We start from the raw sequence: 56,230 nt of genomic DNA on the forward strand, positions 1-56,230 counted from the left end.
TGACAGAGACCTTCGACAAGCCTCATCTTCCCAGCACAGAAGGCACTTTCGCGTTCCCGCTCATGATCTGGACACCACCGCAAGTGAAACGCGCAGGTTAGGGGGCGGCCTCGCAGAGGTTGCGCCAAATGTGCCACCGGTCGTTGACCTGCACCGCTTCGGGCAGAGCGCGGCGGACAGCCTCGCCGTAGGCCCCGGAGCCGTCCCGGCACACGATTTCGACGCTCAGGTTCTCGTGCAGCCACGTCTCCAGTGCGTCGGTGTCTCGTCCAGGCAGGACGTCGATCCGCTCGCCGGTCTCGGCGTCAATCAGCACGGTCGCGTACCGCCGGCGGCGGCGCAGGGCGAAGTCGTCCACGCCCAGGATCCGCGGCACTCGCCGCGCGGGCAGTGGCATGCGCAACAGCATCCGCAAGGACGTGGACCGGGAGGCCGGCGCGGCGAGCACCTCCAAGAGCCTAGCCGGGCCCGGCCCGCTAACTCCTTCACCACAGCGCCGAGTTGCGTAGTAAGGCGGTTCGTCCGGCGCTGGTAACGTTTCAGCAGACTGGGCACCTGCTCGCGGAACGTCTGCCGGCGGCAGCCGAGTACCGGGCAGGCCAGCCGGCGCACGCGCACCGTCACGCGCATCCGCCGGCACGTCCGTCACCGTCCGGTGGTGGAAGCCGTGCACCCGGTCCGTCGGTTCTCCGCAGGCAGGGCAGGGCACCGGCCCATCCTGGGTCCGGGCCACTACCCGAATCTCCTCGCCCTCGTCCGCGACATCCTCGACCACCAGCGGCGACAGCCCGAAAAACGCCGTGCCCACAAGCTCGTTGGCATCTTGCATGACCTGTCAACGAGAAGCGTCACGCTTCGTTACCACCGATTACGGGACAGAGCCGTTCACTGGACACACCCGGGAAGCGGACGACGGTCTCCACCTTGTCCAGCTCGCTCGGCGTCGGTCAGTCTGCCGCGGTGCGCGTGTCTCACGGTCCAGCTGTACTTATCGGCCCTTATACATCCGGCGCCGCCCCTCTGGCCTAGCAAAGAGCTCGTAGTCGAGCTGGCTAGTCTCCTCGCGCCCTTCCAAGGGCACGAGAGGCCGGAGTCCATCGACCCAATCCCATGCTGCTCGCGCAGTGACCCTTCCAGCTCCAGTCACTGCAACGGCAAGGTTCTCATCGTCAGATGGGGGCAGTAGCAAGGCCGACGGGTTCACCCCAATGGCTACAGCCAGGGCAGCAAGGTCGTCAACGTCTACGCGCCGCTCGCCGCGCTCAATCTTCGCGAGAGCGGAGGGAGAGATGGGGCGCTGTCGTTCTGTCAATCGAACAGACAGTTCATATGTCGACAACCCCCGCAGCTCCCTGATGCGGCGAAGGTTCCCAGCCACGGTCTCCGCCGTGGGGCCGAATGGCACTGAGGCCCTGCCGGGACGTCGCTGCTCTGTCATGGCGACCAGGCTAAGCGCCAAGCGGGGCCAGGTAGGCCAGAGGGTGCCTACAATTCTCCTCACGGAGCTAAATTAAACTCGAATAGATCTTAAGTAGATTCAAGCGAGTCTATTTAAGATTCGATCTTGAAGGGCATGGGGGCCCTCGCACAGGTCCTCCTGAGATCGCTCTTCCAAACCCGGTCCCCGCGCTACGATGCACGGAAGCTACGGACGCGCAGCGGAAGGACACTGCTGCAGGCCTGCCTGCAGGTGGGCGTCCACCGAGGGCAAAGTCGGGGGGGCGGCTTGGAGGAACTCGGGTTGTCGATGACTTCACCACTCGACGCCATTGCTGCCCACCGTACGACCTATGCACGCGAAAGCGCCGCAGTAGCGCTCGCCCATGAGCTTGTGAGGGGAAACTCCGCTGAGCCTCTGTCTGTTCTCCTCGTGGCCAATGACGGCGCGTCAGTCGATGTGCGGCCATTCTGTGCCACGCTGAGGGCTAAGAAAGTACTTACGCTAAACGATCTCTGGAGTAGCTCTGCTCTATTTCAGTGCTCAAATAATGATCTTTTGAGCCTCAGGAACTGTGGCAGGCGCACAGCCGAGGATATTATCTGCGCACTGCTGCTTGCGGTTACGTCTGGCGCAGACCAGCAGCGTTTACCGGGCGAGGATATGAATCCCTCAACGATGAATCCAGCAAGTCCTGCCAGCGTGGCTGAGGTTACGCCATTGACGGCAATGGAATTCCTAACAGCTATCCGGGGGCGACGCGCGTCATGAACCTCAGGCTCAGAGACCTACCAATATCAGATAGCTACCGTACCGGTGCCGACGATATAGTACGCGATTTCTACGTTCCATGCCTGAGTCGAGCGAGCCGATATGATCGAGCCGTCGGCTATTTTACGAGCGGGTCTCTGGCACTTGCCTCCGCCGGTTTCTCTGAGTTGGAGCGAACACGAGGGACCGTACGGATAGTTGCTAGTCCGCACCTGCTCGAAGATGACATTAAGAAGATCGATCAGGGGTATGAATATCGTAGGATCATTGAGCAATCTCTTGTCCGAGAGCTCCAGGATCTCGAAGCTCTCGCTCCTGCCCAGCTAGACGCGTTAGGCGCGATTGGCAGGATGATTGCGCGGCGGCAGATGGACGTGAAGATTGCGATTACGCGCTCAAGTCGAGGTGTGGGGATCTATCACGAGAAGATCGGAGTCATCACGGACCATCAGGGCGACTCCGTAGCGTTCAACGGATCCCTCAATGAGACCACCTCTGCAATGTTGGATAACTTTGAGTCGATCGAGGTTTTCAGATCATGGGAGCCGGCAGACGGACCACGCGTCACTCGTATTTCCGAGCGGTTTGAGCTTCTCTGGAGCAATCAAACGCCCCAGCTCGAGGTTATTGAATTTCCTGAGATGGCCCGGGAAAGGCTCATTAGCCTCGGCAGCTCAACCCGTCGGGCAGTTGGTGTCACTGGGACGCAGGCACCTGTCTTGACATCACGCGGCTGGCCCGAGGTTCCTGCCGAGCTTAAGCTTCGTGAGTACCAAAGGGAAGCAATCTCCAAGTGGCTTGCTGCTGGCGGCCGCGGGATCTTTCAGATGGCAACGGGAACCGGTAAGACCATCACCGCGCTGAGCGCCCTTGCGAGAGCCGGCCAAAAACTCAGGGTCGCCAATAGCCCGCTTGTATCAGTTATCGTGGTCCCTCTGCTAGGACTAATGGACCAATGGGTTAAGGATCTCCGGCGCTTCGGAGTAGCTCCCATTCAATGCCGGGACTCCTGGCAGGATTGGGAGCCTGAAGTCAGTGATTCGGTAGCAGCCTTGACGGCTGGCTCCGATCAACACATCTCGATCATCGTCACAAATAAAACATTCGCCACAGAGCGATTCCAAGGTGTGCTGGCCAGAATCTCTGCTCCCCTGATGCTGATCGGCGACGAGATTCACAATCTTGGTTCATCGCAGCTTAGATCCTGCCTGCCGGACAATGCACATCTTCGATTGGGGCTCTCCGCAACTCCGGAGCGCTACCTAGATCCAGACGGCACCGATTCACTGGTGCGTTACTTTGGCGATATTCTGATCGAACTTGGCATTCGAGAAGCAATCGAGATTGGCGCACTTACCCGGTACCGTTACTTTCCTGTGCTGGTGCCTCTTGAAAGTGACGAGTCCGAGGACTACGTGAGGATTACCAAGAGGATCGGCCAGCTGTACGGTCAGCTGCAAGCAGGGGGAGATGTCCAATCATCCTTGGACGCATTGTTGCTCAAGCGCTCAAAGATCCTCGGCCAAGCAAAGGGAAAGCTGCCAGCACTTCGGACAGAGATTTCCCAGAGGCGGGATCAGTTCTTTCAGCTTGTCTACTGCGGCGAAGGCTCTCGTCCGGGCTTCTCTGCTTCGGCATCCCGTCAAATCGATGAAGCCCTCTCGCTCATCGGTGCAGAGCTGAAGATTCCTGCTCATACGTACACTTCTCGCGAATCTACAGCCGAGCGAAGAGAGATTTTGCGCGACTTTGCAAGTGGAGAGGGGATTCAGGTCCTGGTCTCCATGCGCTGTTTGGATGAGGGAGTGGATATTCCTGATGCACGTGTTGCCTACATGCTTGCTAGCAGTAAGAACCCTCGCCAGTTCATTCAGCGGCGAGGTCGGGTGCTCAGAAAATCCCCGGGAAAGACCAGCGCAGACATGATCGACTTTGTAGTCACCCCTCCAAGGGATCCTGACCTATTCGAGGTCGAGAAGAATTTGTTTCGCGGCGAACTTGCGCGCTGCCTGGAGTTTGCTCGATATGCCGATAATGGCGGATGGGCCCTATCGGAACTACGCGAACTGCGTGAATATTATGACTTGATGGGAATTTAGGGAAGTCGGAGAGAATGTCTGAGATTGACGAAACTCGACAGGTTGATGAACTTTGGGCTGGGCTCAGGCCGGAAGCAAGGAAGCTTCTGACAATCGTCCTGAATATCGAACGAGAAAATCTCCAGTACACAAAGCCCGAAGGTGTTGTAGATGAGATCGTAAAGAGTGTGGAGGCTCTCGTAAAATGAAGATTACGTCGGTAGAGATGGAGAATTTCCGTGCTTACGGAGGGCGCCAGCAGATCGATTTCTCCGGAGGTGATAATCGGAATGTCACATTGGTATATGGCACCAATGGGGGCGGCAAGACCACTCTGCTAAACGCCTTCACCTGGACGCTCTATGGGAAAGTTACTCCGGACCTTGAGAACCCAGGAGACTTCGTTAACTGGGACGCATGGTACGCCGCCGAGGAAGGCGAGGAGATTCCCGTATCCGTGGCTGTAACATTTGACCACGGTGGTAAGACCTATCGCGCTGTACGAAAGCTCAAGCCGCGGCGAAGGGGTTACGCGCAACAAGATCTCGGGCGGCCCGAATTCGAGCTTTCAATCTCCGACTCGTCGGGCGCCTGGAAGAAATCTCCGAATCCTTCTCTGGTAATTGATAAAATCTTGCCGAGTAGGCTTTTTCAGTTCTTTTTTATCAATGGCGAGAGGATTGAATATCTCGCTAAGCAGGAGGCGTACAAGGAGATTCAAGAGGCCGTCAAGACTCTCCTCGAGATCGAGCCTCTAGAGCGTGCACTCAAGCACCTTCCGAGTGCGAGAACTAGGGTTCGATCCAAGTCGAGCTCGTCGAGCACCTCGATGAACAAGGTGCGCGAGGAAATTGATCTCCTTGAGGAAGAGCAGGCCGAGAAGCGTCAGCAGCGTGATGAGCTCAAGCAGGAGATCCACCACATTAGGGCAGAGATCAGTAGCATTGATGGTCGGCTGCGGACGTTGGAGGGAGCGAAAGCGCTTCAGCTGCAGCGCGACCATCTTTCCGCTGAGCAAAAGCGTGTGTCCAGGAGTCTTGATGAGGCGGTCGCCTCTAGGAAGCGCTTGGTAGCTACCCGGGGATTCCTGGCCTTCCTTCCCGGTCTTGCGGGACAGGTGCGTGACGTATGTGATGAGCTTAGGGTGCGGGGAGAGTTGCCGGCACCGCTCAAGCGCACCTTTGTGGAGGACCTGCTGGAACAGGCAAAATGCATCTGCGGCACGCATCTAGTGGAGGGTTCGCCCGAACGAGCACTGATTGAGCAGTGGCTCTCGCGCTCAGGGCGGGCTGAAGTGGAAGCAGCCTGGAACATTCTACGTGGCCATGCTGCTGGGCTTGAAGAGCAGCGAAAGTCCACCATCGAGGATCTAGAATCGCTGGACACCCGCATCAGCCAGGGCCATGGTGAGCTGCGTGACCTACAAGGAAGACTTGATGAGGTAACCGCCCAGATTGGGAGGCTCCCGGGTGAAGATATCGCTAGGCTCGAGTCCGCTCGCGGGGACCATGAGGCCAATCTCGGTGAGAAGCAGCGAAGGTTCGGTGCGGTAGATGGCCGCCTCGACGCACTAGAGTCGGAACTCGGAAAGAAGAACACTGAGTTCAACACCCTCGCCGAGAGGGACGAGGCGAACAAGCTAATTCAGCGAAGGCACGAAGTTCTCCAGGAAGCGGAGGACGTGCTGACGAAGACGCTAGATATTCTGAAGGAAAGGACGCGGCGACAGCTCGATCGAAAGATCCGCAGCGTCTTTGAAAGCTCCTCTTTCAAGGATTACGTTCCCGAGCTGACTAGCGAATTCGAACTCGAGCTCTGGACGGGAACGGATGAGAGGCGGAGGCGAGCGGCAAAGTCAACCGGCGAGAACATGTTGTTGTCGCTGTCATTTGTAGCAGCTTTGGCGCTGCAGTGCCGAGAGATCTCGATTCATGATGATCTCTCAAGCGGTGATGTGCGTGAGTTTCCGGTGGTTCTGGATGCTAGCTTTGGCAGCTTGGATATCGACTATCAGCGCAGGGTTGCCCGCTTTCTCCCGAAAATGGCATCGCAGATGATTGTCCTGAGCAGTCAGGCGCAATCTGGCGGCGTCGAGGAGCATCTCAGGGATCACGTGGGAAAGCAGTATGTCATCACGACCCACACCCGCAAGACGGGCATGGAAGATGTGACTGAATCTATTACCATCGATGGTTACCCGTATCCCTATCAGGAGCAGGGCTCATCATTCGATGGAGCTAAGCTGAAGGAGATTCCCGCTTGAGCGGCCAGGTTATCGTCAGCGATCTTAGGGTCAATCGTCCTCGCGATAAGGAACACTTGCTTCAGCAGCTGCTGGCGTCAGGGGATGGCGTATTTAGTTCCATGGCCGAGGCCCTGCTATTCGCTGGGTCGCTGGGGTGGTCGCGAGGAAAGTCGGAGGCGATCAAGCAGTCAGGTGAGCCGATTCGGTATGATGTCTTTCGTAATATGGCTCGAGCAGAGGCGATCATTGATGCGATTGCTGTACTAAGCTGCCCTGGAGATGCTTTGATCCTCAGTGAGGACCGCACGCCAGAGAGGGTCGAGATCTTCGAGAATTATGCGAATGGGGGCCTGATTATTCTGCAGGGGGAGATTCGCAGTAGTCACCTCACGGTATCCGATACGCTGATCGGACTCGTGCGAGATGCTGGGCTCTCGGATCGCGGGACCTCGAGTGGCGTACCGGATGATATTCGCAAGCTGCTGGCCAGCCCTGAATGACCGTTAGGTCGGGGGCGGTGGTTTTCTGTCAGATGCTGGCTGGCAGTGAGCTTATGTGCTGCCAGTAGGGGAGGAGGGCGGTGCGCGAGGGCTAAGTGTGGCTGACCTTCAGCCAGCGGCGACACGCAGGGCGGGCCGGGTGTCATCGCCAGCAGCGCATGGGGTGGGTTCAGCCGTTGAGAGTTCGGGTGGAAGTCGCCGGCGAGATTGGCGGCCAGTACCCAGGCTCGGCTGCCCTCCCAGTTCTGGCTGGGGAGGTTGTGCAGGCCCATGGCCCGCGGTCTTCCATCGTGGCGTGGGCGCTGTGCAGGACGTCGAGGGTCTGGGGCTGGGGAGTCGGCGATGCTTCATACGTGGCGGATGTCGCTGACAGTGGGGGCATGCCGAATAGGCTGAGAGCTGCAATCGTTCCTGTCCCGGGCCAGGCGTACGCCACTGCTGAGGCCCTGCCTGCGGCTTCGGATCTACCGAGGGTTGTCCCAAACGCGGTGGCGGGGTGATGAGTCGGAGCGTGCCAGATCCGTGCCAGAACGGGCGGTGGAGGACGGTCAGCAGCGGTCGGAACCAGACTCACCCTGAACTCACCTGATCAGGCATCACTACAGGTCAGAGGCTGTTTTTGCTCGAAGGCCCAAAGATTCCCAAGCTTAGAGCGCGAGTTCGATTCTCGTCGCCCGCTCCAACGCTCGAGGCCCAGGTCAGGGACATGATCCCCGATCTGGGCCTTTGCTGTTGGTGTGCTGCTTTCGGCTGTCGTGCCCCTCGGGCGCCCTATTGATCGGGCGTGCCTGTTCCGAGCTTCCGGGTGAGGGCCACGGCCATGCCATGGCTCACCTACCCCTGAGGGCAGGTGACTTGTCGGCGGTCGAAGTCGATGCGGACGTTGTCCCGGTCGAAGCCTTCGTTCCTGCGGGCGAAAGCCCGGGACGGCCGTCGCGCGGGTGCCAGCCGACGACGTCCTCGCCGTGCCACAGTCCGTCGAGCCGGTCCCGCACCGGCGTCGCTGTCGGCTCCTCGGGCTGCTCGCCCGGGCGATCTGCGCGGTCAGAGGGGGGCCTTGCTCGCAGGGACGGGGGCGAACAGGCAACGCACACCTCGTCGGCCGGGTCGGCCTGAGCCGCAGCCGCGAGCCTGCCTGCTGATCATGCTGCTCTGCCGGGGATTTTGAGGGTCCCCGACAGGGTCGAGCTGAACCGGTGAGTGGTCGGGAGCGTCGGCTCAGTGGGTGGGCGGGGTCCAGTCGGCGGGCAGGCCGGACTGGGTGAGGACGGAGTTGAGGCTGTAGTAGTCCTGGTCGGAGGCGATCCGGTGGTGCTCACCGAGGTCGAGGAGGGTGGCCATCGGCACGGCGAACGGCTTGGGCGCACCCTTGAGGTGGCCGGAGTAGACGGCTTCGACGGTGATGTGGGAACCGTCCTGGTGGGTGGCCTTCACCGTGACGTGGACGTCGTCGATGAGGCTGTCGGTGCGGGCCTTCCACCCCGCGATCTCCTGGCGGCCGTGGAAGGTGACGCCCACGCCCTGGTCGGTGTAGGTGCTGTCCGCGGTGAACAGGGTGCCGAGCGCCTGGGGGTCGGCGCCGTTCCAGGCGGCGGCCCATGCGGCGACGGCCTTCGGCAGGCGCTGTGCGGCGGGCTGCGCGGCGGCGGCGGTGGTGCCGAGTACGGCGCAGACGGCCGTGGCGCTGATCAGTGCGGTCAGGGTTCGGCGCGGGCTGGACTTCATGGTGGGGCCCCTTCAGGTGGTGGTGGGTCCGTGGGATGGGTGCGCGTCAGGGGATCAGGACGACCTTGCCGGAGACGGTGCCGGACTCGGCCAGGCGCAGGGCCTCGGCAGCCTCGGCGAGCGGCAGTTGGGCGGCGATGCGGGCGGTGACCTCGCCACGGTGGACGGCGGCGAAGACCTCGGTGAGGTCGGCGCGCAGCCGGGCTCGGAAGCGGTCCTTGTTCAGCGGGCGGCCGGCCCAGATGTTGTAGAAGTGGGCGCGGCGTCCGTTGGGCAGGGCGTTCCAGAGCCAGGTCCGGGCGAGGATCTTCAGGACGGGCCACTGCTTGGAGCCGGTGTCGTCGCGGGTGGAGGCGCTGCCGTAGGAGATGAGGGTGCCGCGGGGGGCGAGCAGGTGCCAGGAGTCGACGACGCTCCGGCCGCCGACGTGGTCGAAGACGGCGTCCACCCCGCCGGGTGCCAGTTCGCGGACCTGGGCGGGCACGTCGCCTGCTCGGTAGTCGACAGGGAGGACGCCCAGGTCCCGCAGGGCGTCGTGGTGCCGGGCGGAGGCCGTGCCGATCACCTTCACGCCCGCCGCGCGGGCGAGTTGGACCAGGACCGAGCCGACGCCGCCGGCGGCGCCGTGCACCAGGACGGTCTGTCCGGCGCGCACCCGGGCCTTGCGGTGCAGCATCTGCCAGGCCGTGATGCCGTTGACCACGACGGTCTCGGCCTCCGCCGCCGTGAGGCCCTCCGGGACTCGGACCGCGTCGTCGGCGTCGACGACGACGTGGCTGGCCCACCCGCCGACCTTCACCAGCGCGGCCACCCGTCGACCGACCAGGCTCGGGTCGACGCCCTGGCCGGTCGCCAGCACCCGGCCCACCAGGTCGTAGCCGGGCACGAACGGGAAGGCCGGCTGGTCGTAGTACCGCCCGCGGCGCATCTGCTGCTCGGCGAACGAGACGCCGGTCGCCTCCATGGCGACCACGATCTGCCCCCGGCCCGCCTCCGGAACGGCGCTCTCGCGGATTTCCAGGCCCTCCGGCGCCACGATGCCCGGCAGGACGACCTCGATGCGACGTTCGGCGCTCATGATCGCCTCTTTCTCGTAGATGTTTTCGCGTTCGTTAGAAGTTATAACTCCATTGATTCGTGAGAGTCAAGAGCGACAGTGATAGCCTCTAACTAGCGCTTCGGCTGGAGAGAGGAAGACGGGTCATGGGCGAACCGGGTGCGAGGACACCGAGGGAGCGCTACCGGGCGCAGGTGCGGGAGGAGATCAAGCAGCGCGCCTGGGGGCAGATCGCCATCGCCGGAGCCTCCGCGCTGTCCCTCAACGCCATCGCCAAGCAGATGGGCATGAGCGGGCCGGCCCTCTACCGGTACTTCGCCAACCGCGACGAGCTGATCACCGCGCTCGTCAAGGACGCCTACCGCAGCTTGGCCGACACCTTCGCCGCCCGCACCGAGGCCGGCACCGACCTCGGTGGCCTGGCGGACGCGCTGCGCCGGTGGGCCTTGGACGACCCCCAGCGGTACTTCCTCGTCTACGGCACTCCCGTGCCCGGGTACGAAGCACCCGAGGACACCACGCGCATCGCCGCCGAGATCATGGCGCACCTCCTTGACGCCTGCGCCGCCGAGCAGCCGCCCGCCCCGCCCCGCCCGCTCGACAGCCACCTCGCGGAGTACCGCGCCTGGGCCGGAGAACACCCGGCCCCGTCATCGGCGCTCCGCCGGGCCCTCACCTTCTGGACTCGCCTGCACGGCGTCCTCTCGCTCGAACTCGCCGGACACTTCACCGGCATGGGATTCGACCCCGCCGAGCTCTACGCCGACGAGGTGCGAGCACTCGGGGTCAGTGGGGCTGACGCCGCGATGCTGGCTGAGGAGAAGTAGCACCACGCCAGCATGAATCCACGAGCGAGCGCGGATCCGGGGGGACCTGACCAGGCCGTGCCAGATCCGTGCCAGAAGGCCGCTGGTACGGCGCCGGAGCAACGGATTTCGGCTCGCCGACCCGGCTCCCGGAGCGCGTGAGCGGCGGTCCTTCCAAAAGGCGAAGTCCAATTCCTGCGGCCATCGTCATGTGGTCTGCCCGGGTCGGCTGCTGATCACCGCGGCGTGTGGCTGCTCGTCGAGCGCGGTGAGCAGCGGGCCCTCTTGTCAGTGCCCGACAACTCGTGCGCACGGCCGGGCTGTCAGAGGCCGTCGTCAGCCGGCGGTGCCGAGGGCTTCGGCGAGGCGGGCGTCCTGGTCGGGCGAGAGGCCGAAGCGGACGGTGCGGGGGCTGTAGGCGCCACCGCAGAGCAGAACGCGGCCGGCGTGGGTGGCGGTGCTGGCACCGCTGAGAGGCGAGCCGGCTCCCTCGAAGTACCAGGTCTCGCCGTCCCAGAAGGGGTGGTCGAGCAGGGCCTCGGCGAGGGCGGCCGTGGCCTCGGACGGAGTGCCGATGGCGGCGAGGGCGCCTGTGACGGCCGCGGTGGCGTCGGCCGGCAGGTCGGCGTCGCCGAGGACGGGCAGTAGGAGCAGCAGGCGGGCGTGCGGGTCAGTGATCCCCGGTCCGTCCCCAGGGTGCTGGGCGACGTGGAGCAGCTCGCGCCAGGCGAGCCCGGGGCCGGCGAAGTGGCCCTCGATGCTGGCGAGTGAGCGTGGCCGGTCCCAGTCGGGGTGGGCGACGTAGTAGTCGGTCCCTGCGTCCTCGGTGAAGTTGCGGTGGACGATCAGGATGCTGTGGCCGTGTTGCATGGGCAGCCGGATGACGGGCCAGGCGGCCGGATCGGAGAGCCGCCCGTAGGCGGCGTCCGCGTCCGCGCCATCGGCCCCGAACAGGGCGGGCTCGGGCTCGAAGTCCTCGCCCTCGGCGAGCCACAGCAGGTACGCGGCCCAGAACCCGGGCAGGGCAAGCAACTCCTCGCCCGGGATCAGAGGGTCGTTCTCGTGTCCCGCGATCAGCACGGGTGCATTTTGCCAGTCCGTGATGACAGCCGCGGCCCGGTGAGTGGCGGAAAGGTCTGCAGACCGTCCCGTCCGGCGAACCGCCCCCAGTGGGGGGGGAAACGCACCGCGGATCTCGTGCCCGGGGCGAGGCTCCTGTTGATCCCCGATATGGGTCACGACCGTCCTCGCGAACTCTGGCCCGAGATCATCGACGCCGTCGAGGCGCACGCCGGCTGAGCGTTGCTCGCCCCGCGTTCGCGCGGACCTGGTAGACGCGGTCGGAGTCCTCGGACACTCGGGCCGTTCGGTTCCTCTTCTCCCGATGGGTAGTTGGGGTGCCGCTACCTCGGGCTGTGGAACTGGACGACGGCGTGTCGGCCGCTGGTGCGCCAGTCCCCCGCGGATCGGTCGAGTTCGGCGACCAGCGGAGCATTGAGGCCGACGATGACGTCGGATTTCAGGGTGCGCAGGGCTGCGACGGGTGAGGGGAAGCGGGCGGCGGCTGTCGCGAAGGCTGTGGTCGGGGGCCAGAGTTGGTCGCCGACCAGGCGGCGGTAATTGAGGTCGCCCTTGACGATGGTGACCGTCGCGCTGCTGAACTCGGCGCGGAGGTCGGCAGGCATGTCGCGGTACGGCAGGGGTGCGCAGAAGAACGGGTGCGTTCGGACCGCGAGGGTGTCGCTTTTCATCGCCTGCCACAGGCGTCGGCCGATGAGCTCCGCCTGCGCCCCGGGCGCGGCGCGCAGACGCGCGACGGTGGCGAGGACGTCGGCCATGGTCGCGTCCGACACGAAGTAGGGCTGGGGCTTCACGTGGAGGACCACCCGTGTCGCGAGGCCGCTGACCAGCAGGTGGTCGATGAGGACGAGGTCGGGCAGGAGTTCTCGGCCGGCGTTGTCCGCGACCAGGCAGACCTGACCGCCTCGGGATCGTTCCAGCTCGGTCCAGAGGAGGTCGCTGTCATCGGCGAGCAGGGCCGTTGCGGCCTGGGTGTCCGATGGCGCGGTGAGCTGGAAGCTGAGGTCGGCGCGGTTGCCCCAGAGGGCGGACGAGAGCAGCGCCTTGGCCCGGTCTTGTGGTGGCAGGGTGCCGAGGCGGTCGAGGGCCGTCAGCTCGTCGTCGACGGCCGTGCTCGCCAACTCGGCGTTCTTGAACGGGGCGAAGGGGTCGATCCCCTGCCAGGCACCCGGCCGGAAGTAGCCGGTGGCGTCGAGGAGCCGGCGGTAGAAGTAGCTCTCGGCCCACAGGAAGGGAGCCTCGCCCCACGGTCGGCCCCAGAGGCCCCGGCCCCACTCCAACCACTGGGCGTGATCGTGGACTTCGGGGCCCAACGGTTCCAGAGCGCCGGTGGTGCTATCAGCGAGCAGTCGCTCGATCTTCTCCCGTTCGGTAGGACCGTAGGGGAGCGCGGCGAGCACCTGCTCGATGAGCTTGGGGTGGCGTTCGTGGAAGACGCCCCAGGCGAAGGAGCCGCGAGCGTTGCTGAGAATCACGGGTGCGATTGCCACGTACGGGCTCGCCTTCCTCGTCGTTGGCAGGGGGCGGGGCCAGCGATGGTCTCGCCACGGGGTCCGGTGGAGCAGTGGTCGATCTGCTTCCAGCCGGGGTGATTGCCCGGCTGCCGACGCCGCGCAGTACGTGACCGGTGGCGGCATCAGCGGCACACCAGTCTCGCACCCAACGATGGCGGTGGGCGTGCGGGCGGTGTCACGCGCTGTTGGGGAGGATGTGGGTTCCGCCATGGCCCGGCCGTCGTGGGTTCCTGCATGATCGCCTCCGAGGGACTCCATGGCCGCTGTCCGTCACATCGGCCGGGTTTCGCGGGTCAGTGCTTCGACACGAGGCGACGGAGGAATGGACCGATGGACCGACACGACTTTCTGGCGGAGCAGTTCGAGGCTCACCGCTCCCACCTGCGGGCGGTGGCGTACCGGATGCTCGGCTCGCTCAGCGAGGCTGACGATGCCGTCCAGGAGACCTGGCTCCGGCTCGACCGCGCCGACAGCAGCGGTGTGGAGAACATGGGCGGCTGGCTGACCACGGTGGTCGGCCGGGTCTGCCTGAACATGCTGCGCTCGCGCACCTCGCGGCGCGAGGACCCGCTGGACGTCCACGTGCCCGACCCGATCGTGAGCAGCGTGGACGGCGGGGACCCCGAGCAGGAGGCGCTGCTGGCCGACTCGGTGGGTCTGGCGCTGCTGGTGGTCCTCGAAACCCTGGCGCCGGCCGAGCGGTTGTCCTTCGTCCTGCACGACATGTTCGCGGTGCCCTTCGAGGAGATCGCCCCGATCGTCGGGCGGACCCCGGCCGCCGCTCGCCAGCTCGCCAGCCGCGCCCGCCGCCGGGTCCAGGGCACCCCGGCCCCCGATGCCGACCTGGCCCGCCAGCGCGAGGTCGTCGACGCCTTCCTCACCGCGGCGCGCGGCGGGGACTTCGAGGCGCTGGTCGCGGTCCTCGATCCGGACATCGTGCTGCGGACCGACAGTGGTGCACTGCGTCCGGGCGCTGTGCTGCGCGGTGCACGGGCCGTGGCCGGCGGGGCGATCACCTTCGCACAGATCGTCCAGCTCACCCATCCGGTCCTGGTCAACGGAGCCCCGGGAGCAGTCGCGATCGTGGACGGCGGGCCGGTCTCGGTCGCGGCCTTCACGGTCGCGCACGGGAAGGTGGTCGCGATGGACATCCTCGCCGATCCGGAGCGGGTGGCCCGGCTCGATCTGACGTTCCTCGGTGACTGAGGGGATCGGAGGTCGACGGTGAGTGACGGCTGGCGCTACGCCGCCTCGTGGGGCGGCGTAGCGCCGGGCGCCGTGCCCAGCAGTGGCGCGGAGCAGTCCAGTTACCCGGAATTGGATCGGGACGGCGCGGGGGCGGCGAGGGTAGCGTCGGGCCGCAATGGAGCGTGACCGACCGAAGGGGGTAGCCGTGCACCCACAACTCGCCGAGGACCTGGCCCAGTTGCCCGACCTGCTGGAGGACACCCGGCGGCGCGCCGTGGCCTTCCTCGACGGGCTGGGCGAGCGTCCGGTCGTCCCCGTGCCGTGGGAACCGGAGGTGGAGCCGCTGCCAGGGCGGGGAGTCGGACTGCGGGCCGCGCTGGAGGAGTTCGCGGTGCGTTGGGAGCCGAACCTGTCGGCGAGTGCCGGGCCGCGCTACCTCGGGTTCGTCACGGGTGGCGCGACCCCGGCAGCGCTGGCCGGCGACTGGCTGACCGCGGCCGCGGACCAGAACTCCAACTCCTCGCTGGACCCGGCCGGACAGCGGATCGAGCGGGAGACGGTCGGCTGGCTGCGCGAGCTGTTCGGCCTCTCCGACGCGCACAGCGGCACCTTCGTCAGCGGCGCGACCATGTCCAACACCGTCGGGCTGGCGATCGCCCGCGAGTGGCTCGGGGAGCGGCGCGGAGTCAGTCCGGCCGAGGACGGGCTGGCCGCGCTGGGTCCGGTGCGGGTGCTCTCGGGCAGCGCGCACTCCAGCGTCGCCAAGGGGCTGTCCGTGCTCGGCCTCGGCCGCCGTGCCCTGGTCGGGGTGGAGACCCTGGCCGGACGGGAAGCGGTCGACCCGGTCGCCCTGGAGCGCGCGCTGCGGGAGACGGACGGGCCCTGCGTGGTTGTCGCCAATGCCGGCACCGTCAACACGGTCGACTTCGACGACCTGCACGCCATCGCCGCCCTGCGCGAGCGCCACGACTTCTGGCTGCACGTGGACGCGGCCTTCGGCGCCTTCGCCGCCCTCTCCCCGGACCACGCCCACCTGGTCGAGGCCCTCGACCTGGCCGACTCGGTCTGCGTGGACCTGCACAAGTGGCTGAACGTGCCGTACGACAGCGCGGTGCAGTTCACCCGCCGCCCGGACCTGCAGGCCCGGGTCTTCCAGAACTCCGCCGCGTACCTCGGCTCGGTGGGCGACCACCCCGACCTGGTGCACCTCACGCCGGAGAACTCGCACCGGCTGCGCGCCCTGGCCGCCTGGTTCACCCTGCGTGCCTACGGGCGGGACGGCTACCGCGAGATCGTCGAGCGCGATGTCTCCTGCGCCCGTGCGATGGGCGAGGCGGTGGCCGCCGTACCGGGTCTGCGGCTGCTGGCACCGGTCCGCCTGAACGTGGTCTGCTTCACCCTCGCCGAGGAGCCCACGGCCGAACGGCTCGCCGCCCTGGCCGCCGAGCTGAACGAGGAGGTCTTCCTCACCCCGACCCGCTACGCGGGCGTGCCCGCGCTGCGAGCCGCGTTCAGCAACTGGCGGACGACCGACGCCGACGTCCGGCGGGCCGCTGACGCGCTGGCGCGAGCCGTCCGCAAGCTGCTCTGACGGGGTGGGGAGCGCGGAGGGGAACCGGGGGAGCGCGGGGCGGGGAGTGGTGGAGAGCCGGCTGCAGCGGAAGTTGCGGGAGCGCCGGGAGGCGGCGGTGCTGGCGGAGCTCGGCCGGCAGCTGTCCGGGCTGCTCACCGGCCGGGGGATGGCGCAGGAGGAGGCACCGCCTTGGATCGGTGAGACCGTTTCGGGGTTCTGGGACGTCTTCGTCGAGCCGTACGGCACGCTGCCGGACGATGTCGAGCCGGCGGCCGTGGACGCCTGGATCGAGCGGCTGCTGACGCGGCACGGCGTGACGGGCAGGGTCTACGTCCGCAGTCCGCTGACCGGCCTGCACTGGCTGGAGTGCCGGGTGCCGGACGGCGGGTGGGTGTCGCGGGTCCGGCAGGCGGTCGAGGATCCCTGGGTGTTCGTGTCGGGGGACTTGGACGTGGTCGTCGCGGTGCTCGAGGGCGAGTACTACTACCAGGCCCATGTCGGCCGGAAGCTACCCGGCGCCGGGTAGCGCCTCCGGCGCCCGTCCCCGCGCGAGGGGAGACCGCCGCCGCGCGGGGGACCGGCGGGTCCGGCCTCAGCCGCGTTCGGCCAGCCGGGCGGCGTGCTCCCGCTGCTGCTCGGTGGTGAAGCGCAGGAACTCGGTGATCCGGTGGATGTCCTCGACGCCGAGGTTGCGCAGGTAGGCCTCGCCCTCGGTGACGATCGGCCCGTAGATCTCCCAGACCAGCGTCCTGGCCTTCTCGGTGGGCTGGACGATCACCCGGCGGCGGTCGGCCGTGTCCCGGGTGCGGGCCGCGTAGCCGGAGCGCTCCAGCCGGTCGATGGCCGTGGTGACGCCGCCGGTGGTCAGACCGGCGGCCGAGGCCAGCTCGCCGGGGCTCATCGGGGTCGAGCCGAAGAGCAGGTCCAGGCAGTGCATGTCGGTCCGGTTCAGCCCGAGGCGGTCGGCGGCCTGCTGGTCGAGCGTGTCGTTCGAGCGCTGGAAGTCCTGCATGGCCTGGCCGAGTTCCTCGATCAGGCACTCCAGGACCTCGTCCGGCTGCTCCCGTTCCTCCGCCATGGCGGCCTCCCCTCGCTGATTCCCTTGACTTTCTAGCGATCTGATTTCTAAAGTTACCTCATCGCTAGTCGCTAGAAAATCTAGTGACTAGATAAATGGCTCTGCAGCTTCGCTAGAGATACCTGGGGGAACCATGACCGCCGCTCCGCTCCACGTCCTGGTCATCGGCGCAGGCTTCGGCGGACTGACGCTGGCCCACGGCCTGCGCCGGGCCGGCGTCTCGGTGGCGGTGTACGAGAAGCACCGCACCCGCACCGACGGTCTCTACGGATACCGGGTGGGCATCGACCCGACCGGGAACCGGGCGCTCAAGGAGTGCCTGCCGCCGCAGCTCTTCGACACCTTCGTGGCGACCTGCGCCCGCACGCCCCGGTACTTCAACGTGCTGACGGAGAAGAAGAAGCGCACCGCCGCCATCCCGCTGCGCGGCGACTCGGACGAGATCAACTCCGAGCGCTCGGTGTCCCGCCAGACCCTGCGGCAGCTGCTGCTGACCGGACTTGAGGACGTGGTGCACTTCGACAAGCGGTTCACCCACTACGAGCAGCAACCGGACGGCACCGTGACGGCGTACTTCGCCGACGGCACCAGCGCCACCGGCGACGTCCTGGTCGCCGCGGACGGCGCGCACTCGGCGGTGCGCAAGCAGTACCTGCCGCAGGCCGTACTGCGACCCGCCGGGATCATCAGCATCGGCGCCAAGATCCCGATGAGCCCCGAGGCGCTGTCCCTGCTCAGCAGGGAGGCGCAGCAGGGACTCTCGCTGGTCTTCGCGCCGAAGGGCTTCATGTGCATCTGGCACGTCATGGAGTTCGGCTGGGACGCCCGCGGCGGGGTGAAGGAGGGCGTGGCGGGCAACGACGCCGAGCTCATCAGGGCCTGGCCGGGCCTGCTGTTCGACAACACCAGGGACTACATCTCCTTCGGCCTGTGGGCCTCGGAGGACAAGTTCCCCGCCGACGTGCTGTCACTGCGCGGACCGGACCTGATCGACCTGGTGCTGCGGCTGACCCCGAACTGGCACCCGGACTTCCGCCGGCTGTTCGCGATGGCGGACCCGTCCACGGCCTTCCCGCTGCAGATCGCCACCTCCGAAGCCGTGCCGGCCTGGCCCACCAGCACGGTCACCCTGCTCGGCGACGCCATCCACACCATGACTCCCGGCCAGGGGGTCGGCGCCAACACCTCGCTGCGGGACGCGATGCTGCTCTGCCGCGCCCTCTCCTCGGTCCAGGCCAAGGGGCGGGACCTGCTGGCGGCCATCTGCGAGTACGAGGCCGAGATGATCCCGTACGGCTTCGCCCGGGTCGCCGACTCCCTTGTGCAGAACGGAACTTCCGGCAGTGATCCGCTGCACAGGCCGGTCGTCGGCCGGGCCGTGCTTGCGGCCAACCGGGCCTACTTCCGGGCGGTGGACGCCATCCCGCCGCTGCGCCGCAAGTTCCTCGACGACCTCTACACCTATCGAGGCGCCGAACTCGCCGCCGCCGAGTGAGGCCTGACGGGGCGGCTCCCCGGCACCCCGGCCCCTGCCCGTGCGTTGTCGGGAGGGCGACTTCAGGGGGCGGGCGTGAACATCTTCATCTGGGCGGTCGCAGCGGTGGCGGGACTCCTCCTGCTGGACCAGGTGCTGCTGTGGCTGGAACGGCGGGGCTGGATCTACTGGCGGAAGCGGCGGGCCGGCATCGGCGCTGCCTCCACCGCCGGCCTGATGGACGAGCTGCACGCCTTCCTCTCGCCGGGCCGGCAGCACGTGGCGGAGGAGAAGGAGCGCCGGCTCGTCCTGCGCGACGACGACGCCGAGTCGGGCGAGCCCCTGGATCGCCGGATCGACCTGGACTCGGGCCGCGCGGTGGTCCGGGTGCGGAGGCGCCGCGAGGGCGGTGGTGCGTGACGGGCCGTGAGCGGCAGCGGGGAGGATGGCGGGTTCGAGTCGCCCGGTTGACGGTCCGCCAGGTCCGCCGGGGCCGTCAGGTCCTTCAGGTCCGTCAGGTCCGCCAGGTGTACCGGGTCTGCCAGGTGCAGGCGCGGAGCCGATTGACGGTTCATGCGGTTTCGGGGTCGGCGTGCGGTGAAACCCATGGCCCGTAAGGGAGTTGGGGCCAGATCCGCGGCCCGGATCGGCATGTCTTCGACAAGAAGATAACTCGTCAGTAACATCGCTTAAGCGGCTGTCCCACGCCGCCTGTGTCTACTGATCTCGCGCGGTCGTGTCCTCGTCCGCCGCGCCAAAGGGGACTTGTTGAACAGCTCCGCTCGCAAAGCCGTCCTGCCTGCCATCGCGGCGGCGATCGTCCTCGGCGGTTCCGCCTGTGCGGCACCCGGGGGCGGGCCGCAGGCCGCCGGGACGCCGGGGACACCGAGTGTCGCCGATGCCTCGACCATCGCGGCCGCCCGCGCCGGCTCGGAGGCCCTCGTGGTGGCCGCCGCCCAGCCGGGAGCGGAGCAGACCGCGGTCAGCACCCCAGCCGCGGGGGGCGGACGTCCCGCCGCTGCCTCCGCCGCGCGGGGCGTCCAGCTCGCCGCCTACGACCCGGCCACCGGAACCGCCGTGCTCAAGGCCGGTACGACCGGGGTGAACGGCGCGGCGTCGAGCGCCTCGCCCGCGGCCAAGTCGTCGGGTACGCCCGCCGCGAAGCCCTCGGCCGGGAGCTCGTCCGCCGGGAACCCGCCCGCTGGGAAGCCGTCGGCGTCCGCCGCGGCCTCCCAGCCGGCCTCGGCCGCTCCGGCCGACACCGTGCGGCCCGGCCAGCTGATAGCCAGCCCGCCGACCGCGGCCGCGCCGAAGGGGGCGCTGCTGGCCGTCACCGCGGTGCAGCCGGGCAAGGACGGTTCGGTCACCGCCGCCACCCGCCCCGCGACCCTGTCCGAGTTGCTCGGTTCCGCCGAGGCGGACGGGAAGATCGCCGTCGACCCGCACGCGATCACGGTGAAGCCGCTGGTGAAGGACCTGAAGCTGACGTTCGGCAAGGACGGCGGCACGTCGAAGGCCGACGCGTCCGGCACGCTCCAGCTGGACCTGAACGCGCCGGTCGCCCTGCCGGGCGGCAGCGCCTCGGCCTCCGGCTCCCTGCAGCTGCGGCCCGCCGTGCACTTCGCGTACCACGGTGCCGCCCAGGGCAGCCCGCGTACCGCGTCGGTCGGGTTCGACCTCGGCGCGCACGCGCAGTGGAAGGTCAGCGGCGAACTGGCGAAGACCACCGGCAACCCGGTCCGCGTCCCCTTCGCCGAGCTGCACGCCAACCCCGTGCTCACGGTCGGCGGCCTGCCGGTCGTGGTCAACCTCGGCCTGACCTGCTTCCTGGAGGTCAACGCCGACGGCAAGGTGACCATGGACGCCGAGCAGCAGTTCGACGGCGCCTGGGCGGTGCAGGCCCAGTACACCGGCGGCCGGGGCTGGAGCCCGGTGACCGACACCGGTGACACCAAGATCTCGCCGGTCAAGGCGCAGCTCTCCGGCAAGGCCGCCGTCCGCGCGGGCCTCGGCGCCGAGGTGAACGTCGGTCTGTTCAACGCGGTCGGCGTGGACGCCACGCTGGAGCCGTACGTCCGGGCCCAGGGCGAGGGCTCGCTCACCCTGGACACCTCGAAGGGCATCACCCCGCAGGTGCGCGGCAACCTCGCGCTGTACGGCGGCGTCGATCTGACGGGCGCGCTGTCGGCGCACCTGAAGATCTTCGGCACGCCGGTGGTGGACAAGGAGCTCCCGCTGCCCGGCTACCACAAGGAGTGGCTGCTGAAGTCGGTCGGCTCGGCCCCGGCGCCGTCGGCCGGCTGACCACGGAGGACGCCCGCGGCCCGCTTCCGTGCGGCTGACCGCGGAGGGCGCCCGCTGCCGTTCGACTGGCGGTGGAGGGCGCCCGCTGCCGCCCGCTCCCGTCCGGTACGGAATGATCACCGTGCGGACGGGAGAAGGGGCGCGGGGGCGATGCGTATCGGGATACTGGGACCGCTTCAGGTCCTGGGCGGCGCGGACGGGCCGCCGATCGGGATCGGCGGAGCCCGGCTGCGCGCACTGCTGATCCGGCTGGCGCTCGACCCCGGCCGACTGGTCGTCAGCGAGCGGCTGGTCCAGGACCTCTGGGAGGACCGGCCGCCGTCCGATCCGGCCGGCGCGCTGCAGTCCCTGGTCTCCCGGCTGCGGCGGGCCCTGGACGCCGACCCCGGGACCGGCCGGGCCGCGATCGGCTCGCACCCCTCGGGCTACCGGCTCGACCTGCCGCCGGACGCCGTCGACGCCTGGGCCTTCGAACGGGCGGCGGCCGAAGGGCGGGCCGCGCTCGGCGCCGGCGAGTTCGAGCGGGCCGTGCGGGTGCTCCGCGAGGCGCTGTCGCTCTGGCGCGGGGACCCGCTGGCGGACGCCGGTGCCGCCGCCTTCGCCGCGGCGCCGGCGGCCCGGCTGCGCGAGGTACGGCTGGCGGCCGTCGAGGACCGGGTGGACGCCGAACTCGCGCTGGCCGGCACCGGCGTCCCGGAGATGCTGCCCGGGCTGATCGCCGAGCTGACCGAGCTGTGCACGGCCGACCCGCTGCGGGAGCGGTTCGCGGCCCGGCTGATGCGGGCGCTGCAGGCGGACGGGCAGCAGGCCGCCGCGTTGGAAGCCTACGACCGCACCCGCCGGGCACTGGCGGAAGAGCTCGGCACGGACCCGGGCCCCGAGCTGCGGGACGTCCACCTGCGGGTACTGCGCGGCGATGCCCCGGCCGGCAAGGACACGCACTCCGCCGTGCACTCCGCGGCCCGGAGCAGCGGCCCCGGCGCCCGGGCCGGCAGCGGACCCGGTGGGCTGCCGGCCCGGTCGACCAGCTTCGTCGGCCGGACAGAGGAACTGGCCGAGGTCCGTCGGCTGCTCGGCGAGCACCGGCTGGTGACCCTGACCGGGCCCGGCGGTGTGGGCAAGACCAGGCTGGCGGTGGAAACCGGAGCGGCCTTCGAGGTGCGGCGGCCCGGCGAGGAGCGGCGGCTCGGCGAGGTGCGGATGGTCGAGCTGGCGTCCGCCGCCGGCCCGGGCGCCGTCGTCGCCGCCGTCCTGACGGCCGTCTGCCGACCGGCGGTCGGGGTACTGGCCGGCGGACTGCCGGCCGGACCGGCGGCCGCGGGCTCCGCCGGTGACCCGGTCGACCGGATCGTTCAGGAGCTGACCGCTCGCCCGGTGGTGCTCCTCCTGGACAACTGCGAACACGTCGTCGACGAGGCCGCACTCGTCGTCGGCCGCCTGCTGGCCGCCGCGCCGCAGGTCCGGGTACTGGCCACCAGCCGGGAGCCGCTGGGCGTACCGGGGGAGGCCCTGCACCCGGTGCGGCCGCTCGCAGTTCCCGGGCCAGGCGCCGACCCCGAGGAAGCCCGCACGCATTCCGCCGTGGCGCTGTTCGCCGACCGCGCGGCAGCGGTCAGCCCCGGCTTCACGGTCGACGCCGCGAGCGCTCCGCACGTGGTCCGGCTCTGCCGCGAGCTGGACGGCATCCCGCTCGCCATCGAGCTGGCGGCGGCCCGGCTGCGCTCGCTGACGCCGGCCCAGCTGGCGGGCCGGCTCGACGACCGCCTGCGGCTGCTGGCCCAGGGCAGCCGCACCGCGCTGCCCAGGCACCGTACGCTCCGTGCCGTCATCGACTGGAGCTGGGCGCTGCTGGTGGAGGACGAGCGGGTGCTGCTGCGGCGGCTGTCCGTGTTCTCCGGCGGGGCAGGGCTCGCCGACGCGCACCGGGTGTGCGCCGGCCACTGGCCGGGCGGCGAGCGGCCCGACGAGACCGCCGTGCAGGACCTGCTGGCCGCACTGGTGGACAAGTCGCTGGTGGTGCTCCTCCCGGCGGCGGATTCGGTCGGCGCCGAGCGGTACCGGCTGCTGGAGACCGTCCGGGAGTACGCCGCCGGGAGACTCGCCGAGGCCGGGGAGACGGAGACCGTCGGCGCGGCGCACACCGAGTGCTTCCTCGAACTCGCCGAAACCGCCGAGCCCCTGCTGCGCACCGCCGACCAACTGGCCTGGCTCGCCCGGATCGACGCCGAGCAGGGCAACCTGGACGCCGCGCTGCGTCGGGAGATCCGGGCGGCGGGCAACGGGCCCGGGTCGGCCGAGCGGGGGCTGAGGCTGGCCGCCGCAAGGGTGTGGCCGTGGCTGATGCGCGGCCAGGGGCACCAGGCCGGGGAGCGGACGGCCGAGGTCCTGCGGGTCTTCGGAGCCACGCCGCCGCCCGGTGCCGAACAGGCCCACGGCATCTGCGTGATCGTCGCGCAGCTCACCCTGTCGCTGCGCGGTGACGGCGACGCCGCCGTGGCCGAGGCCTTCACCGGTGCGCTGGTGACGGCGCAGCAGGCCGACCATCCCATCGCCCTGGCCGCCGCCCTGATCCCCGCCATGGGCGGCTCGTCGCGCGGCGCGGCCCAGGTGGCGGAACGGTTCTCGACCCACGCCAACCCGTGGATCGCGGCCCTCGCGCCGCTGGTCCTCGGCCGGATGGAGCTCAGTGGCGGTCGGGTGCGGCGCGCCGAGGAGTGCCTGCGCACCTCGCTGCTCCGGTTCCGGCGCCTTCGCGACCGGTGGGGCCTGGCCCTGGCACTGATCACGCTGGCCGGCCTGCTGTCCGTCACCGGGGAGGTGGCCGAGGCGATGGCCGCGCTGGACGAGGCCCGCCGCTACGACGCCGAGGTCGGCGGTGCGGGCGAGTCCCCGATGCTGCTGGTGCTGTCCGGCCAACTGCTGGCGCGCGGCGGCGACCTGAGCGCCGCCAGGGCCGAGCTCGAGCAGGCGCACGACATCGCCCTGCGCAACCGCGACCCGCAGTTGCAGTTGGCGTCGCGGTACGCGATCGGCGAACTGGCCCGCCGGACAGGGGAGTTCGAGGAGGCGCTGAACTGCCAGCAGCAGGTGGCGAGTTCCCTCCAGGACCGGATCGCGGCCGGGCCCGGCAGCCCGGACCAGGTCCAGCTGCTGGCGCTGCTGCACACCAGCCTGGGGCGGATCCGCCTGCGCCTGGGCAGCCCGGAACAGGCCGCCGAGGCACACCGGCGGGCCCTGGAACTGGCCGCCGACTGCGGCGACCACCCGGTCCGGGCCGCGGCCCTGGAGGGCTTCGCCGAGTACTGCCTCGCGCACGGCGACGCCGGACGGAGTGCGGCGGCCCTGGGCGCCGCACACGCGCTGCGCGGAACGCACGACGCGGGTGACCCGGAACTGCGCGAGCTCCGGGACGGCTGCCGCGCCGCGCTCGGTGCGGACGGCTTCGCCGCCGCCTGGCGGCACGGCCGGAGGCTGCCCAGGCCCGAGACGCTTTCCCTGCCGCCCGGGTGAGGCCGCATCGGCCCGCCGAAGCCCCTGTGCGGGGCCGCGGCGGGCCGACAGTGTCTCGTCGCCTCTGCCGGATCCCGTCAGCCGACGGTGTCGAAGGGCTGGTGGTCGGGCCGGCAGACCGTGTCGGACGGCGGCAGGACGCCGTCCACGAGGTAGCGGGCCTCGTGCGCGGCGGCGCAGCCGCTGGGGTTGGCGAGAACGGTGTGGCCGTAGCCGTCCACGGTCAACAGGCGGGCGCGGGAGAGGGTCTGGGCCATGGCCCGGGAGCCCTGGTAGGGCCAGGCCGGGTCGCCGGTGTTGGCCACGACGAGGACCGGATTGGCGGTCGGGCGGTTCCACGGTCCGTCGTAGCGGTCGCGGTCCGTGGCCGGCCAGGTGGCGCAGGGCTCCGCGGCCCAGGCGAAGTACGCGCCGAGCGGGCCGGACCTGGCCCGGGCGAGGGCGGCCTGCGCCGGATAGGCGGACGGGGAGCGCGGGTTGGCGCTGTCCGCGCACACCACACCGAGGGCCTGCTCCTTCCCCTGGTAGACGGCGGGGGCTGGGGCGTCTGCGGCGGTGGTGGCGGCGGTGGTGGTGGCGGTGGAGCCGGTCCAGAGCTGCTGGAGCTGCGACCCGAGGCCCGTCCAGCCGGCCGCCAGGTACGGTATCGGCCTGGTGGCGTCGAGTTGCAACGCGATGCTCTCCAGCGCGGACGCGTAGCTGAAGGGCATCGCCCCCATCGGGGTGTCGATGGTGACCGGCCGCTGCTGCAGGCGCTGGAGCAGGGTGGCGAACTTGGCCCGGGTCGCGGCGGCGTCACCGGCGGCGAAGGCGCAGGTCTTGGGCCCGGCCTGGCCGCACTGGTCGAGGAAGGCGTTCAGGACGTGATCGGCGGCCAGGTCGGTACCGGTCCGCAGGAAGGCACCGAGCCGCCCGGCCTGAGCACTGTCTTTGGTGGACCAGGCCACCGGGTCCACGGCGCTGTCCAGGATCATCGACCGCACCCTGCCGGGGAACAGGTTGGCGTAGGTTGCGCCGAGGTAGGTGCCGTAGGAGACGCCGTAGTAGGTGAGCTGGCGGTCCCCGACGGCCTGGCGGAGCAGGTCCATGTCCCTGGCGACGTTCGCCGTGGACAGGTGCGGCAGCAGCGCCGGGTTGTTCCGGAGGCACTCCTGGCCGAAGCGCGCATAGGCGTCGGTCCAGGTCCGCTCCTGCTGCCGTCCCACCGGGAAACCGGCGGGGACACCGGCGAAGAACCTCTGCTCGGCCGCGATGTCCGGGAAGCAGTGCGTCGCGGTGCTCGTGCCGACGCCCCTCGGGTCGAAGCTGATGATGTCGAAGCGCTTCTGCACCTGCTCGGGGAAGAGCGAGGTCATCGCCCGAAGTGCCAGGGTGCCCGGTGCGCCGGGACCGCCCGGGTTGTAGAACAGCGACCCGATCCGGTGTGCCGGTTCGGCCGCCGGGTGCTTGATCACCTTGATGTCGATGGTGGCGCCGTGCGGTGCGCGGTAGTCGAGCGGCACGTGGGCGGTGGCGCACTCGAAGCCGTCGGCGCACGACTGCCAGACGAGCCTGGGGACCGGGGCGGCGGCGGTCGAGGCGGTCGCGGCGCTCGCCGTTGCGGTGACGGCCGGGAGGGCCGTCGCGATCAGTCCGGCGATGGCTGTCGCGGCGCGTGCCCGGCGTGCGGCCGCGGTCGGGCGCTTGGCGCGGGGGAGGGGACGGCGGAGGCTTGCGGTCAGACCTCCGGGCCGGAGTGCGGGAGTCATCGGGTGCCCTTTCGGTGTCCTTGCCGGGACGGCCGCGGCGTCGTCGGCCACGACCCGCCCTTCCGGCGTGGCACACCCTGCCGGTGCGTGCTGTCAGACCGCTGGCAGCGCGCTGGCACCGTCGCGGCAGGCGGGCCGGACCCCTGGCGGCCGTCGCTCCGCCCCGGGACGCGGGCGCGCCGGCCGCCATCCGGGGCGGTGCATCACGGTGCGTCAGACATGTCGCGGCGGATCAGGCGCGGGGCGGGGGCCAGTGGGGGGTGCCGTCGCCGGGGTCGAGGCGGGCGACCACTTCGGCGAGGCCGATGCAGGCCTGTTCGATCTTGCGGTAGGTGCTCTTCCGTTCGGCGATGACGGCTGACAGCAGCAGTCCGGTCAGGGCGGCGGAGCCGTTGAGGGCCTGGAGGGTGATCATGGTCCCGAGCAGGCTGCGGTGGGTGAAGGGTCCGTTGTGGTCGGTGGCGGCCACCACGGTCAGGACGGAGACCAGCAGGACGCACGGTGCGGCTCCCGCCAGCTGGAAACGCAGCACGGCCCAGATGAGCAGCGGGAAGACCAGGAACAGCAGATCGAGCGTGGTGTTGGTGACCAGCAGTGTCACCCCGGCGGTGGCGGCCAGCAGCGCCGCCGGTTCGATCCACCGGTACAAGGCGATGTCCCGGGGCATCCGGGCGCTGCGCAGGACGAGCAGCACCGGGGTGACCACGAGTACGCCCATCGCGTCGCCGGTGTACCAGGCCGACCAGGTGGGCCAGAAGCCGCTCGGCGGCAGGCTGCCGTACAGGACCAGCGAGCCGGTGCCCACGGTCGAGCTGATCAGCATCCCGGTGAGCGCGCCCAGGAAGACCAGCGCGAGACCGTCGCGCAGCCGGTCCAGTTCGACCCGGAAGCCGACGCGGCGCAGCATCAGGTAGGCGCAGATCGGGGCGAGGGTGTCACCGGGGACGACGCCGAGGGCGGAGAGGTTGAGGTCGATCGTCCCGGTCACCAGCAGGGTGCCCAGGGCGATCCCCGGCCAGATCCGCAGGCCCAGGAGGAGTAAGGCGGTCAGGGCGATGCCGGTGGGCGGCCAGAGCGGGGTGACCTCCGCCCCCGCGATGTTCACTTTCTGCAGCAGGCCGAGCCGTCCGGCCGCGAAGTAGAGGGCGGCGATGACGATGATCTGGAGGCCTGTCGCGGAGAAACGCCGGAGTCGCTCGTTTCGCAGCACAGCAGCCATCACACAACGTCCGGCAGCCGTGCCCGTACGTGACACGCGCGCACGGGCCGTACCGGACCGCGTCAGCCGTACTGGGTCGCGGCGGCCGTACCGGGCCGCCGGGGCCGCTGCCGGAGTGGCTGCCCGGAGGCTGGGCTTTCAGTCGGGCAGGTCGGCCGGCTTCTCGTGGCAGAGGACCAGGACGGCGGCGTCGTCGGAGTGGCCGGTGAGGTCGGCGACCTTGAGGACCTCGGCTGCGAGGATGCCGGGGTCGACACCGGTCTGGCCGGTGACCTGGGCCCCTAGCGCCTCCATCACCCGGTCGAGCCCCGCCTCGATCGGGAAGGACGGGCCCTCGACCACCCCGTCCGTGAACAGGGCGATCGCCCCGGCCTGCGACAGCCGTCGGGCGGACACCGGGTACACCTCGCCGGGCAGGATGCCGAGCGGTAGTCCGCCCTCGTCCTGGGCGATGCCGCTGCGGCCGTCGGCGGTGGCCCAGACGGCCGGGACGTGGCCGGCCCGGGCACCGGCCAGCTCCCAGGTGAGCGGGTCGAAGCGGAGGAAGGTGCAGGTGGCGAAGAGCCGGGTGTCCATCGACAGCAGCAGGTCGTTCGCCCGGCTGAGCACCTCGCCGGGGTCGGTGGAGGCGGCGGCGACCGCGCGCAGCCCGATCCTGACCTGGCCCATGAAGGCGGCCGCTTCCACGTCGTGGCCCTGGACGTCGCCGATGGAGAACCCGAGCGTTCCGTCGGGCAGCCAGAAGCCGTCGTACCAGTCACCGCCGATGTCCAGGCCGTTTCGGGCGGGCGTGTACCGGGCGGCGGTCCGCAGGCCCGGCAGCTCGGGCAGGACGCCCGGGAGCAGCTCGCGCTGCAGGGCCTCGGCGAGTTCCACCCGGGCCTGCTGGAACTCGGCCCGCTCCAGTGCCTGGGCGGTCAGCCGCCCGAGCTCGTCGAGCAGGTCGTCGGCGCTGGCGGGCCGGGGGGAACGGTGTCGGGGCATGGACCCTCCGAGGTGCCTCAGCGGCGGGCCCAGCCCGAGCTGGGCTCATGGCGAAACCCCGGATTCATCATATTTCCGCGACGGGGGTACCGCCGGACGGAGCAACGGCCGAAGGGCATCGGGGCCGCGAGCCGGGCAGCGCCGTGCGGTCCCGGTTCCGTCATCCCGTCATGCCCCGCGCCCGCTCCACAGCGTGTCGAAGTCGTGGACGGCCCGCTGGGCGGCCGGGGCGAGGGCGGTGGTGCCGGCCTGGGCGCGGGCGGGCCGGAGGAGGTGGTCGACGTCGGGGAGGGTGACCAGGCCGGGGCCGGTGGTGCCGGCGGCGGCCAGGGCGGCGACCAGCGGGCCGGTGGTCGAGCAGGGGAGGTCGGCGTCGGCGGTGCCGCAGGTGACCATGGCCCTGGCGCCGGCGGGCACCTGGCCGGCCGGGTCGGGCGGGTGGACGGCGTCGGCGGTGCGGACGTACGCGGCGCTGGAGTTGAAGTCCTCGAAGACGGCGGCCGTCTGCGCGGGCATGTCGGTGGTGTCGGCCGTCCCGCCCGCGCGCAGGTCGGCCACGCCCTGGGCGATGGACTCCTTGACGGCGGCGGCCTGGTCGGCGTCGATCCGTCCGGCGGCGACGTCGGTGTCCAGCTGCCGGTCCAGCCTGAGGGTGACGAGGTCCAGCAGGCGTTCGTCCTGGGGCTGGAGCAGGGCCAGACCGGCGGGGGCGGGCCGGGCGGTCCGGACGGCCTCAAGGGCGATCACGGCGCCCTCGTCGTGCCCGGCGAGCAGCAGCCGGTGCGGGTCGGTGGTGCTGCGGGAGGCGAGGAACCGGTACGCGGCCTCGGCCTGTCGGACGTATGCGCCGAGGTCGAGTGTGGCGGCCTTGTCGGTGTACGCGCCGAGCCCGGTCAGCCCGGTGCCGTACTTGTCGTAGCGCAGGGTCGCGATGCCGTCGTCGCCCATCAGCCGGGCCAGTTCGGCGAGGGTGCCGGGGCTGAGCCGGGGCTGGTTGCCGTCGCGGTCGGTGGGGCCGCTGCCGGGGAGCAGCAGGGCGGCCGGGAGCCGGCTGCCGGGGGCGTGGGCGGGGATGTGCAGGGTGCCGTACGTGGTGGTGCCGTCCACCGTGAACGAGATGTTGTGGTCCCCGGACGCCAGGTCGGTGCTGAGGACGGTGGTGGCCGAGGGGGTCAGCGGGGCGGGAGCGGTCGGGACGGCGGGCGGAGCGGCCCGGCCGCTGCCGCAGCCCGTCAGCACCCCCGCGCTCAGCACCAGGACGGCCAGGATCGCCGCGACGCGGTACGGCTGCCTGGGTGGGCGCATGGGCTGCTCCGGGGTAGAGCGGCGACCGCTCCCGGCGGACCGGTGGTGGAGCACTTCGCGTCGGGGGCTCAGCACCCAGGTATAGGCCATGGCATGACGTTCCGCTCGGTGGCGGCGGTCGCCCGGATGCCGGGGTCCGGACCGGGGCCGGGGGCGGTCGCGGTGCGGTGCCGGGGCGGCAGCGCCACCGCTGTGGCTGTCGCTCGTTGCACGTAGGCGAGTGGTGGAGCCGTTACACCCCTGCGGGTGACTTCGAGGGAGCGCCTTTGTATGCTTCGGTCATTCTCTACACGTCTGTAGAAGTAAATGGGAGGCCCGTCCGGGCGGCTCGAACGTCGGAACCGGCGCTCGGGCGCCGCATGTCCCAGTAGGTGGCGAGGACGCACTCGCGTCCCCGCGCCGCCCGTCCGCCGGTGTCCGCACCGGCCTGGGTCGAGGCGGGACGTGGCGGTTCAGCAGCCGAGCGAACGAGGGGTGTGGGCATGACGGGACAACGGGCGCGTGCGCCCTACGGCGAGGCGGAAGCGCGGCGTCAGCGCCCGGTCCCGCCCGCGCGGCGCTCGGACGAGGGCCTCGCGCAGAGCACCGGCGCCACCGCGCAGCGGCGTCCCGGCGCGGCCGCCGGGCAGGTCCCGGGCAGCCGGCGGTCCATCGAGGACGCCGACGGCCGGGGCCGCCGGGACGCCCGTGCGGCGAACGCCGGACGCGGTGCCGGAGAGCGGCTGCCCGCGGTCTACCCGGCGCTCGGACTGCCGGTGTTCGGCGCCGTGGTCGACGCGGTGACCGGGTCCGGGGTCGGAGTGGTCTTCGCGGTCTGCGCGGTGCTGGGTGCGGCGCTGGCCACGCTGGTCAGCAGCCGGGCCGGCTGGTGGTGGGTGGTCACCTCCGCGCCGGTGGTGGTGCTGACGGTGGCCGTCGGGACCGAGTACCTCGTCAACGGGGACAAGTACCAGGGCAAGGCGCTGGCCAGTGGGGCGCTGCGCTGGGTGACCCACGCCTTCCCGGTGATGTCGGCGGCCGTGCTGGCCGCACTGCTGATGATCGTGGTCCGCAGGCTGCGGGAGGAGAGGGGCCGTCGTGGCTGAGGGCAGGCAGGGTCAGATGCGGTCGCGCAAGCCGGGCGGCGCCCGTGGTGGACGGCGGATCTCGCCGCTGCTGATGGCCGGCCGGACCGTGGCCTGCGTCGTCTCGGTGGCGGTGCTCGGCTCCAGCGGCTTCACCTGGTACACCCTGAAGGACCTCCAGGACGGGCTGACCACCTCCAGTGCGCTGGACGAGGCCAAGCGCAACGCGCCGCCGCACCTGGACAAGTCCGTCAACCTGCTGCTGATCGGCCTGGACAGCCGCAAGGACATGGACGGCAACGACCTGCCGCCGCAGGTGGTCGAGGACGACCTGCACGCCGGCAGCAGCAGCGACATCGGCGGCTACAACACCAACTCCCTGATCGTGCTGCACATCCCGGCCAACGGCGGCAAGGTGACGGCGCTGTCCGTCCCGCGCGACGACTACGTCCAGACGTACGGTGCGGACGGGAGGATGCACAAGATCAAGGAGGCGTACGGGATAGCCAAGGACGCCGCCGAGAGCAAGCTGCAGGGCAAGGGGCTGTCCAAGTCGGAGTTGGAGCGGCAGAGCCGGGAGGCCGGGCGCTCGGCGACCATCCAGACGGTGCAGAAGTTCCTCGACATCCCGATCGACCACTTCGCCGAGGTCAACCTGATCGGCTTCTACGACATCGCCAAGGCGTTGGAGCCGATCCGGGTCTGCCTCAACCACCCGGTCAGCGACCCGATCATCTCCCGTACCGCCACCCATGAGGGCGGCGGCACCGGCCTCAAGCTCCCCGCCGGCTACAGCGACCTGAACGCGGCGGACGCCCTCTCCTTCGTCCGCCAGCGGCACAACCTTCCCGGCGGCGACCTCGACCGCACCCACCGCCAGCAGGCCTTCATCGCCTCCGTCGAGTACAAGCTGAAGCAGCAGGGGGTGATAGGCGACCTCGGGCAGATGCAGAAGCTGTTCAACGTGGTGAAGAAGGACGTGGTCATCGACAACCAGTGGGACATCCTGGACTTCGCCCAGCAGGCACCCAACCTCACCGGTGGCAACGTCGAGTTCAACACCCTCCCGATCAGCGGCTTCAAGACCATCGGCGGCGAGGCCGTCAACACCGTCAACCCCGACCTGATCAAGAGGATCGTGCAGCAGCTGTTCGGCCACGATTCGGCACCGGTGCCCGCCCCCTCCGACACCGCGGGCGGGGACTCGGGGCCCTCCACCGCTCCGGCGGACGACTCCGGAGGCGGTTCGCTGAAGGGCACGGTGGAGGTGTACAACGCGTCCAAGGTCAGCAAGGCGGCGGCGAACGAGTCCAAGGCGCTCACCGACATGGGCCTCAAGGCCGGCAGGTACGGCGAGGCGACCAGTCACCCGAGGACCACCACCGTGGTGTACGGCTCCGGGGAGAAGGGCGCCGCCGAGAAGGTGGCGGCCCGCTACGGGGTCATCGCAACCGCCTCCTCGTCCGTGCCCGCGGGCCGCATCGTGGTGACCCTGGGCACCGGGTACACCCCGCCGTCCGACAGCACCGGCCTCGACTCGGCCCCCAGCGGCGGTTCGGACGACTCCGCCTCCCCGTCCAGCAGTGACACCCCGGACCCGGCCTCCACCCTCCCGATGCAGGGACCCGCCGTGAAGGCGGGCGGCATCCCCTGCGTCGACTGAGCGGACGGGCCGCCGCCTCCGGGTCTCCCGGATCCCGCCCCCGGGCTTTCCCTGACACTCAGTCAGGGAGAGCCCGGGGGCGGGTCGGGGTGATTCCCGATGCGCCGTCGACCGGTCGGCCGACACCATGATCGAGGGCGTTCGACCGGCGCCCCGACGCGATCACCCGGAGTCGACCGATGAACGCCTTCAAACGACACCTCGCCCCGTTAGCAATCGCGGCCGCCGCACTGGTCGCCACCACCGCCGCTCCGGCCCTGGCCGCAGCAGCCCCGGCCGCCGCCGTGCGGAGCGCGGCGCCGACCGGTGCGTCCGGGCTGAACACGGCGGCCCTCGACGCGGCGGTCGCCCTGCACCCCGGTGACCGGGCGGGCGGTCAGCTGGCCCGGGTCAGCACCCCGGACCAGACCTGGCGGGGCAGCTCCTCGGACGCCTTCACGGGCCGGCCGATCTCACCGGACGCGCACTTCCACGTCGGCAGCATCTCCAAGGCCTTCGAGGCCACGGTGGTCCTGCAGCTGGCCGCCGAGGGGAAGCTCGACCTCGACCGGACCGTCCAGTACTACCTGCCCAACCTCCTGCCCGACGGCTACTGGCCCATCACCGTACGGCAGTTGCTCAACCACACCAGTGGCCTGCCGGACATGCGGGTGGGCATCCCCAACCCCACGCCCGACCAGCTGATCGACGAACACCTCCACTACTTCACCCTCGACGACGTCATCCGCTCCAGCCTGCACCTGCCGGGCGGATCGACTCCGCCCATGCACTTCACCCCGGGCACCGAGCAGGAGTACAGCAACCTCGGCTACCGCATCGCCGCCAAGATCATCGAGCAGGTGACCGGCAACTCCTTCGGCCACGAGGTGACCAGCCGGGTGATCCGGCCGCTCCACCTGGACCACACGTCCGTCCCCGAGGGCGACACCCGGATGCCCCGGCCGACCCTGCACGGCTATGTCACCGACTCCACCGGCCGGGCCGTGGACGTCAGCGAACAGGGCGACGACACCACCGCCGTCATCTCCACCGCACCCGACCTCGACCGCTTCATCAGCGGCCTGTTCAGCGGCCGACTGCTCGCCCCCGAGCAGCTGAACGAGATGTTCGCCCTCCCGAAGGACGGCGCGGGCAACCCCCTTCGCTACGCGGACGGCAGCGACTGCGACAGCGGACCCGCCAAGGGTGCGGCCTGCTACGGCGCCGGTCTGAAGAACGTCACGCTGCCCGACGGCACCGTCCTGTGGGGCAAGACCGGCCACGACCTCGGCTACGCCGGCGGCGTCTTCGCCACCCGCGACCTGCGGCTGCGCATCGTCTACGGCGTCGGCACCGCCACCGCCGACAACGGCGGCGCCCCCGCCGTCGCCAACCGTCTGGTCGCCGCCGTGCTCACCCCGCCCCAGGGCGGCACTGCCGCCCGCTGAGCCGTCGCGGCGGTGCGGGCGGAGCTACTTCGCGTTCGGCAGCAGCCGGGTGCCCGTGGGCAGGGAGCCCTGGGCCGCCGCGGTGCGGAGGTGGTCGAGGAGGGTGGCGCGCAGCTGGGCCGCGGCGCGGGTGAGGGGGAGGTCGCGACCGTGGGCCAGGGCGATGGTGCGGCCCAGGCCGGGCCCGGCGAAGGTGGCCAGGTGGAGGCCGGAGCGGTCGGCCACCATGCCGGGGACCACAGCGGGGCCGAGCCCGGCCCGTACGAAGCCGAGCACCGCGTCCAACTCCCCGCCCTCGACGGCGAACCGCGGCTCGAACCCGGCCGCCCGGCAGGCCGCCAGCGCGCTCTCGCGCAGCGCGTACCCCTTGCGGAACATCACCAGCGGCCGCTCCCGCAGCTCCTCCACCCGGATCCGCCTGCGCGGCAGCCGCGTCGAGGAGACCAGCACCAACTGCTCGTGCAGCAGCTCGGTGACCGCGAGCTGGGCCGGCCACGTCTCGCCCGCCTGCGGGGCGATGACCAGCGCGAGGTCCAGCTCGCCGGCGCCCAGCGCGGCGACCAGGTCCTGCGAACCGCCCTCCTGCACCTCCAGCTCCACCCCGGGGTGATTGCGCCGGAAGGCGGTGAGCACATCCGGCACCAGGCTCCCGCACAGACTCGGCGGCGCCCCCAGCCGCACCCGCCCGCGCCGCAGCTGGACCACCTCCTGCACGGCGAGCCGGGCGCTGTCCGCGTCGGCGAGGATCCGCCGGGCGAGCGGCAGCAGCGTGGCGCCCGCGTCGGTGAGGGCGATGTTGCCACGGGTGCGGTGGAACAGCTCAGCACCCAACTCCCGTTCCAGCGACCGGATCTGCTGCGAGAGCGACGGCTGGGAGACATGGGTCTGGTCGGCCGCCCGGGTGAAGTTGCGGGTCTCGGCCACGGCGGCGAAGTAGCGGAGCTGCTGCAGCTGCATGCCCCGACTATAGGCAGCCACGATAGGCCCTGCCTATGGTGACCAGCTTCAGCATGTCTTGGACGTACCGTGGGCGGGATTCCTACCGTCGTGGGCATGGCATTGGCGACTGGGACGGGCCGGAGGCGTCCGTCCACTCTGACGACCCTGTGGCGCTCGACCGTCGGCAAGAAAGCGGTCATGGCCGTCAGCGGCGGCATCCTGCTGCTCTATTTGGTCGGGCACCTGCTCGGCAACCTGAAGGTCTTCTTCGGCCCCGACGAACTCAACGGCTACGCGGCCTGGCTGCGCACGATCGGCGAGCCGTTCCTGCGGCACGGCTGGTTCGTCTGGCTGGCCCGGCTGGTGCTGCTGGTCGCCGTCCTGGCGCACGGCACGGCCGCTTACCAGCTCAGCAAGCGCGACCGGGCGGCCCGGCCGCAGGGCTACGTCCACCGCCGGCGGCAGACCAGCTACGCGACCAGGACGATGCGCTGGGGCGGGGTGATCCTGGCGCTGTTCATCGTCTGGCACCTGCTGGACCTGACCACCCTCACCGTGAACCCGAAGGCCGAGGCCGGCCACCCGTACCAGAACCTGGTGGCCTCCTTCTCCACCTGGTACGGCGGCGGGATCTACATCGTGGCGATGCTCGCGCTGGGCCTGCACATCAGGCACGGCTTCTGGAGCGCCGCGCAGACCCTCGGCGTCAACAACCCGCGCCGCGACCGGGCGTTGAAGCTCACCGCGAACCTGCTCGCCCTGGTGCTGACGGCGGGCTTCGTCTCCATCCCCGTGGCCGTCATGACCGGAGTCGTGCAATGAGCTCGTACCTCAACTACACCGTGGGCACGCCGATCCGCGACACCAAGGCACCGGACGGGCCGATCGAGGGCCGCTGGGACCGCCGCCGGTTCGAGGCGAAGCTGGTCAACCCGGCCAACCGGCGCAAGTACCGCGTGATCGTGGTCGGCACCGGTCTTGCGGGCGGCGCGGCCGGTGCGACGCTGGCCGAACAGGGCTACCACGTCGAGCAGTTCTGCTTCCAGGACTCACCGCGCCGGGCGCACTCGATCGCCGCCCAGGGCGGGATCAACGCCGCCAAGAACTACCGCAACGACGGCGACAGCATCCGCCGGCTGTTCTACGACACCGTCAAGGGCGGGGACTTCCGGGCGCGCGAGTCAGGCGTCCACCGCCTGGCGGAGATCTCGGTGGAGATCATCGACCAGTGCGTCGCCCAGGGCGTGCCCTTCGCCCGTGAGTACGGCGGACTGCTGGACACCCGATCCTTCGGCGGCGTCCAGGTCTCCCGCACCTTCTACGCCCGGGGCCAGACCGGGCAGCAGCTGCTGCTCGGCGCCTACCAGGCGCTCTCCCGGCAGATCGCGGCCGGCAACGTGGCGATGCACCCGCGCACCGAGATGCTGGACCTGATCGTGGTCGACGGCCGGGCCCGCGGCATCGTCGCCCGCGACCTGGTCACCGGCGAGATCACCGCCCACCTCGCCGACGCCGTGGTGCTGGCGACCGGCGGCTACGGCAACGTGTTCTACCTCTCCACCAACGCCAAGAACTCCAACGCGACGGCGATCTGGCGCGCCCACCGCCGGGGCGCCTACTTCGCCAACCCCTGCTTCACCCAGATCCACCCGACCTGCATCCCGCGCTCCGGCGACCACCAGTCCAAGCTCACCCTGATGAGCGAGTCGCTGCGCAACGACGGCCGGATCTGGGTGCCCAAGGCCGCCGGGGACACCCGTGCGCCGCAGGACATCCCCGAGCAGGACCGCGACTACTACCTGGAGCGGATCTACCCCTCCTTCGGCAACCTCGTCCCGCGCGACATCGCCTCCCGGGCCGCCAAGGTCGTCTGCGACGAGGGCCGCGGCGTCGGCCCCGGCGGACAGGGCGTCTACCTCGACTTCGCCGACGCGATAGGCCGGTTGGGCCGGGCGGCCGTCGAGGAGAGGTACGGCAACCTGTTCGAGATGTACGAGCGGATCACCGCCGAGGACCCGTACCGGGTCCCGATGCGGATCTACCCCGCGATCCACTACACCATGGGCGGCCTGTGGGTGGACTACGACCTGCAGACCACGGTCCCCGGCCTGTTCGCGATCGGCGAGGCCAACTTCTCCGACCACGGCGCCAACCGGCTCGGCGCCAGCGCGCTGATGCAGGGCCTCGCCGACGGCTACTTCGTCCTTCCGGCCACCCTGCCCGACTACCTGGCGCGGCAGGACGGTCCACCGGTACCGGCCGACCACCCGGCGGTCGAGGAGGCCGTCGCCGACGCCACCGACCGGCTCAACCTGCTGCTGGCGATCGACGGCGACCGCACCCCGGACTCCTTCCACCGCGAACTCGGCGAACTCCTCTGGGACGAGTGCGGAATGGCCCGCGACGAGGCCGGTCTCCGCAAGGCGCTGGAGCGGATCCCCCAGCTGCGCGACGAGTTCTGGCGGCGGATCAAGGTGCCCGGCGCCGGCGAACAGCTCAACCAGTCGCTGGAGAAGGCCAACCGGCTGGTCGACTACTTCGAACTCGCCGAGCTGATGTGCCTGGACGCCCTGCACCGCACCGAGTCCTGCGGCGGCCACTTCCGTACCGAGAGCGCCACCCCGGACGGCGAAGCGGCCCGCATGGACGAGGAGTTCACCTACGTGGCGGCCTGGGAGTTCCGGGGATCCGAGGCCCTGGGAGAGCACGGCGCGGGCGGCGCCCCCGTGCTCCACCGCGAACAGCTCACCTTCGAGTACGTCCACCCCACCCAGCGGAGCTACACATGAACCTCACCCTGCGGATCTGGCGGCAGGCCGGTCCCGACGCACCGGGCGCGCTCACCACCTACCAGGTCGGCGGAATCAGCCCGGACATGTCCTTCCTGGAGATGCTGGACACCCTCAACGAGGAGCTGATCCTGCGCGGCGAGGAACCGGTCGCCTTCGACCACGACTGCCGCGAGGGCATCTGCGGCGCCTGCGGCATGGTCATCAACGGCCAGGCGCACGGCCCGGAACGCACCACCACCTGCCAGCTGCACATGCGGCACTTCGACGACGGCGACACCATCGACGTCGAACCCTGGCGCGCCGCCGCCTTCCCGGTGGTCCGAGACCTGGTGGTGGACCGCTCCGCCTTCGACCGCGTCATCGGCTCCGGCGGCTACATCACCGCCCCCACCGGCAGCGCCCCCGAGGCCCACGCCACCCCCGTCCCCAAGGAGACCGCCGACCTCGCCTTCGAGCACGCCGAGTGCATCGGCTGCGGCGCCTGCGTGGCGGCCTGCCCCAACGGCTCCGCGATGCTCTTCACCGCGGCCAAGGTGGTCCACCTCAACCTCCTGCCGCAGGGCGCCCCCGAACGCGGCAACCGGGTGCGGAACATGGTCGCCGCGATGGACGCCGAGGGCTTCGGCGGCTGCACCAACACCGGTGAGTGCGCCACCGCCTGCCCCAAGGGCATCCCGCTCTCCGGCATCGCCGCGCTCAACCGGGAGTACCTGCGCAGCCTGCGCTGACGGTGTGCCGGGGTTCCAGGCCCAGGAGGGCGCGGGCCTGGCCGTTCACCACCGGGTGACTCAAGTGCGCTGTCACGTCAGTTTGTTGATGTGCCTGAGCTTGCGCAGGAGTGCGGCCCGGTTGGCGTACTCCTCCGGGTTCAGCGGTCGGTCGGTGTGCTCTTCGGGCGTGAGGACCGGGCGGGGGTCCTGCTCCGGCGGCTGCGGGTCGGAGTCCTCGGGTGCCGGTTCCCCGTTCACGGGCCCGACTCCGCGGCCGCCACCCCGCGCCGGACGAGCGCCGCGAGCCGTGAGACCACGTCGGGCCGGGCTCTGCCGAGGTCCACCAGGACGATGCCGGTGAAGTAGTCGGCCTGGTGTTCCGTCGCCAGCGAGGGCAGTACGAGGCCCGCCTGCCGCAGGGCATCGGCGAGTTCGGCCTCCGCCGCGCGGGCGGCGGCCCGGCTCTCCGCCGCGATGCGCTGGAGGCGTGAACGTCCGGACTTCGCAGGGGTGTTCGGTCTCGGTCCGGTGCTTGCAGCCATGGTGCGCTCCTCGATGGGGGCCACAGCCCCGATTGTTACATTCCGTACTCCAATCGTCGCTCTCCGGCACTAGTCTGTGAAGTGGGAGGCTCCCAACAACGGGACTGTCGGAAGGGAAGGTGCCGCGCTGTGGCGAACCCCAAGGAACTCGACCCTGCCGAGTCCCCGCAGGCCTTCTACGGGGCCGAGCTCCGGCGGCTTCGGCTGGCTAAGGGGCTGTCCCAGGAGGCCCTGGGGGCACTGGTGTTCTGCTCGGGTGCATACATCGGGCAGATGGAGTCGGCGACCAGGCAGCCGCAGAAGGATCTGTCCGAGCGATTGGACGTTGCCCTGGGTACGGATGGGCACTTCACCCGGTTGTATCCGATGGTCACGCGTAGCCGGTTCGCTGACTACTTCACAGCTGTCCGAGAGCTGCAAGAGATGGCGCGGACGATCTATGAATACGACCCGGTTCTGGTTCCGGGGCTCCTGCAGACCGCCGAGTACGCGCGTGCGGTGTTCCGGGCATTTGATCCCTTGCGGCTGGCAGTAGAGACCGACGAGCTCGTGAGCATGCGTATGGAGCGAGCACACATCCTTCATTCCCCAACGAGGCCTCGGTACTGGGTTGTTCTTGACGAAGCCGTCATCCGCCGAGTCACGGGCAACGCGAGAGTGATGCATGGCCAGCTTGCCCATCTCGCCCAACTGGTGCGTAGCAACAGGATCGTGTTGCAGGTGTTGCCCTTCTCGGCAGGTGGGCACCCCCTGATGCAGGGATCTCTCACCCTCATGACCTTTGTTGACGCCCCTCCCGTGGCCTATGGCGAGGGGCCGTATCGCGGTCAACTCATCGACGATCCCGCCTATGTGGAGAATTGCAGGTGGGCCTACGATCTCGTACGGAGCGCCGCACTGTCCCATGAGGCGTCCCTGGCTCTGATTGAAGCGGCAGCAGAGGACTATGCAAGTGAGCAAGACTGATCACCAACCGCCGCAAGCGCACTGGTGCAAGAGCAGCTACAGCGGTGGCGACAACGGTAATTGCATCGAGTTCGCACCGGAGTTCGCCGCCACCCACGGTGTAGTCCCGGTTCGTGACTCGAAGGACCCCGAGGGTCCGCAGCTCCGCTTTTCAACAGAAGCCTGGTTGGCGTTCGCCGCCGCTACCGCTCGAGGCGAGTTCGGCGACGTCTGATCAGCTGAAACTACTAACAGCGTGTGTGCGGGAGGAGTGTGGTCATGCGACAAGAGCAACAGCCGATGTGGCGCAAGAGCAGCCACAGCGGTGGTGCTGGTGGCAACTGCATCGAGTTCGCACCGGAGTTCGCCGCCACCCACGGCGTCGTCCCCGTCCGTGACTCGAAGGACGCCGAGGGTCCGCAGCTCCGCTTCTCAACAGAGGCCTGGTTGGCGTTCGCCGCCGCCGCCGCCCGAGGCGAGTTCGGCGCTATCTGACGGACCGCCAGCACCATGCCCGAGGCCCCGGCCGGAACCCCGTTCCGGCCGGGGCCTCGCTTGTTGCTGCTTCCGGTCGATTCCCTGGTGTTCTACCGCAGTTGGGGGCGGCCGGGGTGGGAAGGTGGTCCGTACTCGACCGATGGCTGACGGGAGTGTGGCGGATGGCAGGCGGACGGATGCGGGGCAAGGCGGCCGTGGTGACCGGGGCGGCGTTCGGGATCGGGCGGGCGACGGCCCGGCTGTTCGCCGCCGAGGGCGCCCAGTTGGTGCTCACCGACGTGGACCGGGACGGCCTGGAGGTGCTGCGGGAGGAACTGGCCAAGACGGGGGCGGAGATTCGGACCGTGGTCGGGGACGTCTCGGTGGCCGAGGACGCCCGCGAGATGATCGCGGCTGCGGTCGAGGACTTCGGGCGGATCGACACCCTGGTCGCCAACGCCGGGATCATCCCACTGCAGACCGTCCTGGAGACCACCCCGGAGGACTGGGACAAGGTGATGGCCGTTGACGGCCGGGGCATGTTTCTGACCTGCAAGTACGCGATCGAGGAGATGCTGCGGTCCGACGGCGGCGGCTCGATCGTCTGCCTCTCCTCCATCTCCGGCCTGGCCGGGCAGTCGGGACAGGCGGCTTACGGACCGGCGAAGTTCGTCGCCACCGGCCTGACCAAGCACCTGGCGGTCGAGTGGGCGGCCAGGGGCATCCGGATCAACGCGGTGGCCCCCGGGACGATCAGGACGGAACGGGTCCGGCAGCTGGCCGACGAGCCGGGCGGTCCCGAGTACCTGGAGGCGATCGAGAAGCTCCACCCGATGGCCAGGCTCGGCGAACCGGAGGAGGTGGCGGCGGCGATCCTGTTCCTGGCCTCCGACGACGCGAGCTTCATCACCGGGGCGGTGCTGCCGGTGGACGGCGGCTACCTCGCGCAGTAGGGCCGGCACCTCGCCGAGGCTCCGGTCCTGACCATCCGTGGCCGACTCGGGTCCGGGTGCCGCCTCGGCCGCCCGCCGGTGGGGCGGTCAGCGCTTGCGGGCGAGGGTGACGCCGTCGCGCACGGGCAGCATCACCGCGTCGACCCGGTCGTCGCCGGCGATGAGCTCGTTCAGGCCGCGTATCGCCACGTGGCGCTCCTCCTGGAACGCCGGGTCGAGGACCCGGCCGCCGAGGAAGACGTTGTCCACGACGATCAGGCCGCCGGGGCGCAGGCGTCGCACGAGCTCCTCGTAGTAGGCGGGGTAGCTCTCCTTGTCCGCGTCGATGAAGGCGATGTCGACGACCGGATCGGCGGGGAGCGCGCGCAGGGTCTCGATCGCCGGGCCGATCTTCAGGTCGATGCGGTCGGCCACGCCCGCGCGCTCCCAGTAGGGCCTGGCCAGGGAGGTCCACTCCTCGCTGGTGTCGCAGGCGAGGAGGCGGCCGCCCTCGGCCAGCCCCCGGGCGATGCAGATCGAGGAGTATCCGGTGAAGACTCCCACCTCGACGGCGTACCGCGCGCCGACCAGTCGGGTCAGCATGGTCAGCAGGGCGCCCTCGTCGTGGGCGATCTGCATGGCCGACGCGCCGCCGGTGGCCTCCCGGGTCTCGGCGACCAGTTCCCGCAGCAGCTCGTCGGGCTGCGTGCAGTGGGTGAGCAGGTAGTCGTCGGCCAAGGGATCGATGATCTGCATGGCGTCCGCCGAGAGCGGGGGAGTCCAGTCGACGACGAGTTCCTCCTGGGTGGCGAACCGCACCAGATGGCGGGTGACGACGTCCTGGATGCCCGCCAGGGCTTCGAGGTCGCCGGCCGTGGCGATCAGCTCCAGGTGAGGTCCGGACGGCTTGAGCACGCAGGTCCCCCGCCCGGCGAAGGTGATCTCCGCCCGGCCGTCGACGGCGAGTTCGGCGATGGCCTTGCGGCCCAGGTGGGACACGAGCTGCTTGATGTAGCGGGACGGGCGGGCGGTTGCGACCTGTGCGGTGGCGGAGGGCATCTGGTTCCTTTGGCTGGGGTGCGGTTGGTGGCGTGGTGCTGCCGGCGTGGTGCGAGGTGGGCGCACCGGCGGGGCCGGCGCGGCCCGAGGCGCTAAGCGTCGAGAATTCTCAACGCTTTTGCTGACGGGGATTCTGCTGGCGCGGGGCATCGTTTGTCAAAGCGTCGAACTCTGTAGACACTTTCTGCATGGAAGAAGAGCGGACCGCACAGGATCCCCGGCCCGAGGCCGACCCCGAGGAGGACCCCGGGAAGGAGTCCGACGAGGTGGTGCTGAGCTCCCCGGCGCAGTTCAAGGCGCTCGGCCACCCGGTGCGCCACCGCATGGTGAACGTCCTGCGCCAACGGCCCGCGACTCTCAGCCAGTTGAGCTCGGTGCTGGGGCTCGCCAAGGGCACCGCCGGCTACCACGTCCGCGTCCTGAGGGAGGCCGGCCTGGTCCGGCTGGCGGAGACCCGGCAGGTGCGCGGCGGCACCGAGCAGTACTTCGCCCTGGTCAGCGAGAGCTTCCGGTTCCACAAGGACTTCACCGGCGGGAGCGAACTCCTCTTCAACGCCGCCCTGGCCGAGATGCTGCCGACGAGCCCGGGCCAGGCCAGGCACACCGTGCTGCGCCACCTCTGGCTCACCCCGGACGAGGCCCACGCGCTCGTCGAACGGCTCAAGGCGCAGGCCGCCGAGCCGTACCCGACCGACAGCTCACGGGGCGAGGCGTACGGAATGCTGCTGAGCCTGTACCGGGCCGACATCCCCAACCTGTCGGCCGAGGAGGACTGACCGCGCTCCCGGCGGGGCCGCCTCAGGCCGTACGGGCGGCCCGGCCGTTCCGGACGGCCGGGGCGGACTGGTCGTGCCGATTCCGCTGGCCTTGACGCCGGGGTCAAGGTTTACCGTCGTCCCCATGCGGATCGGAGAACTGGCCGAGAAGGCGGGCACCACGACGCGGACGCTGCGCTACTACGAGTCGCGTGGCCTGCTGCCCGCGCGGCGCAGCGGCAACGGCTACCGGGCGTACGGCGAGGAGGACCTGCGGCTGCTGCGCCAGATCCGGCTGCTGCAGGACTTCGGTTTCGAACTGGAGGACACCAGGCCGTTCGTGGAGTGCCTGCGGGCCGGGCACCCGGCTGGCGACTCCTGTCCGGCCTCGCTGGAGGTCTACCGCAGCAAGCTGGCCGAGCTGGACCGGTGCATCGCCCGGCTCCAGGAGGTCCGCGACCAGGTGGGGGCCCAGCTCGCCAGGGCGGAGCTGGAGGCGCAGGCCGCGCGGCCGGGCGGTCCGCAACCGCGCTGCGAGCTCAGCGCGCATCCGAACGAGACGGAGGGGAACTGAACCATGGTGCAGATCACGGGAGTCGAGTCGGTCACCGACCAGAACTTCGCGGCCGAGGTGCTGAAGTCCGAACTGCCGGTGCTGGTGGACTTCACCGCCGACTGGTGCCCGCCCTGCCGGATGATCGCGCCGGTGCTGGCCGAGGTCGCCCGCGAGGAGGCGGGCCGGCTGAGGATCGTCCAGCTCGACGTGGACAAGAACCCGGAGACCCAGGCGGCGTACGGGGTGCTGTCGATGCCCACGCTGATGGTCTTCCAGGGCGGGCGGCCGGTGAGGAGCATGGTCGGTGCGCGGGCCAAGGCGAAGCTGCTGCGCGAACTGTCCGACGTGCTCTGAGCGGACACCGGCGGGCGGTCCGGGGCTCAACCGATCGGTCGACCCGGTGGGGGGTCAGGGCGGGTTGTCCCGGTTCGGCGGGGTGGCCTGGGCCAGCATGGGCCGCATGCCTCAGATGACCGAATCCCAGTGGCGGGCCTTTCTGTCCGCCGGTACCCGCACCGCCAAACTGGCCACCACCAAGGCCGACGGCAGCCCGCACGTGGCGCCGATCTGGTTCCTGCTGGACGGCGACGACCTCGTCTTCAACACCGGCCGGGACACCGTCAAGGGCCGCAACCTGGCCCGTGACCCCCGGGTGATGCTCTGTGTGGACGACGAGCAGCCGCCGTTCTCCTTCGTCGCGGTCCGGGGGACGGCGACGCTCGGCGACGACCTGCCCGAGGTGCGCGAGTGGGCCGGACGGATCGGCGCGCGGTACATGGGGGAGGACCGGCGGGAGGAGCTGGCGGCGCGCAACGGGGTGCCGGGCGAACTGCTGGTCCGGGTCAGGATCGACCACGTCGTCGCGGTGGCCGACCTGGCCGACTGAGCGCCGGCTTCCTTCCTTGCCGGGTAGGGTCGCTCGGCGCACGGCCCGCCCTCGTACCGGGTTGACCCTCACGCAACGTGAGGCGGCAGGCTGAAGCCATCGAGGAGGGAGCGGACCCGATGAGCACGTATTCGGTGGGACAGGTGGCGGCGATCGCCAAGGTGACCGTACGGACCCTGCACCACTACGACGAGATCGGACTGCTGTCGCCGAGCGGCCGCACCCCGGCCGGCTACCGCCGGTACGAGGACGCGGACCTCGACCGGCTGCAGCAGATCCTCTTCTACCGCGAACTCGGGTTCTCCCTCGAAGAGATCGCGTCCATCCTGGACGACGACTCGGTCAGCCCGACCGAGCACCTGCGCCGTCAGCACCAGCTGATCACCTCACGGATCGCGCAGCTCCAGGAAATGGCCGCAGCCGTCGAACAAGCCATGGAGGCGAGAAGGATGGGCATTCAGCTGACGCCCGAGGAGAAGTTCGAGGTCTTCGGCGCCGACTACCAGGAGAGCTGGGAGACCGAGGCCGAGCAGCGCTGGGGGCACACCGAGGCCTGGAAGCAGTCCCAGCAGCGAACCGGCCAGTACAGCAAGGCCGACTGGCAGCGGATCCAGGCGGAGACGGAGTCGCTCAACTCCCGTCTGGTGGAGGTGTTCCGGTCCGGCGCCGCCGCCGACAGCGCGGAGGCCATGGAGGCCGCCGAGGCCCACCGCCGGCACATCAGCGGCAACTTCTACGACTGCACCTACGAGATCCACCGCGGCATCGCCGGGATGTACGTCGGCGACCCCCGGTTCACCGCCACCTACGAGAAGCTCGCCGTCGGCCTGGCCCAGTGGCTCCACGACGCCATGGTCGCCAACGCCGACGCCCACCAGGCGTAGCCCCCGCCGCCCGCGGGGGAGGCGGCGGCCAACGGTCGCCGGGACAGGGGCGTTGACCACGGCGGCAGACCCGCCGCCGTGGTCAAGGCCGCCCGGGGACTCAGCCGTTGCCGAACTCGTGGACGCCCCACCAGCCGCTCTCGTCGTGGTAGATGCCGACGCCGATCTCGGTGTACGCGGGGTTGATCTGGGCCAGGTAGTGCGGGAGGTGGTTGCGCCACATGTCCTGGAACTGCACCGCGGCCTGTTCGGCGGTCATCGAGGGGTCGCTCCACATCACTATGCACTCCCCGGTGAGGGTGCGGTGCGCGGTGCGGCTGGGGCCAGCGCCGGAGGCGTTGGCGGAGTGGGCGAAGCCGGTCTCGCGCATGTGCTTCGCCCACTGGGTGGCGAAGGCGGCGAGATCGGACGCGGGCTTCAGCGCCGGGACCCCGGCCATCGCCCGCTCCTTGTTGATCAGCTGCAGCGAGATGGCCTCGGCGTCGGCCACGGACTGCGAGGCGGGCCAGTCGCCGCTCACCGTGGGCGCCTTCGCGGGCGGACCGCCGGGCGTGGCGGACCGGCCCGACGTGCGGTCACCCGTCCGGTCCTGAGCCGATCCGCCCGCGGCGGCGGTCCGTTCGCCCGGGGAGGCGGCGCCGCCCTTCGCGGCCGCGGTGCCGGACTGCTTCGCGGAGTCCTGGGCGGCGGTCGAGGAGCCGGCGGGGCCGGGAGCCGCGACGGTGGGGCTGCTGGTCGGGCTCGCCGACGCGGCGGCGGTGGGCGACGCCGCGGCGGTCGTGTTCGAGGGAGCGGCCGAGGGCGTGCCGAGGACCGGTGCGGGGGCACCGAAGTCCGGGAGGGCGGCGGCGGTCTGCGGCCGCGGAGCACTGCCCGAGGCGGCCAGGATGCCGAAGCCGGCACCCGCGGCGGCGACGACGAGTGCGGCCGCCCCGGCCATGGTGGCGATCCTGCGAGCCCGTCCGGCGCTTCCCGAGGCCGCCCGGCGGCGGTCGCGCCTGCGGGCCTGGCCTCCGGCACGCCTGTGCCCCTCTCCGGAGGGCGCCGTCACCACGGTCTCGAAGTCGCTGCTCATGGCCTACCTAGCGTCGGGGTCGTGTACCAACGCTTGGGAGACCCGCCACCCGGCCCGGGATAACGGAAAACGGGCCGGATGTGCGCAGTGATCTGGGTCTCTCAGGCCCGCCGGACCGGGGACTACGCGACGCCGCGGCCGAAACCGCGCCGGTGGGCCGTCGGCGAGGTGTGCATCGTCCGCCCGAAGTGGTGGCGGAAGGTGGCGGCGCTCTCGAAGCCGACGGCGGCGGCGATCTCCTCGACCGTGCCGTCGGGGGATTCGAGCAGCGGCAGGCTGGCGGCGATGCGCTGGGTGATGACCCAGCGCATCGGGCTGGTCCCGTTGCGCGCGGTGAAGTGCCGCAGGTAGGACCGCTCCGACATCCCGGCCTGCCGGGCGAGCAGCGGCACCGTCAGCGGAGCGGACAGGTGGTCCAGTGCCCACTGCATGGAGCGGGCTATCCCGTCCTCGTCCTCCTCGACCGGTCGGACCGCCGCTTCGATGAACTGGGCCTGCCCGCCGTCCCGGTGGGGCGGTACGACGAAGCGGCGGGCGACGGTGTTGGCGACCTTGGCGCCGTGGTCGCGGCGGACCAGGTACAGGCAGAGATCGATCCCGGCGGCACTGCCCGCGCTGGTGAGCACATCGCCGTTGTCCACGTACAGCACGTCGGGGTCGACCCGGACCAACGGGTAGCGCTGCTGCAGGAGTTCGGCGTACCGCCAGTGGGTGGTGGCCGCCCGGTGGTCGAGCAGCCCGGCGGCCGCGAGGGCGAAGGCGCCGGAGCAGATGGAGACGATCCGGGCGCCGCGATCGTGGGCGGTGCGCAGGGCGGAGACCAGGCCGGGCGGGACGTCGCCCGCGAACGGGTTGGGTACGCCGACCACCACGACGGTGTCGGCGGCGGCCAGTTCGTCCAGCCCGTACCGGGCCGTGATCGAGAAGCCGCCGACCGCGCCGAGCGGTGTTCCCGGCCGGTCGGCGCAGACCCTGAGCCCGTACCAGGGCGCCGCCAGCAGCCCGCTGAGCTCCGGCCGGGCCAGGCCGAACACCTCGACGACCACGCCGAGTTCGAACGGTGCCATGCCGTCGAAGGCGTACACCGCGACGGTGTGGACGGGCTCTGGCCGGGACCCGATCGTCACGGCGACCGGGCCGCCCGTGGCCTGCTGAGCGGACATGTCTGCCCCATTCCTCGCTGGCGGGATCCTGGCGAGTGTAGTCGTCCCGCCACCGCCGGAGCGCGGTCTTGGCACCGGATGACCGGGGTGTCGCGGAAGACCGGGGAAGACCCCAACCGGCCGTCGGGAGAACGCCGGTGAGCGGACCATCGGACAGACCGACAGGGGCGCGGGGAACCGCGCGGCCGCCTGGTGCCGCGCGCGGGTCCCCGCGCCCCTGGTGCCCGGTGGCCGTCAGGCGGTGAGGCTCGCCATCCAGGCCTCGACCTCGTCGGAGCGGCGGGGCAGCCCGGCCGAGAGGTTCTCGTGACCGTCGGCGGTGACCAGGATGTCGTCCTCGATCCGGACGCCGATGCCGCGGTACTCCTCGGGGACGGTCAGGTCGTCCTGCTGGAAGTACAGGCCGGGCTCGACGGTCAGCACCATGCCGGGCTTCAGCAGCGCGTCCACGTGCTCCTCGCGGCGGGACACCGCGCAGTCGTGCACGTCCAGGCCGAGCATGTGCCCGGTGCCGTGCAGGGTCCAGCGGCGCTGCAGTCCGAGCTCGATGACCTTCTCGACGTCGTAGACCGTGGCGTCCAGCAGGCCCCAGGCGAGCAGGTGCTCAGCCAGGACGCGCTGCGAGGCCTCGTGGAAGTCACGGAACCGGGCGCCCGGCCGGACGGCCGCGATACCGGCCTCCTGGGCGGCGTACACGGCGTCGTAGATCTTCCGCTGCAGGTCGTCGAAGCGGCCGTTGATCGGGAGGGTGCGGGTGACGTCCGCGGTGTAGAGGGTGCGGGTCTCCACACCGGCGTCCAGCAGCAGGAGCTCGCCGGGGCGGACCTCACCGTCGTTGCGGACCCAGTGCAGGGTGGTGGCGTGCGGGCCGGCGGCGCAGATGGAGCCGTAGCCGACGTCGTTGCCCTCGACCCGGGCCCGGCGCCAGAAGGTGCCCTCGATCCAGCGCTCGGAGGTGGCCACGGCCTGGCCCAGCTCCCGTACCGCGTCGGTGAAGCCCTTGACGGTGGCGGCGCAGGCGGCGCGCAGCTGCTCGACCTCCCACTCGTCCTTGACCAGGCGCAGCCCGCTCAGGAAGACCTTCAGCTCGTCGTCCTTGTCGGCGTCCAGCACCTCGGACAGCGCGGCCTCGAGGCCGGCGTCGTAGCCGCGCACCATCCGGGTCGGGACACCGTCGGCGGCGGCTGCCGCCAGCTCCTCGGCGGCCTTGCGGACGTCCCGCGCGGGCAGTCCGAGCAGCGCCTCGGCCTCGGTGAGGCTGTGGCGGCGGCCGACCCAGAGCTCGCCGTTGCCGTCCAGCCAGAACTCGCCGTTCTCGCGGTTGGAGCGGGGCAGCAGGTAGAGGTGGAAGTCGTGGCCGCGCTCGCCGGCCGGCTCGGCGACCAGGACCGCGTCCTCGGTCTGGTCACCGGTGAGGTGCACGTACTCGGTGGCCGGGCGGAAGTTGTAGTCGGTGTCGTTGGAGCGGGTCTTCAGGTTGCCCGCCGGGATCACCAGACGCTCGCCGGGGTACGCGGCGGAGAGCGCGGCGCGGCGCTCGGCGGCGTACCGAGCCTGCTCGACCGGCTGCAGGTCGCGCAGCTCGGTGTCGGCCCAGCCGGACTTCATCGACGCGGCGAGCTCGTCGGAGATCTCACCGTAGAGGCCGTTCTTCCGGCCCTTGATGGGCTGCTCGGTGGCTTCCTGGCCGCCGTCGGCAGCGCCTTCGGGGTTCTCCGCTGCCGCCGGGGTACGGTCCTCGGTCACTTACGTCGCCTCCTCGCGAGTGGTACCGCCCCGGACGCGTCGGATCGCGACACGCGCGGGCGGTCGTGCGTCCCATGGTACGGATGCCCGGCCGAACGGCTGCGCGACCGGTGGAGCCCCATCCGTGCCCGGACCTGCGACTCAGTGGCAGTGGACGGCTCGCCGGGTTCCTGGCCGGCCCGTCCCCGGCCCCCCGGACGGCCGGCCCGGACGCCTCACTCGCATCACTCGAAGCGGACCGCCAGCAGCACCAGGTCGTCCACGGCGCCGGCATCCCCGGCCGCCGGGCAGATGTCGAGGAGGTGGCCGCAGAAGCGGTCCGGTTCGAGGCGGACGTCGCGCGGGGCGTCGGCCGCGGCCCGCCGCAGCGCCGCCTGCCCGGCGTGCAGGGTCGGCCCGAAGCGCCGGGCCAGCCCCTCGGTGTAGAGCAGCAGCAGGTCCCCGCGCTCCGCGTCGAGCTCGACCCCGGGCGCCTCCCAGCAGGCGAGCATGCCGAGCGGAGCGGAGAGCGAGGTCTCGACGAAGTTGGCGCCGTACCGGGTGACCAGGACCGGGGGGCAGTGGCCGGCCCCGGCCAGGGTGATCCGCCGCTCCCCGGGCTGGACCCAGGCGTAGGCGGCGGTGGCGGTGCGCGCGGGCTCGGTGGTCTTGAGCAGCAGTTCGAGGTCGCCGAGCACCGAGACCGGGTCCTCGCCCTCCAGCACCACGTACGCCCGCAGTGCGGCTCGCACCCTGCTCATCGCAGCCGCCGCGCCGGGGACGGAGGAGGGGCCGGCGCCCGGTCCGTCGCCGGAGACGCTGCCGACGGTGAGGCCGAGGGTGCCGTCCGTGAGTGCGATGGCGTCGTACCAGTCGCTGCTCGCGGCCGCACCGGCCGAGCCGCTGGCCCGGCCGCCGGTGCAGCGGTCGAGTGCGGCGGGGACGCAGCGGGCGGCGAGCCGCAGCCCGGGGACGGCGGGCAGCCGGTCGGGCAGCAGGCCGCGGCGCAGCGCCTCGGTGGCCCGGTGGGTGCGGTCCGCCTCCAACTGCTTGGCCACCAGCGGCGCGGCGAACTCGCAGTACATCCGGGCCAGCTCCCGCCGCCGCTCGTCGGGTTCGGCGGGTTCGTCGTAGAACCAGACGGCGGCGCCGAGCGGTCCGTCCTGCTCGGTGGCGAGCGGCAGCGCGTAGCAGGCGCCGAGGCCGAGCTGTCCGGCCACCTCGCGGAAGCGCGGGCCGACGGAGGGGTCGGCGGCGAGATCGGCGACCAGCAGCTGCCCGGAGCCGCCGGGGCGACTGAGCAGTCCGGCGAACGGTCCGTGCTCGGCGGGGACGGTCTCCAGCGCACCGACGCTGGCCCCGTCCAGGCCGAGGCCGACCGGGCGTCCGGAGCCCGGGACGGTGGTGGTGATCAGCCCGCGGTGGGCACCGAGCAGGGCGGCGCCGGAGTCGAGGACGGCGGTCAGGGTGGCGGCGAGCCCGCGGGCGGCGGCGAGCCTGCCGGTGTGCTCGTGGAGCGAGGTGAAATCGGACAGCCATCCGGTCAAACGGTCCTGCAGCTCAGGCGTGTTGGGGACGGCGGCGGCAGAGGTCTCCGAGTCCGTGGCGACGGGACCCGCGAGCGCCGGATCCCGGACGGAATACTCCGTCAGCATGCGGCCGCCGCAGTGGTCGGCCCCGGGGGCGAGCAGGGCCGGCCCGGACGGCAGGCCGGGTACGGCTTCCGGCCCGGCCGGGCCGGCGGGCCCGGGCAGCGGCAGGTCAAGCGGCTTGGCGTCGGTCATTCCGCCCCAACTCCCCACAGACTGGTGTGTGCCACGCAGGACTCCCAGGAGCGCACAGAAGGACAGCGGCACACAAAAGGATCGCACCGCGCAAAAACACTGCTACGTCACTACTCGGCACCAATCCACCACTTGTACACAGGCCGATCGGGGCATGTCCAGAATCGGTGTGCGCGGCCGAGCGGCCGGTTCCGTGCCTGACGGGCGTGGGATACAACGGATGTGACGCCCAGTCGGCGGCCCGGATCGTAGGCCGCCGCGCCCGGCAACCCGGCACGGTCCGGCCCGACTCACCCGTACGGTGGAACCGTCGCGCTCCCGGCGTCGTCCATCCGGACGGATGCGGGATTCTCCTCGAGGGGCCCGAAGGCGGGGCTCGTGCCCGCCCGTTCGCGTTCCGTGTCGTGACGTCCTGCGGTGGCGCCGGTCGTGACACCGGCGGTGACGTGTCGTCAGTTCGAATGTTCCGAACAGTCAGCGTGGCCAGTGCAGTTCGAACAGCCAGTGCGGTTCGATTGGTCCGGGCCGCCCGGACCGCACCCGCGGCCCGGAGTCCGGTGATCGGGCCCGAACCCCCAGCGGTCGCGCCTGAGCCAGGCGGTCTCGGAAAGGAACGAGTGCTCATGCGACGTACGAGCCACGGGCAGGCTCGGCGCGGCCGGAACCTCCTGGGATGGACCTTCCCCGGTGCGAACCCCCGGTGGGCGTGCCGCAACTGGCTGCGCTGGCCCGGCAGTCGGCGCCACAGGCGGAAGGCGCTGCTGCGCACCGCGCTGGCGGCGGTCGGGCGCGGCTGGCCGGTACTGCCCGGTGCCCGTGCCGTGACCGGACTGCTCGGGCCGTGTTCCTGCGACGATCCGTGCTGCCCGGCTCCCGGCGCGCACCCGCACGACCCGCCGCTGCTGGCGGCCAGCACCGATGCGCGGATGGTGAGTTGGTGGTGGAGCGAGCGCAGCCCGGGCTCGCCGGTGCTGCTCGCCACCGGCCGGTCGGTGTGCGCGGTGAGCCTCCCGACGGAGGCCGGGCAGCGGGCGCTGGAGTACTTCGACCTGCTCCGGCTGCCGCTCGGCCCGGTGCTGGCGAGCCGGCGGCGGTACGTCCTGCTGGTGGCCCCGTACACGCTGGAGGGGCTCGGCGGCGTGCTCGCGGACCTGCCCTGGGTGCCCGGGTCGCTGCGCTTCCACGGGCCGGACGGCTATCTGCTGCTGCCGCCCGCGCAAGCCGCGGCCGGTCCGGTGCGCTGGATCAGGCCGCCGGCCGAGGGGGCACCGCTGCTGCCCCAAGTCGATCTGCTGCTAGGCGGGTTGATCGCGGCGAGCCGGGTCGCCCCGGACGGTAGCCGGCTGGCGTTCTGACCGCGGCCGGGGCCCGCAAGGCGGGTCGGGCCGCGCAATTCCGCGCCGCGGTCGTTCCGTCGCGGCTGTCGCGCGGTGGTTGCCGCCGAGCCGCGGTTCTCGTGCCGCGGTCTTCGCGCCGAGGTTGTCGTGCCCGGCTTCTCGCGCCCGACTTCTCGAACTCGGGGAACCTGTCTGGAAAATGGAAGATCCGGCCGCTGGCGACGGGGGATGCACCAGCGACCGGACTGTTTAAATGGTAACAAAGATCCGCGTCCGCGCAAATTGTCCACGGGATGTCCACGGGGCGTTCCACCTGGACATTTCCCGAAACGCGGGAGAAATGTGACGCGAGTCACCTTATCTTCTCGGCGGACCTGAGAGCCGTCAGTTGAGCGTCACCTGACGGTTCACCAGGTTGGCCCGGGTCCGGCGCTCGTCGGCGTTCAGCGGGGCGGCACCGGCCGAGGCCAGAGCCGCGAGGGTGTCCGCGAGGCGCTCGGCGAACTCGGCGGCGGGCTTCTCGCAGTCCTCCGCGGTCATCGTCGAAGGCAGGTCCCAGACCGGCACGGTGAGACCGTGCGCGCGGAACGAGCCGACCAGCTTGGTGTCCTGGCCGAGCGAGGACTGGCCGGCGGTGCTCAGCCGGGCGAGTGCGTCCAGCAGCTGCTCCTCGGGGACGGTCATCACCCAGCGCAGGTGGTTCTTGTCCGGCGCGGCGCACCAGAACGCGGAGTCCACGGACGAGAGCTTCTCGGTGGGGATGGCGGAGGCGTTGGCACGCTCCAGCGAGGCGGCGACCTCGCCGGCGGCGCCCTCGGCGTCCTCCAGCCAGAACTCGAACCCGGTGAACACGGTCGGGGAGAACTCGGCGTCCAGATCCAGCAGTTCCTGCAGGCGGCGGCCGCCCGGGGTGGTCCGGCGGGCGGGCACCGGGGTGCCGGGCTCGGTGGCCAGGGCCAGCTCCAGGGCGTCGGCCAGGTCGCGGCTCAGGTCGCCGGAGGAGGACTGGGTCTGCAGACCGATCAGGATCGAGCCGTCCTGGCGGCGCAGCGCGGGCCAGGCCAGCGGCAGCACCGTCGCCAGGGTCACCGAGGGCACCTCGCCGACCGCGAGTGCCCTGGCCTCGGCGTTCAGCGTCAGCGGGGCGGTCGCGGCCGGGACCAGCTCGCGCAGCGCGACCCAGTCCGCCTCGCCCGGCAGACCCTCGAACGGGCGGTGCACCAGCGTCTGCACCGCGTGCGCGGCCTCCCGGCCGTGGCAGGCCTTGTAGCGGCGGCCCGACCCGCACGGGCAGTCCTCACGGGCACCGACGACGGGGATCTCCCCCGTGCTCACGGCGGTGGACGGACGGCGCTGCGGCGACTTCTTCGCGGCCTTCTTGGCCATGGTGCGGCTCTCCCGGAAACGGCGATGACTTGCTCCCGCGCAGCCTAGCTCCAGGGGAGCGGGCGAACACGCTCTTCGGAACGCCACTGGGGTGTCCTTCGACCCTGGGCCCGGTCGGAAGCCGACCTCGGGGCCCGGTCGGAAGCGCGCCCGCCCCGGCGGGAGGGGGTCAGGCACTCCTGGCGCTCGTCACGTGGCTCACCCGAGCCGGCAGCAGGGCCCAGACCGTCACCTGACCGGGCTCGTCGCGAACACCCCAGTCGCTCGCCAACTGCCCGACGATGCTCAGGCCGCGGCCACCGCGCGAGGTCATCGAGGGCCGGGCGGGCAACGGCCGGGTGGCCGCACCGCCGTCCGTCACCTCAAGGCCGAGCAGGCCGTCGCCGTGCAGCTGCCAGCGCACCAGAATGCCGCCCCCGTCACCGAGATCCGGATCCAGTAGATCGGCCACCGACGTCACGGAGTTCACGGAAGTTCCCGAAACCCCCGGTGCCCCCGAACTCTCCCGGCTCTCCCCGTCCCCGTCGAGTGCCGCGAGAAGCGGCAGCGGACGGGCGTATCGACAGGAATTGCTGAGCAGTTCGGAAAGGATCAGTACCGCATCGTCAATCACCGCGTCCGGTATCTCGCGCTCTCCCAGATCGCGCCGTAGCCGCCGCCGTGCGACTGCGACACTGGCCGGGCCGTGCGGAACGGCCATGGCCGATGAAGTGGGACCGGACTTGACAAGCACAGCGTGCGCGACCATCAATGCCACCCCCGGACCTCCTTCAGCGTTCGCCGAGGGATGGATGCCCCCTGGGAATCCGTCGGAAACGACCGGTCGGCGATCCTGACCCGACATTTCCGGGGGCCGCAACTCACGGTACGCAAATGGTGATTAACTGCTCACGCGCTGTTGTGAAAGCGCATGGAATTCGCCAACAAGGTTGCCTTCGGCCTTGTTTGCGCTGTCCTTTGCGCCCCCACTTCACGCCCGCGTACACCAAATCGCCTGCCGTGGTTGGCAACTGCCCAGGGTGAACGCCGGTGGCCGAGGACGGCCGCTGTGGTGGGTGTCCGCCACGGCCGCCGTCCGTCACGGTCAACGCGCGTCACGGCTCATGTGGGCCCACGGTCCACGCGCGTCACACTCCACGCCGGTCCCGGACCGTTCCAGCCGGTTCCGGCCGTCTCGGCGAGAGGCCGTTATCGGCCGAGTTGGGCCAGTACCTCGCGCGGGCGGTTGGTGATGAGCGCCTCCACACCGAGCTCCAGGCAGTACTCGACGTCCGCCGGATCGTCCACCGTCCACACGTGCACCCGGTTCCCGGCCCGCCTCAGGGCCGGCACCAGACCGGGGTCGGCCCGGATCAGCTCGATGCCGGGACCGGCGATCCGGGCGCCGCCGGGCAGCCTGCTGGTCCGGCCGAGCAGCGGCAGCCGGCGCTCCGCCAGATAGACGGTGGGAATGGCGGGCGCGGTGCGGCGGATCCGGTGCAGCGAGAGCTCGGAGAAGCTCATCACCCGCACCGAGGACTCCGCGGACATCGCGGGCAGCAGCCCGTAGTACCCGAGCATGCGCAGCAGTTCGGTCTCGGTCCCGCCGCGGTGCCGGGTCGGGTGCTTGGTCTCGATCGCCAGCTCGATCCGCCGTCCGGCGTCGGCGACCAGTTCCAGCAGCTCGGCCAGGGTGAGGACCGGGCTGGGTTCGGGTGCCCCGGGCGACTTCCAGGAGCCGAAGTCCAGCCGGGAGAGCTCGGCCAGCGTCATCGCGGACACCGTGCCCCGTCCGTTCGAGGTGCGCTGGACGGTGCGGTCGTGGACGCACACCAACTGCCCGTCGGCGGTCAGCCGTACGTCGCACTCCAGGCCGTCCGCGCCTTCCTCGATCGCGCGGCGGTAGGCGGCGAGGGTGTGCTCGGGGAGGGCGGCGGAGGAACCCCGGTGCGCGATGACCCGGACGGCCGTGCGGTCGATGGTTCCTGGTGCCGTCGCTGAGAGGTCACGGGTTTCCACGACACCAACCCTACGGGGCGGTAGCTGGCCGGGAACCATCGGCACGGGGAACTCGCGGTGAAGAAAGCCGGCAGCGGAGGCGAAACGGCGCGGGAAGACAGGAATCCGTCCCCGGGCCGGGCCCGGGGACGGATCGCTGCTCAGGCGGCCGAACCCTCCCGCCGGACCAGGGTCAGCAGCCAGGTGGCCAGCGCCGGCACCAGGAAGCCGAACAGCGAGGCCGAGCTCCACTCCTGCGGCGTGAAGTGCACCGCGGACTGCAGACCCGTCCACAGGTCGGTCCACCAGCCGGCGATCGGCGTCGGGGACAGGAACTGGTAGACGGCGAAGCCCAGCAGCCACGGCGCCAGCATCAGCCAGCGGGCTGGGGCGTCCTGGTCGAGGTTCCAGCCGCGCCGGCCGGCGCCGAAGAAGTAGTCCACCGCGAGCACGGCCAGCAGCGGCACGAACACCGAGCCGATCAGGCCGAGGAAGTTGTAGTACGAGTCGGTGAACTCCTGGATCTGGAGGGCCAGCACGGTGACCAGCACGCCG

Annotated in this window: 50 protein-coding genes and 2 pseudogenes (1 of these 52 cut by a window edge); 29 read left to right on the top strand and 23 right to left on the bottom strand. The window is 70.5% G+C overall.

The features are described 5' to 3' along the window. Positions 1–109 precede the first annotated feature (109 nt). Both ABD369_RS14360 and ABD369_RS41140 read right to left on the bottom strand, forming a co-directional pair. A pseudogene (locus ABD369_RS14360) lies at positions 110–829 on the bottom strand (ISL3 family transposase); the annotation flags it as partial. 159 nt (positions 830–988) lie between these two features. After that, complete coding sequence (locus ABD369_RS41140; RefSeq protein WP_425557617.1) at positions 989–1,438, bottom strand: helix-turn-helix domain-containing protein; 450 nt, start codon at positions 1,436–1,438, stop codon at positions 989–991. 1,139 nt (positions 1,439–2,577) lie between these two features. On the opposite strand from ABD369_RS41140, the gene ABD369_RS14365 reads away from it, so the two are divergent. The 4 genes from ABD369_RS14365 to ABD369_RS14380 are packed head-to-tail and all read left to right on the top strand — an operon-like array spanning position 2,578 to position 7,032. Then, positions 2,578–4,308, top strand: coding sequence for a DEAD/DEAH box helicase family protein (locus ABD369_RS14365; protein WP_344636761.1), 1,731 nt, complete (start codon positions 2,578–2,580; stop codon positions 4,306–4,308). 14 nt (positions 4,309–4,322) lie between these two features. Then, positions 4,323–4,496, top strand: coding sequence for a hypothetical protein (locus ABD369_RS14370; protein WP_344636762.1), 174 nt, complete (start codon positions 4,323–4,325; stop codon positions 4,494–4,496). After that, positions 4,493–6,550: an AAA family ATPase gene (locus tag ABD369_RS14375; RefSeq protein WP_344636763.1), complete on the top strand. Its 2,058-nt coding sequence runs from the start codon at positions 4,493–4,495 to the stop codon at positions 6,548–6,550. The genes ABD369_RS14370 and ABD369_RS14375 overlap by 4 nt, the downstream gene beginning before the upstream one ends. Further along, on the top strand, positions 6,547–7,032 hold the full coding sequence (locus tag ABD369_RS14380; RefSeq protein WP_344636764.1) for a DNA phosphorothioation-associated protein 4: 486 nt from the start codon (positions 6,547–6,549) through the stop codon (positions 7,030–7,032). Before ABD369_RS14375 ends, ABD369_RS14380 begins: the two co-directional genes overlap by 4 nt. Before the next feature lie 1,218 nt (positions 7,033–8,250). On the opposite strand, the gene ABD369_RS14385 is transcribed toward ABD369_RS14380, so the two are convergent. Further along, positions 8,251–8,757 carry a nuclear transport factor 2 family protein gene (locus ABD369_RS14385; protein WP_344636765.1) on the bottom strand — a complete coding sequence of 169 codons (507 nt, stop codon included), beginning with the start codon at positions 8,755–8,757 and terminating at the stop codon, positions 8,251–8,253. A 46-nt stretch (positions 8,758–8,803) separates the two neighbouring features. Then, positions 8,804–9,835 carry a medium chain dehydrogenase/reductase family protein gene (locus tag ABD369_RS14390; protein WP_344636766.1) on the bottom strand — a complete coding sequence of 344 codons (1,032 nt, stop codon included), beginning with the start codon at positions 9,833–9,835 and terminating at the stop codon, positions 8,804–8,806. A 125-nt stretch (positions 9,836–9,960) separates the two neighbouring features. On the opposite strand from ABD369_RS14390, the gene ABD369_RS14395 reads away from it, so the two are divergent. Then, the gene (locus ABD369_RS14395) at positions 9,961–10,641 is read left to right on the top strand and encodes a TetR/AcrR family transcriptional regulator (protein WP_344636767.1); all 681 of its coding nucleotides are present in this window, start codon (positions 9,961–9,963) and stop codon (positions 10,639–10,641) included. A 315-nt stretch (positions 10,642–10,956) separates the two neighbouring features. Here ABD369_RS14395 and ABD369_RS14400 read toward each other — a convergent pair whose 3' ends face one another. Continuing rightward, positions 10,957–11,700, bottom strand: a complete 744-nt coding sequence (locus ABD369_RS14400) for a hypothetical protein (protein ID WP_344636768.1) — start codon at positions 11,698–11,700, stop codon at positions 10,957–10,959. 93 nt (positions 11,701–11,793) lie between these two features. On the opposite strand from ABD369_RS14400, the pseudogene ABD369_RS14405 reads away from it, so the two are divergent. Next, positions 11,794–11,919, top strand: a pseudogene (locus ABD369_RS14405) (alpha/beta hydrolase); the annotation flags it as partial. A gap of 104 nt (positions 11,920–12,023) precedes the next feature. On the opposite strand, the gene ABD369_RS14410 reads toward ABD369_RS14405, so the two are convergent. Further along, the gene (locus ABD369_RS14410) at positions 12,024–13,190 is read right to left on the bottom strand and encodes a damage-control phosphatase ARMT1 family protein (RefSeq protein ID WP_344636769.1); all 1,167 of its coding nucleotides are present in this window, start codon (positions 13,188–13,190) and stop codon (positions 12,024–12,026) included. 354 nt (positions 13,191–13,544) lie between these two features. Here ABD369_RS14410 and ABD369_RS14415 point away from each other — a divergent pair, with 354 nt between their 5' ends. The 3 genes from ABD369_RS14415 (at position 13,545) to ABD369_RS14425 (ending at position 16,501) form a co-directional block, all read left to right on the top strand. Then, positions 13,545–14,420, top strand: coding sequence for a sigma-70 family RNA polymerase sigma factor (locus tag ABD369_RS14415; protein WP_344636770.1), 876 nt, complete (start codon positions 13,545–13,547; stop codon positions 14,418–14,420). Between the two features lie 187 nt (positions 14,421–14,607). Beyond that, complete coding sequence (locus ABD369_RS14420; protein WP_344636771.1) at positions 14,608–15,993, top strand: pyridoxal phosphate-dependent decarboxylase family protein; 1,386 nt, start codon at positions 14,608–14,610, stop codon at positions 15,991–15,993. 49 nt (positions 15,994–16,042) lie between these two features. Then, entirely contained in the window at positions 16,043–16,501 is a 459-nt protein-coding gene (locus ABD369_RS14425) for a hypothetical protein (RefSeq protein ID WP_344636772.1), read from the top strand. A gap of 66 nt (positions 16,502–16,567) precedes the next feature. Here the strand turns inward: ABD369_RS14425 and ABD369_RS14430 are convergent, their stop codons facing one another. Beyond that, entirely contained in the window at positions 16,568–17,053 is a 486-nt protein-coding gene (locus ABD369_RS14430) for a MarR family winged helix-turn-helix transcriptional regulator (protein WP_344636773.1), read from the bottom strand. Between the two features lie 133 nt (positions 17,054–17,186). Between ABD369_RS14430 and ABD369_RS14435 the strand changes: the two genes are divergently transcribed. From ABD369_RS14435 to ABD369_RS14450, 4 genes are all read left to right on the top strand, one after another. Continuing rightward, a complete protein-coding gene (locus ABD369_RS14435) occupies positions 17,187–18,548 on the top strand; it encodes an FAD-dependent oxidoreductase (protein WP_344636774.1) in 1,362 nt (453 codons plus the stop codon). 75 nt (positions 18,549–18,623) lie between these two features. Further along, a complete protein-coding gene (locus tag ABD369_RS14440) occupies positions 18,624–18,947 on the top strand; it encodes a DUF6191 domain-containing protein (protein ID WP_344636775.1) in 324 nt (107 codons plus the stop codon). Between the two features lie 348 nt (positions 18,948–19,295). Further along, complete coding sequence (locus ABD369_RS14445) at positions 19,296–20,831, top strand: hypothetical protein (RefSeq protein ID WP_344636776.1); 1,536 nt, start codon at positions 19,296–19,298, stop codon at positions 20,829–20,831. 150 nt (positions 20,832–20,981) lie between these two features. Next, the gene (locus ABD369_RS14450; protein ID WP_344636777.1) at positions 20,982–24,341 is read left to right on the top strand and encodes an AfsR/SARP family transcriptional regulator; all 3,360 of its coding nucleotides are present in this window, start codon (positions 20,982–20,984) and stop codon (positions 24,339–24,341) included. Between the two features lie 77 nt (positions 24,342–24,418). Here ABD369_RS14450 and ABD369_RS14455 read toward each other — a convergent pair whose 3' ends face one another. The 4 genes from ABD369_RS14455 to ABD369_RS14470 form a co-directional block, all read right to left on the bottom strand. Next, positions 24,419–26,089 carry an alpha/beta hydrolase gene (locus ABD369_RS14455; RefSeq protein WP_344636778.1) on the bottom strand — a complete coding sequence of 557 codons (1,671 nt, stop codon included), beginning with the start codon at positions 26,087–26,089 and terminating at the stop codon, positions 24,419–24,421. 232 nt (positions 26,090–26,321) lie between these two features. Beyond that, positions 26,322–27,308: an MASE1 domain-containing protein gene (locus ABD369_RS14460; RefSeq protein WP_344636779.1), complete on the bottom strand. Its 987-nt coding sequence runs from the start codon at positions 27,306–27,308 to the stop codon at positions 26,322–26,324. A gap of 138 nt (positions 27,309–27,446) precedes the next feature. Next, on the bottom strand, positions 27,447–28,292 hold the full coding sequence (locus ABD369_RS14465; RefSeq protein ID WP_344636780.1) for a PP2C family protein-serine/threonine phosphatase: 846 nt from the start codon (positions 28,290–28,292) through the stop codon (positions 27,447–27,449). Positions 28,293–28,460: 168 nt separating this feature from the next. Continuing rightward, the gene (locus ABD369_RS14470; RefSeq protein ID WP_344636781.1) at positions 28,461–29,597 is read right to left on the bottom strand and encodes an alpha/beta hydrolase; all 1,137 of its coding nucleotides are present in this window, start codon (positions 29,595–29,597) and stop codon (positions 28,461–28,463) included. 482 nt (positions 29,598–30,079) lie between these two features. Between ABD369_RS14470 and ABD369_RS14475 the strand changes: the two genes are divergently transcribed. The 3 genes from ABD369_RS14475 to ABD369_RS14485 all read left to right on the top strand — a co-directional run bounded on the left by ABD369_RS14475 (position 30,080) and on the right by ABD369_RS14485 (position 33,751). After that, positions 30,080–30,682 (top strand): DUF6542 domain-containing protein, encoded by a 603-nt coding sequence (locus tag ABD369_RS14475; protein WP_344636782.1) that lies wholly within the window; start codon positions 30,080–30,082, stop codon positions 30,680–30,682. Then, positions 30,675–32,324, top strand: coding sequence for an LCP family protein (locus ABD369_RS14480; protein WP_425557618.1), 1,650 nt, complete (start codon positions 30,675–30,677; stop codon positions 32,322–32,324). Before ABD369_RS14475 ends, ABD369_RS14480 begins: the two co-directional genes overlap by 8 nt. Positions 32,325–32,503: 179 nt before the next feature. After that, positions 32,504–33,751 carry a serine hydrolase domain-containing protein gene (locus ABD369_RS14485; protein WP_344636783.1) on the top strand — a complete coding sequence of 416 codons (1,248 nt, stop codon included), beginning with the start codon at positions 32,504–32,506 and terminating at the stop codon, positions 33,749–33,751. Positions 33,752–33,775: 24 nt separating this feature from the next. On the opposite strand, the gene ABD369_RS14490 is transcribed toward ABD369_RS14485, so the two are convergent. Beyond that, positions 33,776–34,708: a LysR family transcriptional regulator gene (locus ABD369_RS14490; RefSeq protein ID WP_344636784.1), complete on the bottom strand. Its 933-nt coding sequence runs from the start codon at positions 34,706–34,708 to the stop codon at positions 33,776–33,778. 96 nt (positions 34,709–34,804) lie between these two features. Here ABD369_RS14490 and ABD369_RS14495 point away from each other — a divergent pair, with 96 nt between their 5' ends. From ABD369_RS14495 to ABD369_RS14505, 3 genes are read left to right on the top strand one after another with little or no spacing between them, the layout of a single operon-like run. Continuing rightward, on the top strand, positions 34,805–35,512 hold the full coding sequence (locus ABD369_RS14495) for a succinate dehydrogenase cytochrome b subunit (protein ID WP_344636785.1): 708 nt from the start codon (positions 34,805–34,807) through the stop codon (positions 35,510–35,512). Continuing rightward, the gene (locus ABD369_RS14500) at positions 35,509–37,479 is read left to right on the top strand and encodes a fumarate reductase/succinate dehydrogenase flavoprotein subunit (RefSeq protein ID WP_344636786.1); all 1,971 of its coding nucleotides are present in this window, start codon (positions 35,509–35,511) and stop codon (positions 37,477–37,479) included. Before ABD369_RS14495 ends, ABD369_RS14500 begins: the two co-directional genes overlap by 4 nt. Beyond that, on the top strand, positions 37,476–38,210 hold the full coding sequence (locus tag ABD369_RS14505) for a succinate dehydrogenase/fumarate reductase iron-sulfur subunit (RefSeq protein ID WP_344636787.1): 735 nt from the start codon (positions 37,476–37,478) through the stop codon (positions 38,208–38,210). The genes ABD369_RS14500 and ABD369_RS14505 overlap by 4 nt, the downstream gene beginning before the upstream one ends. A gap of 72 nt (positions 38,211–38,282) precedes the next feature. Here ABD369_RS14505 and ABD369_RS14510 read toward each other — a convergent pair whose 3' ends face one another. Together ABD369_RS14510 and ABD369_RS14515 are read right to left on the bottom strand one after the other, a co-directional pair. Continuing rightward, entirely contained in the window at positions 38,283–38,450 is a 168-nt protein-coding gene (locus ABD369_RS14510; RefSeq protein WP_344636788.1) for a hypothetical protein, read from the bottom strand. Beyond that, positions 38,447–38,734 carry a hypothetical protein gene (locus tag ABD369_RS14515; RefSeq protein ID WP_344636789.1) on the bottom strand — a complete coding sequence of 96 codons (288 nt, stop codon included), beginning with the start codon at positions 38,732–38,734 and terminating at the stop codon, positions 38,447–38,449. The genes ABD369_RS14510 and ABD369_RS14515 overlap by 4 nt, the downstream gene beginning before the upstream one ends. A 129-nt stretch (positions 38,735–38,863) precedes the next feature. Here ABD369_RS14515 and ABD369_RS14520 point away from each other — a divergent pair, with 129 nt between their 5' ends. The 4 genes from ABD369_RS14520 (at position 38,864) to ABD369_RS14535 (ending at position 41,109) form a co-directional block, all read left to right on the top strand. Continuing rightward, positions 38,864–39,700 (top strand): helix-turn-helix domain-containing protein, encoded by an 837-nt coding sequence (locus ABD369_RS14520; protein WP_344636790.1) that lies wholly within the window; start codon positions 38,864–38,866, stop codon positions 39,698–39,700. Further along, a complete protein-coding gene (locus tag ABD369_RS14525; protein WP_425557619.1) occupies positions 39,681–39,914 on the top strand; it encodes a DUF397 domain-containing protein in 234 nt (77 codons plus the stop codon). The genes ABD369_RS14520 and ABD369_RS14525 overlap by 20 nt, the downstream gene beginning before the upstream one ends. Before the next feature lie 44 nt (positions 39,915–39,958). Then, positions 39,959–40,174 (top strand): DUF397 domain-containing protein, encoded by a 216-nt coding sequence (locus ABD369_RS14530; RefSeq protein ID WP_344636792.1) that lies wholly within the window; start codon positions 39,959–39,961, stop codon positions 40,172–40,174. A 164-nt stretch (positions 40,175–40,338) separates the two neighbouring features. Beyond that, the gene (locus ABD369_RS14535; RefSeq protein ID WP_344636793.1) at positions 40,339–41,109 is read left to right on the top strand and encodes an SDR family NAD(P)-dependent oxidoreductase; all 771 of its coding nucleotides are present in this window, start codon (positions 40,339–40,341) and stop codon (positions 41,107–41,109) included. An 87-nt stretch (positions 41,110–41,196) separates the two neighbouring features. Here the strand turns inward: ABD369_RS14535 and ABD369_RS14540 are convergent, their stop codons facing one another. After that, complete coding sequence (locus ABD369_RS14540) at positions 41,197–42,147, bottom strand: DUF2218 domain-containing protein (RefSeq protein WP_344636794.1); 951 nt, start codon at positions 42,145–42,147, stop codon at positions 41,197–41,199. A 188-nt stretch (positions 42,148–42,335) separates the two neighbouring features. On the opposite strand from ABD369_RS14540, the gene ABD369_RS14545 reads away from it, so the two are divergent. The 5 genes from ABD369_RS14545 to ABD369_RS14565 all read left to right on the top strand — a co-directional run bounded on the left by ABD369_RS14545 (position 42,336) and on the right by ABD369_RS14565 (position 45,228). Then, positions 42,336–42,923: an ArsR/SmtB family transcription factor gene (locus tag ABD369_RS14545; RefSeq protein ID WP_344636795.1), complete on the top strand. Its 588-nt coding sequence runs from the start codon at positions 42,336–42,338 to the stop codon at positions 42,921–42,923. A 124-nt stretch (positions 42,924–43,047) separates the two neighbouring features. Beyond that, a complete protein-coding gene (locus ABD369_RS14550) occupies positions 43,048–43,476 on the top strand; it encodes a MerR family transcriptional regulator (protein ID WP_344636796.1) in 429 nt (142 codons plus the stop codon). Between the two features lie 3 nt (positions 43,477–43,479). Continuing rightward, positions 43,480–43,812, top strand: a complete 333-nt coding sequence (gene trxA / locus ABD369_RS14555) for a thioredoxin (protein WP_344636797.1) — start codon at positions 43,480–43,482, stop codon at positions 43,810–43,812. A gap of 106 nt (positions 43,813–43,918) precedes the next feature. Next, the gene (locus ABD369_RS14560) at positions 43,919–44,344 is read left to right on the top strand and encodes a PPOX class F420-dependent oxidoreductase (RefSeq protein ID WP_344636798.1); all 426 of its coding nucleotides are present in this window, start codon (positions 43,919–43,921) and stop codon (positions 44,342–44,344) included. Between the two features lie 119 nt (positions 44,345–44,463). Beyond that, a complete protein-coding gene (locus ABD369_RS14565; protein WP_344636799.1) occupies positions 44,464–45,228 on the top strand; it encodes a MerR family transcriptional regulator in 765 nt (254 codons plus the stop codon). Between the two features lie 100 nt (positions 45,229–45,328). On the opposite strand, the gene ABD369_RS14570 is transcribed toward ABD369_RS14565, so the two are convergent. The 4 genes from ABD369_RS14570 to ABD369_RS14585 form a co-directional block, all read right to left on the bottom strand. Next, positions 45,329–46,303 carry a CAP domain-containing protein gene (locus tag ABD369_RS14570; protein WP_344636800.1) on the bottom strand — a complete coding sequence of 325 codons (975 nt, stop codon included), beginning with the start codon at positions 46,301–46,303 and terminating at the stop codon, positions 45,329–45,331. 122 nt (positions 46,304–46,425) lie between these two features. After that, a complete protein-coding gene (locus tag ABD369_RS14575; RefSeq protein ID WP_344636801.1) occupies positions 46,426–47,466 on the bottom strand; it encodes a helix-turn-helix domain-containing protein in 1,041 nt (346 codons plus the stop codon). A 234-nt stretch (positions 47,467–47,700) separates the two neighbouring features. After that, complete coding sequence (locus ABD369_RS14580; protein WP_344636802.1) at positions 47,701–49,212, bottom strand: aminopeptidase P family protein; 1,512 nt, start codon at positions 49,210–49,212, stop codon at positions 47,701–47,703. 224 nt (positions 49,213–49,436) lie between these two features. Then, positions 49,437–50,975 carry a PP2C family protein-serine/threonine phosphatase gene (locus ABD369_RS14585; RefSeq protein ID WP_344636803.1) on the bottom strand — a complete coding sequence of 513 codons (1,539 nt, stop codon included), beginning with the start codon at positions 50,973–50,975 and terminating at the stop codon, positions 49,437–49,439. A gap of 623 nt (positions 50,976–51,598) precedes the next feature. Here ABD369_RS14585 and ABD369_RS14590 point away from each other — a divergent pair. Next, entirely contained in the window at positions 51,599–52,330 is a 732-nt protein-coding gene (locus ABD369_RS14590; RefSeq protein WP_344636804.1) for a bifunctional DNA primase/polymerase, read from the top strand. Between the two features lie 366 nt (positions 52,331–52,696). Here the strand turns inward: ABD369_RS14590 and ABD369_RS14595 are convergent, their stop codons facing one another. From ABD369_RS14595 to ABD369_RS14610, 4 genes are all read right to left on the bottom strand, one after another. Beyond that, positions 52,697–53,698, bottom strand: a complete 1,002-nt coding sequence (locus ABD369_RS14595; RefSeq protein WP_344636805.1) for a DUF5926 family protein — start codon at positions 53,696–53,698, stop codon at positions 52,697–52,699. A 169-nt stretch (positions 53,699–53,867) separates the two neighbouring features. Beyond that, positions 53,868–54,455 carry an ATP-binding protein gene (locus ABD369_RS14600; RefSeq protein WP_425557620.1) on the bottom strand — a complete coding sequence of 196 codons (588 nt, stop codon included), beginning with the start codon at positions 54,453–54,455 and terminating at the stop codon, positions 53,868–53,870. 431 nt (positions 54,456–54,886) lie between these two features. Next, positions 54,887–55,633, bottom strand: a complete 747-nt coding sequence (locus tag ABD369_RS14605; protein ID WP_344636935.1) for a glycerophosphodiester phosphodiesterase — start codon at positions 55,631–55,633, stop codon at positions 54,887–54,889. A 203-nt stretch (positions 55,634–55,836) separates the two neighbouring features. Further along, a protein-coding gene (locus ABD369_RS14610; protein WP_344636806.1) for a purine-cytosine permease family protein crosses the window boundary here: on the bottom strand, positions 55,837–56,230 show its 3' portion. 971 nt of this gene lie beyond the right edge of the window; only the last 394 of its 1,365 coding nucleotides appear in the window; its start codon lies beyond the right edge, outside the window; its stop codon occupies positions 55,837–55,839.

Origin of the sequence: Kitasatospora cystarginea (assembly GCF_039533515.1) — a bacterium.
Classification (GTDB): domain Bacteria; phylum Actinomycetota; class Actinomycetes; order Streptomycetales; family Streptomycetaceae; genus Kitasatospora; species Kitasatospora cystarginea.

Excerpts from the sequence above, each read along its gene's own strand:
- ABD369_RS41140 (WP_425557617.1), bottom strand. The coding sequence starts at position 1,438 with ATGACAGAGCAGCGACGTCCCGGCAGGGCCTCAGTGCCATTCGGCCCC.
- ABD369_RS14365 (WP_344636761.1), top strand. The coding sequence starts at position 2,578 with ATGGACGTGAAGATTGCGATTACGCGCTCAAGTCGAGGTGTGGGGATC.
- ABD369_RS14370 (WP_344636762.1), top strand. The coding sequence starts at position 4,323 with ATGTCTGAGATTGACGAAACTCGACAGGTTGATGAACTTTGGGCTGGG.
- ABD369_RS14375 (WP_344636763.1), top strand. The coding sequence starts at position 4,493 with ATGAAGATTACGTCGGTAGAGATGGAGAATTTCCGTGCTTACGGAGGG.
- ABD369_RS14385 (WP_344636765.1), bottom strand. The coding sequence starts at position 8,757 with ATGAAGTCCAGCCCGCGCCGAACCCTGACCGCACTGATCAGCGCCACG.
- ABD369_RS14390 (WP_344636766.1), bottom strand. The coding sequence starts at position 9,835 with ATGAGCGCCGAACGTCGCATCGAGGTCGTCCTGCCGGGCATCGTGGCG.
- ABD369_RS14395 (WP_344636767.1), top strand. The coding sequence starts at position 9,961 with ATGGGCGAACCGGGTGCGAGGACACCGAGGGAGCGCTACCGGGCGCAG.
- ABD369_RS14415 (WP_344636770.1), top strand. The coding sequence starts at position 13,545 with ATGGACCGACACGACTTTCTGGCGGAGCAGTTCGAGGCTCACCGCTCC.
- ABD369_RS14430 (WP_344636773.1), bottom strand. The coding sequence starts at position 17,053 with ATGGCGGAGGAACGGGAGCAGCCGGACGAGGTCCTGGAGTGCCTGATC.
- ABD369_RS14435 (WP_344636774.1), top strand. The coding sequence starts at position 17,187 with ATGACCGCCGCTCCGCTCCACGTCCTGGTCATCGGCGCAGGCTTCGGC.
- ABD369_RS14450 (WP_344636777.1), top strand. The coding sequence starts at position 20,982 with ATGCGTATCGGGATACTGGGACCGCTTCAGGTCCTGGGCGGCGCGGAC.
- ABD369_RS14455 (WP_344636778.1), bottom strand. The coding sequence starts at position 26,089 with ATGACTCCCGCACTCCGGCCCGGAGGTCTGACCGCAAGCCTCCGCCGT.
- ABD369_RS14460 (WP_344636779.1), bottom strand. The coding sequence starts at position 27,308 with ATGGCTGCTGTGCTGCGAAACGAGCGACTCCGGCGTTTCTCCGCGACA.
- ABD369_RS14465 (WP_344636780.1), bottom strand. The coding sequence starts at position 28,292 with ATGCCCCGACACCGTTCCCCCCGGCCCGCCAGCGCCGACGACCTGCTC.
- ABD369_RS14470 (WP_344636781.1), bottom strand. The coding sequence starts at position 29,597 with ATGCGCCCACCCAGGCAGCCGTACCGCGTCGCGGCGATCCTGGCCGTC.
- ABD369_RS14475 (WP_344636782.1), top strand. The coding sequence starts at position 30,080 with ATGACGGGACAACGGGCGCGTGCGCCCTACGGCGAGGCGGAAGCGCGG.
- ABD369_RS14485 (WP_344636783.1), top strand. The coding sequence starts at position 32,504 with ATGAACGCCTTCAAACGACACCTCGCCCCGTTAGCAATCGCGGCCGCC.
- ABD369_RS14490 (WP_344636784.1), bottom strand. The coding sequence starts at position 34,708 with ATGCAGCTGCAGCAGCTCCGCTACTTCGCCGCCGTGGCCGAGACCCGC.
- ABD369_RS14495 (WP_344636785.1), top strand. The coding sequence starts at position 34,805 with ATGGCATTGGCGACTGGGACGGGCCGGAGGCGTCCGTCCACTCTGACG.
- ABD369_RS14500 (WP_344636786.1), top strand. The coding sequence starts at position 35,509 with ATGAGCTCGTACCTCAACTACACCGTGGGCACGCCGATCCGCGACACC.
- ABD369_RS14505 (WP_344636787.1), top strand. The coding sequence starts at position 37,476 with ATGAACCTCACCCTGCGGATCTGGCGGCAGGCCGGTCCCGACGCACCG.
- ABD369_RS14515 (WP_344636789.1), bottom strand. The coding sequence starts at position 38,734 with ATGGCTGCAAGCACCGGACCGAGACCGAACACCCCTGCGAAGTCCGGA.
- ABD369_RS14525 (WP_425557619.1), top strand. The coding sequence starts at position 39,681 with ATGCAAGTGAGCAAGACTGATCACCAACCGCCGCAAGCGCACTGGTGC.
- ABD369_RS14530 (WP_344636792.1), top strand. The coding sequence starts at position 39,959 with ATGCGACAAGAGCAACAGCCGATGTGGCGCAAGAGCAGCCACAGCGGT.
- ABD369_RS14535 (WP_344636793.1), top strand. The coding sequence starts at position 40,339 with ATGGCAGGCGGACGGATGCGGGGCAAGGCGGCCGTGGTGACCGGGGCG.
- ABD369_RS14540 (WP_344636794.1), bottom strand. The coding sequence starts at position 42,147 with ATGCCCTCCGCCACCGCACAGGTCGCAACCGCCCGCCCGTCCCGCTAC.
- ABD369_RS14545 (WP_344636795.1), top strand. The coding sequence starts at position 42,336 with ATGGAAGAAGAGCGGACCGCACAGGATCCCCGGCCCGAGGCCGACCCC.
- ABD369_RS14550 (WP_344636796.1), top strand. The coding sequence starts at position 43,048 with ATGCGGATCGGAGAACTGGCCGAGAAGGCGGGCACCACGACGCGGACG.
- trxA (WP_344636797.1), top strand. The coding sequence starts at position 43,480 with ATGGTGCAGATCACGGGAGTCGAGTCGGTCACCGACCAGAACTTCGCG.
- ABD369_RS14560 (WP_344636798.1), top strand. The coding sequence starts at position 43,919 with ATGCCTCAGATGACCGAATCCCAGTGGCGGGCCTTTCTGTCCGCCGGT.
- ABD369_RS14565 (WP_344636799.1), top strand. The coding sequence starts at position 44,464 with ATGAGCACGTATTCGGTGGGACAGGTGGCGGCGATCGCCAAGGTGACC.
- ABD369_RS14570 (WP_344636800.1), bottom strand. The coding sequence starts at position 46,303 with ATGAGCAGCGACTTCGAGACCGTGGTGACGGCGCCCTCCGGAGAGGGG.
- ABD369_RS14575 (WP_344636801.1), bottom strand. The coding sequence starts at position 47,466 with ATGTCCGCTCAGCAGGCCACGGGCGGCCCGGTCGCCGTGACGATCGGG.
- ABD369_RS14585 (WP_344636803.1), bottom strand. The coding sequence starts at position 50,975 with ATGACCGACGCCAAGCCGCTTGACCTGCCGCTGCCCGGGCCCGCCGGC.
- ABD369_RS14590 (WP_344636804.1), top strand. The coding sequence starts at position 51,599 with ATGCGACGTACGAGCCACGGGCAGGCTCGGCGCGGCCGGAACCTCCTG.
- ABD369_RS14595 (WP_344636805.1), bottom strand. The coding sequence starts at position 53,698 with ATGGCCAAGAAGGCCGCGAAGAAGTCGCCGCAGCGCCGTCCGTCCACC.